Annotated in this window: 54 protein-coding genes (2 of these 54 cut by a window edge); 19 read left to right on the top strand and 35 right to left on the bottom strand. The window is 52.7% G+C overall.

Going from position 1 to position 57,671, the window contains the following annotated elements; all coding sequences use genetic code 11:
• The 3 genes from cspE to rlmA form a co-directional block, all read left to right on the top strand.
• Positions 1–158 carry the 3' portion of a transcription antiterminator/RNA stability regulator CspE gene (gene cspE / locus KQJ19_RS00620; RefSeq protein ID WP_001062678.1) on the top strand. The gene continues 52 nt to the left of window position 1, outside the view, so 158 of the gene's 210 nt are visible here — the last part of the coding sequence; the start codon falls outside the window, past its left edge; the stop codon is at positions 156–158.
• A gap of 219 nt (positions 159–377) precedes the next feature.
• Positions 378–2,123: a peptidoglycan glycosyltransferase FtsI gene (ftsI, locus tag KQJ19_RS00625; protein ID WP_103283742.1), complete on the top strand. Its 1,746-nt coding sequence runs from the start codon at positions 378–380 to the stop codon at positions 2,121–2,123.
• Positions 2,124–2,186: 63 nt separating this feature from the next.
• On the top strand, positions 2,187–2,996 hold the full coding sequence (rlmA, locus tag KQJ19_RS00630) for a 23S rRNA (guanine(745)-N(1))-methyltransferase (RefSeq protein ID WP_151222589.1): 810 nt from the start codon (positions 2,187–2,189) through the stop codon (positions 2,994–2,996).
• Here rlmA and mntP read toward each other — a convergent pair.
• The 5 genes from mntP to manX all read right to left on the bottom strand — a co-directional run bounded on the left by mntP (position 2,993) and on the right by manX (position 7,197).
• Entirely contained in the window at positions 2,993–3,559 is a 567-nt protein-coding gene (gene mntP, locus KQJ19_RS00635) for a manganese efflux pump MntP (RefSeq protein WP_016153398.1), read from the bottom strand. The genes rlmA and mntP overlap by 4 nt on opposite strands.
• Before the next feature lie 433 nt (positions 3,560–3,992).
• Complete coding sequence (locus tag KQJ19_RS00640; protein WP_016153397.1) at positions 3,993–4,451, bottom strand: DUF986 family protein; 459 nt, start codon at positions 4,449–4,451, stop codon at positions 3,993–3,995.
• A 60-nt stretch (positions 4,452–4,511) separates the two neighbouring features.
• The gene (locus tag KQJ19_RS00645) at positions 4,512–5,363 is read right to left on the bottom strand and encodes a PTS mannose transporter subunit IID (RefSeq protein ID WP_016153396.1); all 852 of its coding nucleotides are present in this window, start codon (positions 5,361–5,363) and stop codon (positions 4,512–4,514) included.
• 12 nt (positions 5,364–5,375) lie between these two features.
• Positions 5,376–6,176 (bottom strand): PTS mannose transporter subunit IIC, encoded by an 801-nt coding sequence (gene manY / locus KQJ19_RS00650; RefSeq protein ID WP_016153395.1) that lies wholly within the window; start codon positions 6,174–6,176, stop codon positions 5,376–5,378.
• A gap of 58 nt (positions 6,177–6,234) precedes the next feature.
• Positions 6,235–7,197: a PTS mannose transporter subunit IIAB gene (gene manX, locus KQJ19_RS00655; RefSeq protein WP_047416602.1), complete on the bottom strand. Its 963-nt coding sequence runs from the start codon at positions 7,195–7,197 to the stop codon at positions 6,235–6,237.
• Positions 7,198–7,656: 459 nt separating this feature from the next.
• Between manX and yoaE the strand changes: the two genes are divergently transcribed.
• Positions 7,657–9,216, top strand: a complete 1,560-nt coding sequence (gene yoaE, locus KQJ19_RS00660; protein WP_016153393.1) for a CNNM family cation transport protein YoaE — start codon at positions 7,657–7,659, stop codon at positions 9,214–9,216.
• Positions 9,217–9,222: 6 nt separating this feature from the next.
• Here the strand turns inward: yoaE and KQJ19_RS00665 are convergent, their stop codons facing one another.
• The 4 genes from KQJ19_RS00665 to pabB form a co-directional block, all read right to left on the bottom strand.
• A complete protein-coding gene (locus tag KQJ19_RS00665) occupies positions 9,223–10,824 on the bottom strand; it encodes an EAL domain-containing protein (protein ID WP_200052080.1) in 1,602 nt (533 codons plus the stop codon).
• Between the two features lie 130 nt (positions 10,825–10,954).
• On the bottom strand, positions 10,955–12,319 hold the full coding sequence (sdaA, locus tag KQJ19_RS00670; protein WP_016153391.1) for an L-serine ammonia-lyase: 1,365 nt from the start codon (positions 12,317–12,319) through the stop codon (positions 10,955–10,957).
• A 183-nt stretch (positions 12,320–12,502) separates the two neighbouring features.
• On the bottom strand, positions 12,503–13,081 hold the full coding sequence (locus tag KQJ19_RS00675) for a CoA pyrophosphatase (protein WP_103766411.1): 579 nt from the start codon (positions 13,079–13,081) through the stop codon (positions 12,503–12,505).
• Positions 13,082–13,084: 3 nt separating this feature from the next.
• Positions 13,085–14,449: an aminodeoxychorismate synthase component 1 gene (gene pabB, locus KQJ19_RS00680; RefSeq protein WP_216403257.1), complete on the bottom strand. Its 1,365-nt coding sequence runs from the start codon at positions 14,447–14,449 to the stop codon at positions 13,085–13,087.
• Positions 14,450–14,529: 80 nt separating this feature from the next.
• Between pabB and KQJ19_RS00685 the strand changes: the two genes are divergently transcribed.
• Positions 14,530–14,709: a YoaH family protein gene (locus KQJ19_RS00685; protein ID WP_016153388.1), complete on the top strand. Its 180-nt coding sequence runs from the start codon at positions 14,530–14,532 to the stop codon at positions 14,707–14,709.
• 6 nt (positions 14,710–14,715) lie between these two features.
• Here the strand turns inward: KQJ19_RS00685 and KQJ19_RS00690 are convergent, their stop codons facing one another.
• Complete coding sequence (locus KQJ19_RS00690) at positions 14,716–15,060, bottom strand: RidA family protein (protein ID WP_016153387.1); 345 nt, start codon at positions 15,058–15,060, stop codon at positions 14,716–14,718.
• A gap of 141 nt (positions 15,061–15,201) precedes the next feature.
• Here KQJ19_RS00690 and KQJ19_RS00695 point away from each other — a divergent pair, with 141 nt between their 5' ends.
• From KQJ19_RS00695 to rnd, 5 genes are all read left to right on the top strand, one after another.
• Positions 15,202–17,112 carry an ATP-dependent DNA helicase gene (locus KQJ19_RS00695; RefSeq protein ID WP_216403223.1) on the top strand — a complete coding sequence of 637 codons (1,911 nt, stop codon included), beginning with the start codon at positions 15,202–15,204 and terminating at the stop codon, positions 17,110–17,112.
• Positions 17,113–17,170: 58 nt separating this feature from the next.
• Positions 17,171–17,866, top strand: coding sequence for a tRNA (adenosine(37)-N6)-threonylcarbamoyltransferase complex dimerization subunit type 1 TsaB (gene tsaB, locus KQJ19_RS00700; protein ID WP_200080030.1), 696 nt, complete (start codon positions 17,171–17,173; stop codon positions 17,864–17,866).
• Between the two features lie 94 nt (positions 17,867–17,960).
• A complete protein-coding gene (locus KQJ19_RS00705; RefSeq protein WP_016153384.1) occupies positions 17,961–18,545 on the top strand; it encodes a Slp family lipoprotein in 585 nt (194 codons plus the stop codon).
• 204 nt (positions 18,546–18,749) lie between these two features.
• Positions 18,750–20,435: a long-chain-fatty-acid--CoA ligase FadD gene (gene fadD, locus KQJ19_RS00710; RefSeq protein ID WP_141875278.1), complete on the top strand. Its 1,686-nt coding sequence runs from the start codon at positions 18,750–18,752 to the stop codon at positions 20,433–20,435.
• Between the two features lie 84 nt (positions 20,436–20,519).
• Positions 20,520–21,635 carry a ribonuclease D gene (gene rnd / locus KQJ19_RS00715; RefSeq protein ID WP_016156789.1) on the top strand — a complete coding sequence of 372 codons (1,116 nt, stop codon included), beginning with the start codon at positions 20,520–20,522 and terminating at the stop codon, positions 21,633–21,635.
• A 49-nt stretch (positions 21,636–21,684) separates the two neighbouring features.
• Here rnd and KQJ19_RS00720 read toward each other — a convergent pair whose 3' ends face one another.
• The 4 genes from KQJ19_RS00720 to KQJ19_RS00735 all read right to left on the bottom strand — a co-directional run bounded on the left by KQJ19_RS00720 (position 21,685) and on the right by KQJ19_RS00735 (position 26,830).
• Positions 21,685–22,650, bottom strand: a complete 966-nt coding sequence (locus KQJ19_RS00720) for a PDR/VanB family oxidoreductase (RefSeq protein WP_075848666.1) — start codon at positions 22,648–22,650, stop codon at positions 21,685–21,687.
• Positions 22,651–22,720: 70 nt separating this feature from the next.
• Complete coding sequence (gene yeaW, locus KQJ19_RS00725) at positions 22,721–23,845, bottom strand: carnitine monooxygenase, oxygenase subunit YeaW (protein ID WP_003833746.1); 1,125 nt, start codon at positions 23,843–23,845, stop codon at positions 22,721–22,723.
• 45 nt (positions 23,846–23,890) lie between these two features.
• On the bottom strand, positions 23,891–25,492 hold the full coding sequence (locus KQJ19_RS00730) for a BCCT family transporter (RefSeq protein ID WP_216403225.1): 1,602 nt from the start codon (positions 25,490–25,492) through the stop codon (positions 23,891–23,893).
• Positions 25,493–25,747: 255 nt separating this feature from the next.
• Complete coding sequence (locus KQJ19_RS00735; protein ID WP_016153378.1) at positions 25,748–26,830, bottom strand: tartrate dehydrogenase; 1,083 nt, start codon at positions 26,828–26,830, stop codon at positions 25,748–25,750.
• Between the two features lie 103 nt (positions 26,831–26,933).
• On the opposite strand from KQJ19_RS00735, the gene KQJ19_RS00740 reads away from it, so the two are divergent.
• Positions 26,934–27,851, top strand: a complete 918-nt coding sequence (locus tag KQJ19_RS00740; protein WP_016153377.1) for a LysR family transcriptional regulator — start codon at positions 26,934–26,936, stop codon at positions 27,849–27,851.
• 86 nt (positions 27,852–27,937) lie between these two features.
• Here the strand turns inward: KQJ19_RS00740 and minE are convergent, their stop codons facing one another.
• Genes minE through minC form a run of 3 tightly spaced genes read right to left on the bottom strand, consistent with a single transcriptional unit; the run spans position 27,938 to position 29,751 of the window.
• The gene (gene minE, locus KQJ19_RS00745; protein ID WP_001185666.1) at positions 27,938–28,204 is read right to left on the bottom strand and encodes a cell division topological specificity factor MinE; all 267 of its coding nucleotides are present in this window, start codon (positions 28,202–28,204) and stop codon (positions 27,938–27,940) included.
• A gap of 3 nt (positions 28,205–28,207) precedes the next feature.
• Positions 28,208–29,020, bottom strand: a complete 813-nt coding sequence (gene minD / locus KQJ19_RS00750; protein WP_003020956.1) for a septum site-determining protein MinD — start codon at positions 29,018–29,020, stop codon at positions 28,208–28,210.
• 23 nt (positions 29,021–29,043) lie between these two features.
• Positions 29,044–29,751, bottom strand: coding sequence for a septum site-determining protein MinC (gene minC, locus KQJ19_RS00755; RefSeq protein WP_049282151.1), 708 nt, complete (start codon positions 29,749–29,751; stop codon positions 29,044–29,046).
• Between the two features lie 126 nt (positions 29,752–29,877).
• Between minC and KQJ19_RS00760 the strand changes: the two genes are divergently transcribed.
• From KQJ19_RS00760 to KQJ19_RS00770, 3 genes are all read left to right on the top strand, one after another.
• Entirely contained in the window at positions 29,878–30,171 is a 294-nt protein-coding gene (locus KQJ19_RS00760) for a YcgL domain-containing protein (protein ID WP_016153375.1), read from the top strand.
• A 69-nt stretch (positions 30,172–30,240) separates the two neighbouring features.
• Positions 30,241–30,900 (top strand): fumarylacetoacetate hydrolase family protein, encoded by a 660-nt coding sequence (locus tag KQJ19_RS00765; protein WP_016156786.1) that lies wholly within the window; start codon positions 30,241–30,243, stop codon positions 30,898–30,900.
• A 92-nt stretch (positions 30,901–30,992) separates the two neighbouring features.
• Positions 30,993–31,439, top strand: coding sequence for a YcgN family cysteine cluster protein (locus KQJ19_RS00770; protein ID WP_016153373.1), 447 nt, complete (start codon positions 30,993–30,995; stop codon positions 31,437–31,439).
• Between the two features lie 29 nt (positions 31,440–31,468).
• Here the strand turns inward: KQJ19_RS00770 and KQJ19_RS00775 are convergent, their stop codons facing one another.
• The 3 genes from KQJ19_RS00775 to nhaB all read right to left on the bottom strand — a co-directional run bounded on the left by KQJ19_RS00775 (position 31,469) and on the right by nhaB (position 34,137).
• A complete protein-coding gene (locus KQJ19_RS00775) occupies positions 31,469–31,810 on the bottom strand; it encodes a DUF1971 domain-containing protein (RefSeq protein ID WP_016153372.1) in 342 nt (113 codons plus the stop codon).
• Between the two features lie 110 nt (positions 31,811–31,920).
• Positions 31,921–32,451 (bottom strand): disulfide bond formation protein DsbB, encoded by a 531-nt coding sequence (gene dsbB / locus KQJ19_RS00780; RefSeq protein ID WP_049282152.1) that lies wholly within the window; start codon positions 32,449–32,451, stop codon positions 31,921–31,923.
• A 141-nt stretch (positions 32,452–32,592) separates the two neighbouring features.
• Positions 32,593–34,137 (bottom strand): Na(+)/H(+) antiporter NhaB, encoded by a 1,545-nt coding sequence (gene nhaB / locus KQJ19_RS00785; RefSeq protein ID WP_049282153.1) that lies wholly within the window; start codon positions 34,135–34,137, stop codon positions 32,593–32,595.
• Positions 34,138–34,373: 236 nt separating this feature from the next.
• On the opposite strand from nhaB, the gene fadR reads away from it, so the two are divergent.
• Entirely contained in the window at positions 34,374–35,093 is a 720-nt protein-coding gene (fadR, locus tag KQJ19_RS00790; protein WP_016153370.1) for a fatty acid metabolism transcriptional regulator FadR, read from the top strand.
• 75 nt (positions 35,094–35,168) lie between these two features.
• Here the strand turns inward: fadR and KQJ19_RS00795 are convergent, their stop codons facing one another.
• Positions 35,169–36,701, bottom strand: a complete 1,533-nt coding sequence (locus KQJ19_RS00795) for a SpoVR family protein (protein ID WP_003833557.1) — start codon at positions 36,699–36,701, stop codon at positions 35,169–35,171.
• A 322-nt stretch (positions 36,702–37,023) separates the two neighbouring features.
• Here KQJ19_RS00795 and KQJ19_RS00800 point away from each other — a divergent pair, with 322 nt between their 5' ends.
• Together KQJ19_RS00800 and dadX are read left to right on the top strand one after the other, a co-directional pair.
• The gene (locus KQJ19_RS00800; protein WP_016153369.1) at positions 37,024–38,322 is read left to right on the top strand and encodes a D-amino acid dehydrogenase; all 1,299 of its coding nucleotides are present in this window, start codon (positions 37,024–37,026) and stop codon (positions 38,320–38,322) included.
• 12 nt (positions 38,323–38,334) lie between these two features.
• The gene (gene dadX / locus KQJ19_RS00805; RefSeq protein WP_103928301.1) at positions 38,335–39,405 is read left to right on the top strand and encodes a catabolic alanine racemase DadX; all 1,071 of its coding nucleotides are present in this window, start codon (positions 38,335–38,337) and stop codon (positions 39,403–39,405) included.
• Between the two features lie 107 nt (positions 39,406–39,512).
• Here dadX and KQJ19_RS00810 read toward each other — a convergent pair whose 3' ends face one another.
• Positions 39,513–41,252 carry a potassium/proton antiporter gene (locus tag KQJ19_RS00810; protein WP_016153367.1) on the bottom strand — a complete coding sequence of 580 codons (1,740 nt, stop codon included), beginning with the start codon at positions 41,250–41,252 and terminating at the stop codon, positions 39,513–39,515.
• 97 nt (positions 41,253–41,349) lie between these two features.
• Positions 41,350–42,264: a muramoyltetrapeptide carboxypeptidase gene (ldcA, locus tag KQJ19_RS00815; RefSeq protein ID WP_216403226.1), complete on the bottom strand. Its 915-nt coding sequence runs from the start codon at positions 42,262–42,264 to the stop codon at positions 41,350–41,352.
• A gap of 98 nt (positions 42,265–42,362) precedes the next feature.
• Here ldcA and emtA point away from each other — a divergent pair, with 98 nt between their 5' ends.
• Positions 42,363–42,974 (top strand): membrane-bound lytic murein transglycosylase EmtA, encoded by a 612-nt coding sequence (gene emtA, locus KQJ19_RS00820; RefSeq protein WP_016153365.1) that lies wholly within the window; start codon positions 42,363–42,365, stop codon positions 42,972–42,974.
• An 11-nt stretch (positions 42,975–42,985) separates the two neighbouring features.
• On the opposite strand, the gene ycgR is transcribed toward emtA, so the two are convergent.
• Positions 42,986–43,720, bottom strand: a complete 735-nt coding sequence (gene ycgR / locus KQJ19_RS00825) for a flagellar brake protein YcgR (protein ID WP_216403228.1) — start codon at positions 43,718–43,720, stop codon at positions 42,986–42,988.
• 200 nt (positions 43,721–43,920) lie between these two features.
• Between ycgR and KQJ19_RS00830 the strand changes: the two genes are divergently transcribed.
• Positions 43,921–44,175 (top strand): GlsB/YeaQ/YmgE family stress response membrane protein, encoded by a 255-nt coding sequence (locus tag KQJ19_RS00830; RefSeq protein WP_016153363.1) that lies wholly within the window; start codon positions 43,921–43,923, stop codon positions 44,173–44,175.
• A 332-nt stretch (positions 44,176–44,507) separates the two neighbouring features.
• On the opposite strand, the gene KQJ19_RS00835 is transcribed toward KQJ19_RS00830, so the two are convergent.
• The 11 genes from KQJ19_RS00835 to KQJ19_RS00885 form a co-directional block, all read right to left on the bottom strand.
• The gene (locus KQJ19_RS00835) at positions 44,508–46,220 is read right to left on the bottom strand and encodes an alpha,alpha-trehalase (RefSeq protein ID WP_216403230.1); all 1,713 of its coding nucleotides are present in this window, start codon (positions 46,218–46,220) and stop codon (positions 44,508–44,510) included.
• A 171-nt stretch (positions 46,221–46,391) separates the two neighbouring features.
• Positions 46,392–47,822 (bottom strand): dihydroxyacetone kinase phosphoryl donor subunit DhaM, encoded by a 1,431-nt coding sequence (dhaM, locus tag KQJ19_RS00840; protein ID WP_016153355.1) that lies wholly within the window; start codon positions 47,820–47,822, stop codon positions 46,392–46,394.
• Between the two features lie 10 nt (positions 47,823–47,832).
• On the bottom strand, positions 47,833–48,465 hold the full coding sequence (dhaL, locus tag KQJ19_RS00845) for a dihydroxyacetone kinase subunit DhaL (protein WP_016153354.1): 633 nt from the start codon (positions 48,463–48,465) through the stop codon (positions 47,833–47,835).
• A gap of 11 nt (positions 48,466–48,476) precedes the next feature.
• A complete protein-coding gene (dhaK, locus tag KQJ19_RS00850) occupies positions 48,477–49,547 on the bottom strand; it encodes a dihydroxyacetone kinase subunit DhaK (RefSeq protein ID WP_216403232.1) in 1,071 nt (356 codons plus the stop codon).
• A gap of 325 nt (positions 49,548–49,872) precedes the next feature.
• Positions 49,873–51,147 carry a Glu/Leu/Phe/Val dehydrogenase gene (locus KQJ19_RS00855; RefSeq protein WP_016153352.1) on the bottom strand — a complete coding sequence of 425 codons (1,275 nt, stop codon included), beginning with the start codon at positions 51,145–51,147 and terminating at the stop codon, positions 49,873–49,875.
• 321 nt (positions 51,148–51,468) lie between these two features.
• Entirely contained in the window at positions 51,469–52,437 is a 969-nt protein-coding gene (locus tag KQJ19_RS00860; RefSeq protein WP_216403234.1) for a spore coat protein U domain-containing protein, read from the bottom strand.
• Between the two features lie 13 nt (positions 52,438–52,450).
• Positions 52,451–54,736, bottom strand: a complete 2,286-nt coding sequence (locus tag KQJ19_RS00865) for a fimbria/pilus outer membrane usher protein (protein ID WP_216403236.1) — start codon at positions 54,734–54,736, stop codon at positions 52,451–52,453.
• A 55-nt stretch (positions 54,737–54,791) separates the two neighbouring features.
• Positions 54,792–55,514 carry a molecular chaperone gene (locus KQJ19_RS00870; RefSeq protein WP_216403237.1) on the bottom strand — a complete coding sequence of 241 codons (723 nt, stop codon included), beginning with the start codon at positions 55,512–55,514 and terminating at the stop codon, positions 54,792–54,794.
• Positions 55,515–55,528: 14 nt separating this feature from the next.
• Positions 55,529–56,059 (bottom strand): spore coat protein U domain-containing protein, encoded by a 531-nt coding sequence (locus tag KQJ19_RS00875; RefSeq protein WP_016153348.1) that lies wholly within the window; start codon positions 56,057–56,059, stop codon positions 55,529–55,531.
• A 320-nt stretch (positions 56,060–56,379) separates the two neighbouring features.
• A complete protein-coding gene (locus tag KQJ19_RS00880) occupies positions 56,380–57,111 on the bottom strand; it encodes a MerR family transcriptional regulator (RefSeq protein ID WP_032931597.1) in 732 nt (243 codons plus the stop codon).
• Between the two features lie 221 nt (positions 57,112–57,332).
• Positions 57,333–57,671, bottom strand: the 3' end of a protein-coding gene (locus KQJ19_RS00885) for a diguanylate phosphodiesterase (RefSeq protein WP_200080020.1). Its footprint extends 873 nt past the window's final position; 339 of the gene's 1,212 nt are visible here — the last part of the coding sequence; its start codon lies off the right edge, out of view; the stop codon is at positions 57,333–57,335.

Consider the following 57,671-nt stretch of genomic DNA (forward strand, 5'->3'; position numbering starts at 1 on the left):
GTTTCATTACTCCGGCTGATGGCAGCAAAGACGTGTTCGTACACTTCTCCGCTATCCAGGGTAACGGCTTCAAAACTCTGGCTGAAGGCCAGAACGTTGAGTTCGAAATTCAGGACGGCCAGAAAGGTCCGGCTGCTGTTAACGTAACAGCTATCTGATCGACACCACTGATTTGAAGCGCTTTTGCGCATCCATCTCAGATATAAAGCCTCGCTTATGCGGGGCTTTTTAATTCAAATTACGTCAAAATATTACTGAATGCCCATCCATTAGCGCTTTGTTGCAAAGGCGTGATGTTCGTAGCATAGTTTTCCCCGCTTTCTTGCGGCATTTCCCGTTAAATCAGACACCTGAAAAACTATCTTGTTGGAGATCGGGTGAAAAAGAAAAACGACGGCGATGCGCGCAATTTTACTCCCGTACGTTTTGCCCTGCTTTGTGTGGCAATATTATTGAGCCTTGGATTGCTGCTGGGACGGGTTGCGTGGTTGCAAATTGTCACGCCGACGAATCTGGTAAAACAGGAAGACATGCGTTCCTTACGCGAGGTGTCCATCGCTTCGCCACGCGGAATGATAACCGACAGAGAAGGGCGACCGCTGGCGGTAAGCGTTCCGGTTAACGCCGTCTGGGCCGATCCGAAGACGATTATCAGCAAGGGTGGCGTTGGCTATAACGAACGTTGGCAGGCGTTAGCGAAGACGCTGCATATTTCTCTCAACACGCTGGCTGAACGCGTTAACAGCAATCCCGCCGGGCGATTTATATATCTGGCGCGCCAGATCTCTCCTCAGCAGGCAGAATGGGTCGACAAACTGGATCTGCCGGGAATCAACCTGCGTGAAGAGTCCCGCCGCTTTTATCCCGCCGGACATGTTGCAGCCAATCTGATTGGTTTCACCAACATTGACGGTCAGGGGATTGAAGGGCTGGAGAAAAGCTTCAATAGCCAGTTGATGGGCAAACCTGGCTCCCGCCTGGTACGGAAAGACAAATTTGGCCATGTCATCGAAAATATCACGGAAGTGATGCCGGTGCCTGCGCATGAATTACAGCTCAGCATTGATGAGCGTTTGCAGACGGTTACTGAAGACGCGCTGGACAATGCCGTGACATGGAATAAAGCGGAATCAGGGGCCGCAGTGCTGGTCAACATTGCCACCGGCGAAATACTCTCCATGGCAAGCTTTCCCGATTTCAATCCCAATAACCGTGATGGCGCGGTACTGGATGATTTTCGTAATCGTGCAATTAGCGATACCTTTGAACCCGGTTCAACCGTAAAACCCCTGGTGATTATGACCGCTCTGCAGCAGGGGATAGTACAGCCTGACAGCGTGATTGATACTCATCCTTTTATTGTTGATGGCCATCGCATCCGCGACGTCGGATTTTACCCGGAGCTATCGCTGACCGGGATTTTGCAGAAATCGAGCGATACCGGCGTGTCACACCTTTCGCTGGCGATGCCGGTACAGAAATTACTGAATACCTATAAAAGCTTTGGCTTTGGCGATCCAACCGGACTGGGTTTAACCGGGGAAAGTCGCGGATTAATGCCTCAACGCCGCTACTGGAGCGATCTGGACCGGGCAACCTTCGCATTTGGCTATGGATTAATGGTGACGCCGCTCCAACTGGCGCATGTCTATGCCACCATCGGCAGTTTTGGTATCTATCGACCCCTTTCTATTACACGTATCGATCCGCCGGTAATCGGTACGCGAGTGATGCCGGAGGCGCTGGTTCACCAGGTTGAACATATGATGGAAAGCGTCGCGCTACCCGGCGGCGGGGGAACCAAGGCCGCGGTCAGAGATTATCGCGTCGCGGTTAAGACTGGAACGGCAAAGAAAATTGGCGATGACGGCAAATATGTCGATAAATATGTGGCCTATACGGCGGGCGTTGCGCCAGCAAGCGACCCAAAGTTCGCGCTGGTTGTGGTTATAAATAACCCGCAAAACGGTGCTTATTATGGGGGGGCAGTCTCCGCGCCGGTATTCAGCCAGATAATGGGCGATGTCCTGCGTCTGGAAAACGTAAAGCCTGACGGTATGCCTCCCGGCTCCGATCATCTGCTGGTAATGCACGGCAGCAACGTATCCTCGCCGTCGCTGTAAGTTATTTTCCCTGGGCGCAATTCGCGTTACACTTGCGCCCTTAAGTCACCTGCCGGAGTTGTCATGTCGTTTTCCTGTCCTCTTTGCCACCAGCCTCTTACTCAAGCGAATAACAGTTTTGTCTGCCCTGGGCGGCACCAGTTTGACGTGGCGAAAGAAGGGTATGTCAACTTACTGCCGGTTCAGCACAAACGCTCGCGCGATCCGGGTGATAGCGCGGAGATGATGCAGGCGCGCCGGGCATTTCTCGATGCCGGACACTATCAGCCGCTGCGCGATGCAATTGTGGATGCGCTCACCCAGAGGTTGAGTTCAGAAGATGCGGCGATCCTGGATATTGGCTGTGGGGAAGGGTATTACACCCATGCGTTTGCCGATGCGCTGACGGGCTGTACAACCTTTGGTCTTGACGTCTCTAAAGTGGCGATTAAGTCCGCAGCCCGACGTTATCCGCAGGTGACCTTTTGCGTTGCCTCCAGCCATCGTCTGCCGTTTGCCGACGAGTCAATGGATGCCATCATCCGGATCTATGCGCCCTGTAAAGCGCCGGAGCTGGCTCGCGTGGTCAAACCGGGTGGCTGGGTTATTACCGCCACGCCGGGTCCGCGTCATTTAATGGAGCTGAAAGGGCTGATTTATGATGAGGTGCGTTTGCATGCGCCACACACTGAGCAACTGGACGGTTTTGTTCTGCAAGAGAGTCTTGCGCTGGGGTATCAGATGCAGCTCAAAGGTAGCGAGGCCGTTGCGTTACTGCAAATGACGCCGTTCGCCTGGCGGGCAAAGCCGGAAGTGTGGGAAACGTTAGCCGGAAAAACGACGTTTGACTGCCAGACAGACTTTAGTATTCATATCTGGCAGCGCCTGAATTAACCGTGGAAGTGTGCCCAGAGGATCTGGGCGCCAATACCTATCAGTACCACCCCGCCCAAAATTTCAGCTCGCTTGCCCAGCATCGGGCCAATGAAACGACCGATCATCATGCCGAGCGTAGACATAATCAACGTGGCGCAGCCGATGGCCAGCGCTGTGGCAATAATGTTGACCTGCAGGAAAGCCAGACCCACCCCGACGGCCATTGCGTCGAGACTGGTTGCAATGGCGGTGGTGACCAGCAGCCAGAAGCCATGGCGGCGCTGTGGCTCTTCATCTTCATCCCCGTCGTCGCGAAAGCCTTCTATTATCATTCGTCCGCCTAAAAAGATCAGCAGAATGAAGGCGATCCAATGGTTCCACTCCAGTACAAATTTGCTGGCGAGCATACCCATGCCCCAGCCAATGAGCGGCGTAAGCGTTTCAACGGCGCCGAAAATAAGGCCGGTGCGCAGTGCTTCAGAAAATTTGGGTTTATGCAGGGTGGCGCCTTTGCCAATTGATGCAGCGAAAGCATCCATCGACATGCCGAAAGCAAGAAGAACAGTAGCGGTGAGATTCATAACAGCGTCCTGACCGGGGTATCCATAACACACATCACTGCCCCCAGTAACCATGCATACAGGCTGGAATCACTGTAAATACAGCGCCATTCAGGTATGCATTGCAGTTGATGTGCCTATGGTCTCGCCTGACTGAACCTGTAAGATCAGTCCGTACGCGCCACGTTTTTCAACGAGTATGTTGACACGTACATTTCCGGAGTCTGGAAATCGGCTACTCCCCAACGACGGGCGCAACCTTAACATATTTTGAGAATATAAAACAAGAAACGCAGAAATAATATCTGTCCTCTAATTGAAAACGATTTTCATTTAGATTTATTTATAAATAAAACGTTAAAATAAATAACATTATGAGCAGTGGGATATAGCCTTGGCTATGTTTATTTTTGAATGGATATATAAAAAACATAGTTCAGGCTATATTTGTAACTTACTGATTTGAAATTAAAAGTTTATATATGTTTTCGAGATCGTCTATATTCCGTACGCGAATCAGTAATCTTCGATGTTCTAATTGCATCACCAGGACACCGTCTTCAGATAAATTCATCTCTTTAATCCGGTTATATTCAATCCAGACATTGGCGAAAAAAAAGCCTTTCTGTTTGAAGATGATTTTTGGCGTACGGATCCAGAACAGATACAGTCCCATCAATACCAGTGCACATAATAACCATGTGGTAAATTGCGCGCCGTGGCTGGTGATGTTGTTGTAGATAAGAATAGCAATCAAGCCAAGGAAGATAACGCTGTCGACTCTGCTACGAGGAAGCAGGGCGACAGACAGCAGAGTAGGGCCATTACGGCGGGGCATGATGAACTGATCGTAAATGGCATACGCCAGCAGCGAAAAGATAAAAAGAACCAGCACCAGGTCCGTGATAGTCATGAATCCTCAACCCTCTAAATAGAAAAACCGGGGGCAAGCCCCCGGCGGTGTACAACAGTCTTACAGGCCGAGCAGTCCGACAGCGTAGCCCGCGATACCGATGACGAAGAAGCCAACGATGATCCACAGCGGGTTCACTTTTTTACGCAGCAGCCACATACAGGCGAAAGTCAACAGCAGAGGAACCAGACCCGGCATCAACTGGTCAAGGATAGTCTGCACAGTGGTGACGCGAGTCTGACCATCCTGACCGGTGATGGTGGAAACCACCAGCGGGATGTTTACGTGCGTCCACTTGTTAACCAATGCCCCCATGACAAACAGGCCGAGGATTGACGCCCCCTCAGTCAGTTTCTGCAGGAAGCCGCCGCCCATATCTTTAACGATATCGATACCTTTACGGTAGCCGTATGCCACACCGTAGTAACGGGTTGCCAGACGAACCAGGTTAAACAGGATGAAGAACAGCAGTGGTCCAAGCAGACTGCCGCTCATCGCGATACCTGCGCCAAGTGCGGCGAATACCGGACGTACGGTACCCCAGAAGATCGGGTCGCCCACGCCTGCAAGCGGTCCCATCAGACCAACTTTGATACCGTTGATGGCACCATCGTCAATCTCTGCGCCGTTTGCACGCTGCTCTTCCATCGCCAGCGTAACGCCCAATACGGGGGCTGCTACGTACGGATGGGTATTAAAGAATTCCAGGTGACGCTTAATAGCCTGCTTACGAGCGTCGTTGTTTTCCGGGTACAAGCGGCGGATAGCCGGCACCATGGAGAAACAGAAACCCAGCGCCTGCATACGTTCGAAGTTCCAGGAACCCTGAAACAGGTTAGAACGAAGGAACACGCCACGAATGTCACTCGGAGTGAGTTTTTTCTCGGTGGTAGTTTTAGTCATATCAACCATTTCGCTCACCTGCTAGTCCAGTTCGTTATCGAGATCATTATTGCCAGCCGCAGCAGCAGGTGCACCGGCTACGCGGTTATATTTCGGGCTCAGCTGAATGTAGAGGATAGCCATTACTGCGCCAATCACACCCAGAGCAACCAGGTTGAAGTTAGTAAATGCCGCGGTGACGAAGCCGAGGTAGAAGAATGGCATCAGGTAGCCTGCGCGCATCATGTTGATGACCATCGCATAACCTACCACTACGATCATACCCCCTGCGATGTTCAGACCACCGGTCACAACTTCCGGAATGGCATTAAGCATGCTCTGAACTTCACTGGTACCAACAGAAATCGCCACGATTACCGCCGGGATAGCGATACGCATAGCCTGCAGGAACAGGGAGGATACGTGCAGCCAGGAGATCGCCGTCAGGTTACCGTTTTCTGCCGCCTTATCCGCTGCGTGCTGGAATGCTACGGTGATAGTACGAACGATGATGGTCAGTACCTGGCCTGCTGCTGCCAGTGGGATAGCCAGCGCGATACCTGCACCAATGCTTTGGTGACCCGCGATAACCAGAACGGTAGAGATAATTGAGGCCAGTGCGGCATCAGGTGCAACCGCAGCACCGATGTTCATCCAGCCCAGGGCGATCATTTCCAGGGTACCACCGATGATGATACCGGTTTTCATATCACCGAGAACGGCACCAATCAGCGTACAGGCCACCAACGGACGGTGGAACTGAAATTCATCGAGTACCGACTCCATACCCGCGATACATGCGACGATGAACACCAGCACAATCTGAAGAGTGGTAATCTCCATTGTACTTCTCCTATTGCTATACAGACTTAAGTGTGAAAACTAAGTAAATGCCAGGGCGTTATTTCACCTTGGCAATCAAATCCATCATTTTCAGTTTCTGATCGGTAGAAACCTTACGAGCCTCGAGCTCAATACCGCGTTCGTTGAGTTTCTTGAAGGCTTCGATGTCTTTTTCATCGACAGAAATTGCGTTGTTTACCTGCGTTTTACCCTGACGGAAAGCCATACCGCCAATGTTTACAGAGGTAATTTTCACACCACCTTCAACGATACGTTCTACGTCGGTCGGGTTGGTAAACAACAGCATCACACGCTCACCTGCATATTTCGGGTTGTTGTAGACGCGGATCATTTTCGCGACATCAACCACATGCGCCGTCACACCCGGAGGTGCAACCTGGGTCAGCAGCGTTTTACGCACGGTATCGGCGGCAACTTCATCACTGACGACGATAATGCGTGTTACGTTGGTTTCTTTGGTCCAGCGAGTTGCCACCTGACCATGGATTAAGCGGTCATCAATACGCGCCAGGCCGATCTGCATATAATCGTTCGGACCCATCGGTTTGGCGGGAACTGCTGCTTTTGGCGCCGCGACTGGGGCTGGAGCGGCTTTCTCCACCGGTTTTGCTTTCAGCGCTTTCACGCCTTCGCTACCGGTTTCAACGGCCAGTGCTACTAATTCATCGAAGCTGGGGTTGTCATCACGCGCCATGAAGGTTTCAACCAGCATGGGAATGTTCACACCGGCGATGACTTCGTAATGCTCTTTATCGACGACAATGCGGCTCGCAGCGTTAAACGGGCTGCCTCCCCATGTGTCAACGAGAAACAGCACGCCTTTACTGGTATCGAGTTTTGCCAACTGAGCGTTGTACTTTTCAATCAGCGTTTCGGCATTTTCGCCTGGAACGAAATCGATCCAGCCGACGTTTTCCTGCTCGCCTAACAGCATTTCTGCTGTCTTAAGTAACTGCTCTGCAGCCCAACCATGTGTGCCTATTACAATAGCAATGGTCACTTGCTACCTCCTTTATTATCGTTAACACATCAACGTGAAGATGTATTTGAATCGTCGTCCGCAATCGAATCGATTCAGATAAGGGTTACAAAGAAAAACCTATGATTTTCGTGAATTATTTTAGATATCGAAAAAAATATTTTATGTGATGAAGATCCGTAATTTAACTTCCGATAAAAAGAAATTTCGAAGGGTAAAATATCTCCGAAACAACTTATTGCAAAGGAAGGTAAATCTTTGCTAAAAAACGGTTGTCTCTGTTATGTTTAGCATCGGTTTAATTACTCAGGAGTATAGGGCAGTAGCTCACCATATGGATCGTCACCGACGTCATTTCACTATCAGGCCGTATCAAGCCTGTCAGATTGGCACTTTTTGCCACAAATTTTCTCTGCATATCGCTTCAACGCCTGAGATCCTCAGCGCGCAGTTTGGTCATTCCTTAAGCAGGAGCTTGTCATGGAATTATTAATGGACCCGCAGATTTGGGTGGGTTTGCTCACGCTTGTCGTTCTCGAAATTGTTCTGGGTATTGATAACCTGGTCTTCATTGCGATCCTGGCTGATAAGCTGCCGCCAAAACAGCGAGATAAAGCGCGTTTAATCGGTTTGTCACTGGCACTGGTTATGCGCCTGGGCTTGTTGTCCGTGATTTCGTGGATGGTGACGCTAACTAAGCCGCTATTTACGGTAATGGACTACTCGTTCTCGGGGCGCGATCTGATCATGCTGCTGGGGGGGATTTTCCTCTTGTTCAAGGCCACGACAGAGCTGCATGAGCGGCTGGAAAACCGTGAACATGATACCGGCCAGGCAAAAGGGTATGCGAGTTTTTGGGTTGTTGTGACGCAGATTGTCATCCTCGATGCGGTGTTCTCGCTGGATGCCGTTATTACGGCGGTCGGTATGGTCAACCATCTGCCGGTGATGATGGCGGCGGTCGTGATTGCTATGGCCGTGATGCTGCTGGCTTCTAAGCCGCTAACACGATTTGTGAACCAACATCCGACGGTGGTGGTGCTGTGTCTGAGCTTCCTGTTAATGATCGGTCTGAGCCTGGTTGCCGAAGGGTTTGGCTTCCATATTCCGAAAGGCTATCTGTATGCGGCGATTGGCTTCTCAATCATCATTGAGTTGTTTAACCAGATTGCCCGTCGGAACTTTATTCGCCACCAGTCGACGCTGCCGCTGCGTGCGCGCACTGCCGATGCAATCCTGCGTCTGATGGGGGGTAAAAGTCAGGCCAGCGCGCAGATGGAATCCGACAACCCGGTGCCGGTTCCCGTCCCGGAAGGCGCATTTGTGGAAGAAGAACGTTATATGATCAACGGCGTCCTTTCTCTGGCGTCGCGTTCATTACGCGGCATTATGACGCCTCGTGGCGAAATTAGCTGGGTTGATGCAGACCTGAGCGTGGAGGAAATTCGCGAGCAATTGCTCTCGTCACCACACAGCCTGTTCCCGGTGTGTCGTGGCGAACTGGATGAAATCATCGGTATTGTGCGTGCTAAAGAGCTGCTGGTCGCGCTGGAAGACGGTGTGGATGTGGCGGCCATTGCCTCTGCGTCTCCGGCTATTATTGTCCCGGAAACGCTGGATCCTATCAATCTGTTAGGTGTTCTGCGACGCGCCCGCGGCAGCTTTGTTATCGTCACTAACGAGTTTGGTGTAGTCCAGGGTCTGGTCACGCCGTTGGACGTATTAGAAGCTATTGCCGGTGAATTCCCGGATGCCGATGAAACGCCTGAAATTATTGCTGATGCAGGCGGTTGGTTGGTGAAAGGTGGTACCGATCTGCATGCGTTGCAACAGGCGCTGGACGTGGATACGTTAGTGAATGAAGATGAAGACATCGCCACGGTGGCAGGTTTAGTCATTGCCGCTAACGGCCATATTCCACGCGTAGGTGATGTTATCGATGTTGCACCGTTGAGCATTACGATTGTCGAAGCCAATGACTATCGTGTGGATTTAGTTCGCATTGTTAAAGAACAACCCGCTCACGACGAAGACGAGTAAGCGGGGTTAGCGAAACGGCATAACGTGCATACTGTGTCGCCCGTTATGCCGGGCGGGCGGCGGCGTGCTGCCCGCCAGCCATTTGGGAAAATCGCGCAGCGGCATCGGTTTTGCGTACAAAAAGCCTTGCAATAAATGTACGCCGTGTCGGCGTAAATGCTGTGCCTGCGCCTGTGTTTCAACGCCTTCCGCCACCAGTTCGATATTCAGTTTTTTCCCCAGAGCGATAATGATGTCTGTGACGGTTGAGTTCACGGCGTCTGTCCCGATTGCCGAGGTAAATGATTTATCAATCTTCAGCACATCCGGGCGAAGCTTTTCCAGCCAGGAGAGCGAGCTGTTGCCGGTGCCGAAATCGTCAATTGCCAGCTTTACGCCAAGCCGATTTAACTCGCGCACGACCCGATAATCCACATCCAGTAACGCATCGCGCTCGGTGAGTTCGATAACCAACTGCTGAATAGGGTGCTGGCTGAACCAGTACTGGTTGAGATCTTTTAGCAGCGTACCGTTACGAAAATGGCTGGCGGCAACATTAATCCCAATATGAAACTGGCTGCTCATCGGGAATACGTGCCGTTGCTGAATGGTTTCTGCGATGACATGACGGGTAAGCGGCACAATCAGGTTGTGCTCCTCTGCGATGGGAATAAACACTTCGGGAGAGATCCAACCCTGGCGCGGGTTATTCCAGCGTAAAAGGATTTCCACTCCCATACATTGCTGGGTTTGCGCATTAAGTAGCGGCTGGCAAAACAGCTCGAATTCCCGTGCAGCAAGGGCCAGATTTATCTCCCAGGAGAAGCTCATTCTGCTGGCGGTCGCCAGCCATGCCAGGTAGCCCACTAAAAAACTTAGGATCACCGCCAGCGGCAGTTGTGTTGGCAAATGTTTTATAGCCAGTTCGCTGGCACCCGGACCGGTGACGCTGATAGTAAAGGGGAAATGTTGCGATGAGAGCTGGTAGCGTTTTTCATTATTCAGTTCAGGTAGCGTATCGACAACACCTTGTCCATATAGCAAATGGCGATTACCGACGGTTAAGCTGGCATGGGTAATTTGCGGTGGCTGGGGTTCAAGCAACATGGACGATAATAAATCAATGTTAACGATTTCCAGCACGCCATCTGAGCCATCGGCAGATGCTGGATACCATTGCGTCAGAATCGGACTGCCCTTAATCAACGAGTGGTCGGTAGACAGCAGCAATTGCGGCTCCCGACTGGGTAATTCAGGCTCCAGTTGGCGAATAGGCAGATTGCGATAGCCAAAAATGCTGGAACAATAAAGGACCCCGCTCTGAATCAGGCTGATAGAACGTACCGTTTGCAGTCTGGCTGCATGCTTACTCAGGGGTAAACGCGCGACTGAGCAGGGAAGCCCAATCAGCGGTAGCAGTACATCGCGTCCGGTCTGTAGGGGCAAAAGCACGTCATCCAACTCTTCAACGGCGTGGTTGGCAAAGGTAACGGTATTGCGATGATTTAAATTACGCTCCGAAATAAATCGGACAGTTAATGTGAGAATGAGCGTCAGTAGTGCACATAGTGTGCAGACGATTAAGCGATTCCGGCGATAGTTCTTGATGATCCTTTGCGCTGTTTGCATGCGGGCCGCCCGATAAGCCGTTGGTCACAGTAGCCAACAGCAACAGAGCAAGTGTAGTGGGGAAAATTACGCCAGACGAGGGAGAGGGGGCAAATTCGCCCATCCGTCGCAGATGGGCGAAAAATAAGTATTAGTCACATTGAACTTTGATTGCCAGGCCACCGCGTGACGTTTCACGGTACTTGGCGTTCATGTCTTTACCTGTTTCGTACATGGTCTCAATGACTTTATCCAGCGAGACGCGCGGAGCGCTGGTACGGCGCATTGCCATACGCGCAGCGTTGATCGCCTTCACTGACGCAATGGCATTACGTTCGATGCACGGAACCTGTACCTGTCCCGCCACCGGATCGCAGGTTAAGCCGAGGTTATGTTCCATGCCGATTTCAGCAGCAACACACACCTGCTCAGGGCTCGCGCCTAACAGTTCAGCCAGACCCGCGGCAGCCATGGAACAGGCTACGCCCACTTCACCCTGACAACCCACTTCTGCACCAGAGATAGACGCGTTCATTTTGTACAACGCGCCAATCGCGCCGGCCGCCAGGAAATAACGAGTATAGATATCCGGGCTTACGGACTCGATGAAATGATCGTAATAGGCCAGTACCGCAGGCACGATACCGCAGGCACCGTTGGTTGGCGCAGTAACTACGCGACCACCCGCGGCGTTTTCTTCGTTAACGGCCAGCGCGAACATGTTCACCCAGTCGATCACGTTCATCGGATCGTTGGACAGCTTATCGCTGGAAACCAGCATACGACGCAGGGCTGAAGCACGACGAGGAACGCGCAGCGGACCCGGCAGCACGCCTTCGGTGTTCATACCACGATCGATACAAGCCTGCATGGTTTGCCAGACGTTACCAAAGTACTCTTCAATCTCTTTTTTACTGTGCAGAGCAAGTTCGTTCTGCATCGCCATGCCAGAGAGAGACAGGCCGGTGCTGTTGCAGTATTCCAGCATTTCGGTGGCGGATTTGAACGGATAAGGCACACTGACCTCGCCCGCGGCATCCTGACCAAAATGTTCTTCATCAACGATGAATCCACCGCCGATAGAGTAGTAGGTTTTGCTGTAAATGACGGTTTCGCCACTGTACGCGTGGATCTGCATTCCGTTTTCATGCAGCGGCAGGTTGCCGTTGTGAAAACGCATTCCGTCATTCTGCGGGAAATCCACTTCGTGCTGGCCCTGCGCAAGCAGCAGGCGTCCACGCGTTTCTACGTCGCGGATAAATCCGGGGATGCTGTCAATATCCACGGTAGCAGGCTCATTGCCCGCCAGACCCATAATAATGGCGATATCGGTATGGTGACCTTTACCCGTGAGCGACAGTGAACCATACACGTCGACGGCGACACGAGTAACGCTGTCCAGTAATCCTTTTTCGACCAGGTCATCGACGAACTGTTTACCCGCCTTCATAGGCCCTACGGTATGGGAAGATGAGGGACCAATCCCCACCTTAAACATGTCGAATAGACTAATCACGATAATACTCCTACAGGGCGACTGGGGTTTCCAGTAACGATGTTATAACTGCGCATAGTGTAAGAGGGAACGCGGCGATCGGCTTAACTATTCACATGAATTAAACTAATAGATAACCGCGGTTTTACTAATGTTGTGACCTGAGTTTCAAGTTGTCTATGGTGTGCGTAAAGATAAGTATAGTCAGGGCTTGACGCCAATTTGCAGCGCCAGCTCACGAATTATTCCGGCGGTCATTCCCCAGACGAAATATTGCTCATACCAGGAAAGCCATACACGATGTGAATCGCCGCGACGGTAGATATCCAGCGGATGATAACGACCTAAATGCAGGGCTTGTGCCAGCGGCATTTCAAACACGGCGGAAACTTCATCAACACTTGCGCGATACGGCAAATTTGGCGGGATAATGCCTACCACCGGCGTGACCTGGAAACCGGTCACACTGTCGACCGGCGGCAGAACGCCAATCACCTCAACGCAGGATGGTGGGATCGCCACTTCTTCCTGCGCTTCGCGAAGGGCGGCGGCTATTAACGAGGCATCGCTGCTATCCACCGCGCCGCCGGGAAAGGCGACCTGTCCGGCATGCTTGCGCAGATGAACGGATCGCTGAGTTAACAGCAACCCCGGCTGTGCACGACGCACGACGGGGATCAGTACGGCGGCCTGACGCTGGTTTAACGCAGTATGATTAACCTGCGGGCGCAGGAGTTGAAAGCGCGATAAAAAAACATCAAGCGTCAGGCTGCTGTATTCCACGTGTCAGTTCTCCAGTTGGTGCAAAATACGATTCACTTTATCAAACGTTTCCTGATACTCCGCATCTTCCTGGCTGTCCGCCACAATGCCACCGCCAGCGGAACAATAAATGCGTCCGTTGGTGGCTGTCAGCGTGCGAATGGTGATGCTGGTATCCATATTGCCGCAAAAGCTCAGATAGCCAATGGAACCGCACCAGGCGTTGCGTCTTTGCGGTTCCAGTTCGTCAATAATTTCCATTGCCCGCACTTTTGGCGCACCGGTAATAGAGCCGCCGGGGAAGGCGGCACGCAGCAGGTCAGTGGCGTGCAATGACTCTGGCAGACGCGCGGTAATGGTGCTGACCAAATGATGAACGGCAGGGAACGGTTCGACAACAAACAGTTCCGGAACCTGTACCGAACCGGGTTCGGCAACGCGGCCAATATCATTACGCATTAAATCGACGATCATCAGGTTTTCCGCCTGATCCTTTGGGGAGTTCGCCAGTAATTGAGCCTGCTGACGATCGGCATCGGCATCTTCAAGTCTGGGCAGCGTGCCTTTAATCGGACGCGTCTGGATGTGCTGGTTTTCCAGCAGAATAAAACGTTCAGGTGAAAGGCTGAGAATCGCCCCTTCCTCAAGACGTATAAACGCACTGAACGGGGCGCGGTTCGCATGGTTGAGACGTACAAACGCCAACCACTCATCTCCTTGATAATGCGCCTGAAAACGCTGGGCAAGATTGACCTGATAGCAATCGCCGCTGTGCAGATAACGCTGCACCCGACGGAACTTTTCACCATACTGCGCGCGGGTCATGTTGGACTGCCACGAGGATGTTAACGAAAACGGTTCGCGCACGGGTATCTGTTGATTTTCCAGCCAACGGCGTCGTGCCTGTACATCGGAGTGGCTAAGTAGCGACACCCTTTGCAACTGATGATCGACAATCAGCGCCCAATCGTAAATGCCAACCGCCATGTCCGGTAGCGTGATATCCTGTTCGGCTTCCGTTGGCAGAGATTCAAAACGACGGCCTAAGTCATAACCGAACAGACCCAATGCGCCTCCCTGGAAGGGAAAATCGGGATTATAATCGGGCTGAATAGTCAGCGATGTCAGCGCCGAACGTAAAACCGTCATAGGATCATCAACCGTTTGCATAGTGCCGTGATGGTCATGCACAACGGTCTCTTCTGCATGTGTGACCAGCGTGGTAATGGGGTCGGCGACCAGAATATCAAAGCGATTATGCGGATGGTCGGCGTGGCCTGAATGCAAAAGCATTGCCCAGGGCTGGTGGCTTAATGTGGCAAAATAGTGCTCAGCGGCGTCCAGACGCCAGGGGAGTGTGATTACAGCGGGAGATAACGTCTTCATCAGTCCTGACTCGTTGCTACTTCACTGGCTATGTGCCGGGTAGCATGAAATAATTAGCGCTAATAATTTAGCAGGAGTTCACCATGATTGCAGGTTTACCTTCACTCACGCACGATCAGCAGCAACAGGCGGTTGAACGCATTCATGAACTGATATCCCAGGGGATGAGCAGTGGCGAGGCGATTACGAAAGTGGCTGCTGAATTACGCGCCAGCCATACCGGCGAGCGGATCGTGGCGCGTTTTGAAGATGAAGACGAATAACGCCGCTTATACCGCAGCGATAATCTTAATTTCAACTTTGTATTTCGGATTCATTAACCCGGCCTGAACGGTACAACGTACCGGCGCGTGACCAGCAACAACCCATGCGTCCCAGGCTTTGTTCATGGCGGCAAAATCATTTTTGTCCGCCAGGAACAGGGTGGCATCAAGAATACGTGACTTGCTGCTGCCCTGTTTTTCCAGCACCGCATCAATTTGCGCCAGCGTATTTGCCGTTTGCTCAAAGGCGTCGGCATCCAGATTTTCCGGTACGCCGGTGTAATACAACGTGTTGTTGTGGATAACCACGTCGGACCAACGCGCTTCGGCATCAATGCGCACAATCGTCATAAATCATTCCTCATTTACGTTTTTTCATAATGGCTTCGGGTTGCGCCAAGACTGCCATAATGTTGTGTCCACGTCACCTCTTCAACTGGCGAAAGAGCCGCTGGCCTGACATAATCCCTGTTCAAATGAACAGGGGGCAGTGTGACGGACGATTTTGCAGCAGACGGTCAGTTGGCTAAAGCGATACCCGGTTTTAAACCGCGTGAACCACAGCGGCAGATGGCCTTCGCCGTCAGTCATGCTATCGAAAAATCACAGCCGCTTGTTGTCGAAGCCGGAACAGGAACGGGTAAAACCTACGCTTATCTTGCCCCAGCGCTGCGTGCCGGAAAGAAAGTGATCGTCTCCACGGGCTCGAAGGCGTTGCAGGATCAGCTATACAGCCGCGATTTACCCACAGTAGCGAAGGCTCTGGAATTCACGGGTAAACTGGCGCTACTGAAAGGGCGTTCAAACTATCTGTGTCTTGAGCGTCTCGAACAACAGGCGCTGGCGGGCGGTGACCTGCCGGTACAGACTTTAAGTGACGTCATTCTGCTGCGCTCCTGGTCAAATCAAACCCTTGATGGAGACATCAGCACCTGCGTCAGCGTGGCGGAAGACTCTCAGGCCTGGCCGCTGGTGACGAGCACAAACGATAATTGCCTTGGGAGCGACTGCCCGCTGTACAAAGAGTGCTTTGTCGTTAAAGCGCGCAAGAAGGCGATGGATGCAGATGTCGTCGTGGTAAACCACCATCTGTTTCTCGCTGATATGGTGGTAAAAGAGAGTGGGTTTGGCGAGCTGATCCCGGAAGCTGAAGTGATGATCTTCGATGAAGCGCATCAGTTACCGGATATCGCCAGCCAGTATTTTGGTCAATCGCTCTCCAGTCGCCAACTGCTGGATCTGGCGAAAGACATCACCATTGCCTATCGCACCGAGCTGAAAGACACTCAGCAGCTTCAAAAATGCGCCGACCGGCTGGCGCAAAGCGCGCAGGACTTCCGCCTGCAATTGGGCGAGCCGGGCTATCGAGGAAACTTGCGGGAACTGCTGGCCGACCCGCGCGTACAGCGCGCGTTTTTGTTGCTCGATGACACGCTGGAGCTGTGTTACGACGTGGCGAAACTGTCTCTCGGACGTTCCGCCTTGCTGGATGCCGCGTTTGAACGTGCCACGCTTTACCGTACTCGTCTGAAGCGCCTGAAAGAGATCAACCAGCCAGGTTTCAGCTACTGGTATGAATGCACCTCGCGCCATTTCACCCTTGCGCTGACGCCGCTCACGGTGGCGGATAAATTCAAAGAAGTGATGGACCAGAAGCCGGGCTGCTGGATTTTTACCTCCGCGACGCTGTCGGTAAACGATGACCTTCATCATTTCACCGCGCGGCTGGGTATTGAAGATGCCGAGTCGATGCTGCTGCCAAGTCCATTTGATTTCACCCGCCAGGCGCTGCTGTGCGTGCCGCGTAATCTCCCGCAAACCAACCAACCGGGAGCGGCGCGTCAGCTGGCATCCATGCTGCGTCCCATTATCGAAGCGAACAACGGGCGCTGCTTTATGCTGTGTACCTCGCACGCGATGATGCGCGATCTGGCTGAACAATTCCGCGCCACCATGACCCTTCCCGTGCTGCTGCAGGGCGAAACCAGTAAAGGGCAACTGTTACAGCAGTTTGTCAGCGCAGGTAATGCGTTACTGGTTGCCACCAGCAGCTTCTGGGAAGGGGTGGACGTGCGTGGCGATACGTTGTCGCTGGTGATTATTGATAAACTGCCGTTCACCTCGCCGGACGATCCGCTGTTAAAAGCGCGGATGGAGGACTGCCGTTTGCGCGGCGGCGATCCGTTTGAAGACGTTCAGTTGCCGGATGCGGTAATCACCCTGAAACAGGGCGTGGGGCGTCTGATTCGTGACGCCGACGACCGCGGGGTGCTGGTGATTTGCGACAACCGTCTGGTGATGCGACCTTATGGTGCCACTTTCCTGGCAAGCCTTCCGCCTGCGCCGCGGACGCGTGATATTGCTCGCGCTGTTCGTTTTCTTGCCATACCAACGACTGAGTAATTTGTTACGGAGTGTGGTAAGATGCGCGCCAAATTTATTGACCTGATCACAAACACCCATGCGAATTCTGGCTATCGATACCGCCACAGAGGCGTGCTCTGTTGCCCTGTGGAATGACGGTACTACCAAGGCTCATTTCGAGCTTTGCCCACGAGAACACACCCAACGAATTTTACCAATGGTCGAGGAAATCCTGGCCGTTGGCGGTCTCACGTTAACCGATATCGACGCTCTGGCGTTTGGTCGCGGTCCTGGCAGTTTCACCGGTGTACGTATTGGGATTGGCATTGCTCAGGGGCTGGCGTTAGGCGCGAATTTACCGATGATCGGCGTTTCCACCCTGGCAACAATGGCGCAGGGAGCCTGGCGTAAGTCGGGCGCGACCCGCGTACTGGCCGCGATCGACGCGCGAATGGGCGAAGTCTATTGGGCCGAATACCTGCGTGATGAGAACGGCAACTGGCACGGTGAAGAAACCGAAGCGGTGCTAACCCCCGAGCAGGTGCATGCGCGTTTACTGCAACTGTCTGGCGAGTGGGTAACGGTCGGAACAGGCTGGCCTGCCTGGCCTGAGCTCGGTAAAGACAGCGGTCTGACGCTGAGCGATGGCGACGTTTTGCTCCCGGCGGCTGAAGATATGCTGCCTGTTGCCACGCAAATGCTGGCTGCCGGTAAGACCGTGGCGGTTGAACATGCGGAACCGGTTTATTTACGTAACACCGTGGCATGGAAGAAACTTCCCGGTAAAGAATGAATCTTAGTAGTACATCCCTGGTCAATTCGCACAGCCGTCAGTGCGCAGCATGGTGAATTGGTCGGGGCAGAAGCTAAGAAAAGGGAGTCGCAATATGGCGGTGCAAAAGCAGTTATTGAAAGGTGTGTTGGCGGGCGCATTCGCGTTAATGCTTAGCGGTTGTGTCACCATCCCGGACGCGATTAAAGGTTCGAGCCCTACGCCGCAGCAGGATCTGGTGCGGGTGATGAATGCCCCGCAGCTGTATGTCGGACAGGAAGCGCGTTTCGGCGGTAAAGTGGTGGATATTCAGAACCAGCAGGGGAAATCCCGTCTGGAAATTGCCACTGTTCCTCTTGATAGCGGGGCGCGACCGGTGCTGGGCGAAGCCTCCCGCGGGCGAATTTATGCTGATGTAAATGGTTTCCTCGACCCGGTGGACTTCCGCGGTCAACTGGTTACCGTCGTCGGTCCGATTAGCGGTACTGTGGATGGAAAAATCGGTAATACACCGTATAAATTCATGCTGATGCAGGTAACTGGCTATAAACGCTGGCATATTACTCAGCAAATTGTTATGCCGCCTCAGCCGATCGACCCCTGGTTCTACGGTGCGCGTGGCTGGCCTTACGGTGGCTACGGCGGATGGGGATGGTACAATCCCGGCCCGGCACAGGTTCAGACCATAGTAACTGAGTAACTCTTTGTTTTATGAGTAAAAGAAACAGCGGCTCGTCCGCTGTTTCTGCATTAACGTGGATATAAGAAAAATAAATAGTGACGTGCTTCGCAACCTTGTCGTTGTGTAATAAACAAACTGGTACGCTGAGTTAATATTATGTTAACAGTTTGTTTATTGCCTGGGGTTGTGATGACGACGAATACGCATTTTAGAGGTGATGTATTGAAAAAGGTTTGGCTTAACCGTTATCCCGCTGGTGTTCCTGCGGAGATCAATCCTGACCGTTATCAATCCCTGGTGGAACTCTTTGAACACTCAGTAAGACGGTATGCCGATCAGCCCGCGTTTGTAAACATGGGGGAGGTGATGACCTTCCGCAAGCTTGAAGAGCGTAGCCGGGCATTTGCGGCCTATTTGCAACAGGGACTCGGGCTGAAGAAGGGCGATCGCGTCGCATTGATGATGCCGAACCTGCTGCAATATCCGGTCGCACTGTTTGGGATTTTACGTGCCGGCATGATCGTCGTGAACGTGAACCCGCTGTACACGCCTCGCGAGCTGGAACATCAGCTCAACGACAGCGGCGCGTCGGCGATTGTCATCGTGTCTAACTTTGCCCACACGCTGGAAAAAGTCGTCGACAAAACGTCGGTGCAACACGTGATCCTGACGCGTATGGGCGATCAGCTGTCGACCGCCAAAGGGACCTTGGTTAACTTTGTCGTCAAGTATATCAAGCGTCTGGTACCGAAATATCACCTGCCGGATGCCATCTCTTTTCGTAGCGCGCTGCAAAACGGTTATCGCATGCAGTATGTGAAACCCGAAGTAGTGTCGGAAGATCTGGCGTTCCTGCAATATACCGGGGGGACTACCGGTGTGGCGAAGGGCGCGATGCTTACGCACCGTAACATGCTGGCTAACCTTGAGCAGGTTAACGCCACTTATGGCCCGTTGCTGCATCCGGGTAAAGAACTGGTGGTGACGGCCCTACCGCTGTATCACATTTTTGCACTGACGATGAACTGCCTGCTGTTTATTGAGCTGGGCGGTCAAAACCTGCTGATTACCAACCCGCGTGATATTCCGGGACTGGTAAAAGAGCTGGCGAAGTATCCGTTCACCGCCATGACCGGCGTCAACACGCTGTTTAACGCGCTGCTGAATAACAAAGAGTTCCAACAACTGGACTTCTCGTCACTGCACCTTTCGGCTGGCGGCGGGATGCCGGTTCAACAGGCGGTAGCTGAACGTTGGGTAAAGCTGACCGGTCAGTATCTGCTGGAAGGCTATGGCCTGACGGAGTGTGCCCCTCTGGTGAGCGTCAACCCTCATGATATCGACTACCACAGCGGCAGTATCGGGTTACCGGTTCCTTCCACCGAGGTCAAACTGGTGGATGACGACGATAACGAAGTGCCGCCGGGAGAACCGGGCGAACTGTGCGTGAAAGGTCCGCAAGTGATGCTGGGCTACTGGCAGCGACCAGACGCCACCGACGAAATCGTTAAAGACGGCTGGCTGCACACCGGCGATATTGCGGTGATGGATGATGAAGGCTTCCTGCGTATTGTCGATCGTAAGAAAGATATGATCCTGGTGTCCGGCTTCAACGTCTATCCAAATGAAATTGAAGACGTGGTTATGCAACATCCTGGCGTACAGGAAGTGGCTGCGGTCGGCGTTCCGTCGGGCAGCAGCGGTGAAGCGGTGAAAATTTTCGTGGTGAAGAAAGATGCCTCGTTAACTGATGAGGTGCTTATCACTTTCTGCCGTCGTCACCTGACGGGCTATAAAGTACCGAAGCTGGTGGAGTTTCGCGACGAGTTGCCGAAATCTAACGTCGGTAAAATTTTGCGACGAGAATTACGTGACGAAGCGCGCGCCAAAGTGGACAATAAAGGCTGAGCGTTAAGTCAGCCAGCAGAAAACGCCGGGTAAACCGGCGTTTTTTTTGGCGCAAACCTAAGAGAGCACGATTTGAATTATCAAATGATCACCACGGACGACGCGTTAGCCACGCTGTGCGAAGCCGTCCGTGAATTTCCGGCGATAGCCCTGGATACCGAATTTGTTCGCACACGTACCTATTATCCGCAGTTGGGGCTGATCCAACTCTTTGATGGCAAACACGTTGCTCTGATTGATCCACTAGGGATCACCGACTGGTCGCCCCTGCGCGATATTCTGCGTGATACCGCCATCACCAAATTCCTGCATGCGGGAAGTGAAGACCTGGAAGTGTTTCTCAACGCTTTTGGCGAACTTCCGCAGCCGTTAATTGACACACAAATCCTGGCCGCGTTTTGCGGTCGTCCGCTGTCGTGGGGCTTCGCCTCGATGGTGGAAGAGTTTACGGGGGTGGCGCTCGACAAAAGTGAATCGCGTACCGACTGGCTGGCCAGACCGCTGACCGAGCGTCAGTGCGAATACGCGGCGGCTGACGTCTGGTATCTGTTACCGATCACCACAAAACTGATGGCTGAAACCGAAGCCAGCGGCTGGCTGCCAGCCGCGCTGGACGAATGCCGCTTAATGCAGCAGCGTCGCCAGGAGATTCTGGCGCCGGAAGACGCCTGGCGTGACATCACCAACGCATGGCAACTGCGCACCCGTCAGCTAGCCTGCCTGCAACTGCTTGCCGACTGGCGACTGCGTAAAGCACGCGAGCGCGATCTGGCGGTAAACTTCGTGGTGCGTGAAGAGCACCTGTGGGCGGTGGCGCGTTATATGCCGGGCAGCCTGGGTGAACTGGATAGCCTGGGTCTTTCCGGGAGCGAAATTCGTTTCCACGGTAAAACGCTGATCGCCCTGGTGGAAAAGGCCCAGGCTTTACCGGAAGAGTCGCTACCGCAGCCGCTGCTGAATTTGATGGATATGCCAGGGTATCGCAAGGCGTTCAAAGCCATCAAAGCGCTGGTTGCCGAGGTGAGTGCGGAACATAATCTCAGCGTCGAACTTCTTGCTTCGCGTCGCCAGATCAACCAGTTGCTCAACTGGCACTGGAAATTAAAGCCGCAGCAATCCCTGCCAGAGCTGGTTTCCGGCTGGCGTGGCGAATTGATGTCCGATCGCCTCAACGCGCTGCTGCAGGAATACCCGCAGTAAGTCACCAGGCTCGCCGGGTCGCGCGTTTGCTGACCCGGCCTGCGCAACGCTACAGATCGAGCACCAGGCGCTTACCTTTGGCGCGCGAGCAGCAGATGAGCATGCTTTGCTGGCTGGCTTTTTCGTCGTCGCTGAAATACTGATCGCGGTGATCCGCTTCCCCTTCCAGAATCGTCGTTTCGCAGGTGCCGCAAACACCTTCCCGGCACAGGCACTCAACCCGGGCGGCTTTGTTATTTTCGATAACCTGCAAAATGGTCATCTCTTCCGGGACCACAAACTCGCGCCCGGAACGCGCCAGCACCAGAGTGAAGGCGTCGCCGCCTTTCTCTTCCACGGCAAATTGTTCGAAATGTAGCGTATTGCTGTCCAGCCCAAGGCGGGAAGCCGCTTCTCTGACAGCATCGTTGAGCACCGCAGGGCCACAGGTGTAGATATGCGTGCCGGGTTCAACATCTGCCAGCAGACGGGCTAAATCGAGGCGGGTGCCTGCGTTCGACAGGTGCAGATGAATGCGATCGGCGCTGGGGTGTTGCATGAGTTCGTCATGAAACGCGCAGGTCTCCTGGCTGGGAGAGCAATAGTGCAGTTGCCATTGCGTCTGAGATTGTTCCAGCTCCGGGAGTTGCGATAAAAACGGTGTGATGCCGATACCTCCGGCAATCAACAGATGTTTTTGTGCCTGAGGAGCGAGGGCGAAGAGATTGTTTGGTGTGGAGATCGTGAGCGTGTCGCCGGGCTTCACGTTTTGATGCAGATATCGTGAGCCGCCTTTGGACGCCTCCTCCAGGCGTACGGCGATTTTATAGGCGCGCGTATCGCGTGGTGAACTCATCAGCGAGTACGCATTGCTGTACAGGTTCTCGCCATCGCGCATCTGCACGATAATATGGCTGCCACCCTGAAACGCAGGCAACGGCTGGCCTGAGGTCGCCGTTAAGGTGAAGCATTTTACCTGCGCGGTAATCGTCTCAATCCGGCTGACCCGGACTTCTTGCATTTGATAATCAGACATTGCGGCCTCCCTAAAAAATCTGTCCGACGCGCCTCAGCGACGCGCCGGAACCTGTCGTAACAGCCCCGGGTTATTCCTGAAAAACCTGGGCGACCAGATTATGGAAATGGGCAATGCCATGCTCGGAGATGCCGCTGCCGCTGGTGTCCGCCATAATGCGTCCCTGGCCGCGATACCCGCGCGATTTCAGCCCTTTTTGTACGCTTTCAACCAGACGTAAATCTTCAGGACGAAAGACGTTGCGATACCATTCGATCAGTTGTTTCTGCTCTTCGGTCAGCTCTTCGTTGGTGAAATAGATGTCATAGTTTTGCAGCGTGGTTTCCGCATCTACCGGGAATTCGTAGATAACGGTCATCATGCCTTTGATTGGCGTCACGTTGAGCATGGTGCACGGCCACAGCCAGAAACCGTGGAAAGCGGCATCAACTCCTTCTTCGAACTTAAATGACTGCTCTGAAGGTTTGGCGAAACCGTATTGCAGCGTCCAGTTGCCGTGCATGGTATGCCAGTAACGGTCAACCTGGACCGAGTCGGAAAAACCTGGATGGGCCGGACCGCAGTGGTAGCACTCCAGATAGTTATCGACGATATTCTTCCAGTTGGCTGGGGTACGAGTCGTAAAGCGCGCAGCAAGTTTCAGGTCATGCACGTCTGGGCAGGCTTCGATAACTTTGTCTGCAAGACCAGGGAGTTGTTCTTCCACGCTGCCCGCGTTCGGATCCATGTTTATAAACACGAATCCGGCATATTCTTCCAGGCGTACCGGTGTAAGGTGCGCTTTTTCGCTGTCGAAGTTGGCGACGTTTTCGCAGTTACGCGCATGCGCCAGATTGCCGTCAAGTTTGAACGCCCATGCGTGGTAAGGGCAGGTAATCACATTTTTCGCTTTCCCCTCGCCGCTCAACAGCTGATGACCGCGATGCGGGCAGACGTTGTAGAATGCCCGCAGCACGTTATCGCGCCCACGTACCAGCACGATATTCTCGCCAATCACTTCTCGGGTAACATAATCATTGGGTTTCGCCAGTTCGCTACTGTGGGCGACGCAAATCCAGCTTTTAGCGAACACCTTTTCTTGTTCGTGTTCGAAAGCCTGATGGTCGGTATAAAACCGGGCCGGGATAGTCCAGGCATCCTGCGGGTTGGCACAGAAATTTTGCGGCAGAATAAACTCAGGGCTCAGATTGCTCATTGGAATACCTTTAATTTGTGAGTAAGAGGATTTTTGTGCTGGCGCTTAATTGTCGCCTTTGAGTAGTGTCCCGGCCGGTGGCGCGACCGGGACGTCAACTGGCGCTTCGGGAATATGACTTTCAATTTGATGCGCAGGAACGTGGGCATAGTCCTGCCGTACCCAGCGCAGAAAACCGCCAACCTTCACCAACAGGATGGCGAGGAATGGAAGAGCGGTCAGAACCACCGTGGTCTTCATGGTTTCCAGAGACGCGCCGGTGAACAAAATCGATAATGGGATCAGGGTGATAACCACGCACCAGAACAGACGAAGACTGCGCTGCGGATCTTCCCCTTCCTGCAGGTTGCGCGTGCTGGTGGCCGCCATGGTGTAGGCCACAGCATCCATGTGTGAGGCGAGGAATATAATCATGATCGCCAGATACGCCACCAGAAACAGTTTCCCGGCAGGCAACGACATCAACACTTGCTGTACGGCCGTCTCACCGCCCAGCGTCGCCATAACCTGCGGTACGTCGATCACGCCGTTCACAAACTGGTGAATGGAGTAGCTTTCCATCACGCCAAAGAAGAACCAGCAACCAACAGTGCTACCGAGGATTAATGCCCAGATAACCTCTTTGATTTTGCGACCACGGGATACGCGAGTGACAAACATTGCCACGCCCGGCGTGTAGGAGATCCACCACAGCCAGTAGAACACCGTCCAGTTACGGGTGAACTCACCGTTGCCAAGCGGGTCGGTGAAGAGGCTCATTTGCAAAAAATTTTGTGTCGTCAGGCCGATGGCGTTGATGATGTTGTTGGTGATGAACTCGGTCGGGCCGACGATCAGCACCAGCAGCGGCAGTAAAAACGCCCCCCAGCCGACCATTTTGCTCAGGCGTTGCAAACCGTTATTGATGCCAATCCAGGAGCTCAGGCAGAAAATGCCGCCAGAGAACAGGATTACAAACGCCTGCACCGTGAAGTTATCCGGTAACCCCGTCAGGGCAGACAAACCGCGGGTAAAGGTGGCAGCGGTGACGACCAGAGAGATAGTTAACGCGCCAACTGTCGCGATCAGGAACATCAGGTCAACCAGGCGACCCCAGACGCCCTGTGGATGCACGCCGGTAATGGCGGCGATAATCCCGGACAGGCTCAGTCCTTTGTTTTTACGCACATGGAAGTGGTATGCCATGGTTAATGAGGCCAATGTATAGGTCGCCCATGCGCTGATCCCCCAATGGAAAAAGGAATAGGGCAGGCTGTATTCCAGCGCTTTTTGCGAGTGCGGCGCGATATTCAGACCCGGGGTCTGGTAATAATAGGCCCACTCAGCAACGCCCCAGTAGAGCGTGGAGGAGCCTAATCCAGCGCATATAAACATAAACAGCCAGGAGAGCGTGCTGTATTCCGCTTTACCTTCTCCCAGACGGATGTTGCCGTATTTGCTGGTAGCCAGCCAGACGACCAGACCCATAGCCATCAGAACGAGGATCTGCACGGTGGAACCCAGCATCCGGGTAACGCCGTTAAAAAGGGTATTTGCGACTTGTGCAGACTGCTGAGGGAAGAGACTAAGTGTGGCGGCGATGAAAAGAATAGCCACCAGGCTGATGGCTATCAGCGGCATGTCTTTTTTCTTGACGTTGCTCAACATGGGATCTCCTGGGCACAGTTGCCCGCGTATGGCATTAGCCTGTCGTTGTTATCATGCTGTAGGGGTAGAATGAGTTACTTTGTATTTAACAATTTTATTATTTGTTCTTTACATGAATTAAACAATTGCCCGATGCGTGAAGCAATAAAACACGGAACGGAAATAATAAAAGGTGAATTGGCGCAGGTTATTGGCTCCACAAAACGCATAAAAAAGCCGCGTCAGTGACGCGGCTCATATTTCGTGGTTTGACCTCTAACGTAGTGCCTGACAGATGGCCTCACCCACCTGTTGCGTGGTGGCGCTGCCTTTCATATCCGGCGTTTTCGGGCCACTGGCAATAACGTGCTCAATTGCCGCCAGAATACCATCGTGGGCAGCCTTATAGTTGGCATCACCCTTACCAAGGAAGTCCAGCATCATGGCGCCAGCCCAGATAGTGGCAATCGGGTTGGCGATGTTTTTTCCGTAAATATCGGGGGCCGAACCATGTACTGGCTCGAACAGGGACGGGAAGGTGCGTTCCGGGTTTAAGTTGGCAGAAGGTGCGATGCCAATCGTCCCGGTACAGGCCGGACCCAGATCGGAGAGGATGTCGCCGAACAGGTTGGAAGCAACCACAACGTCAAAGCGCTCCGGCTGCATCACAAAGCGAGCGCACAGTATATCGATATGCTGTTTATCCCAACGGATCTCAGGATAGTTAGCCGCCATTGCTTCAACACGCTCGTCCCAGTAAGGCATGCTGATGGCCAGACCATTGGATTTGGTCGCCGAGGTCAGGGTTTTGCGCGGGCGGTTTTGCGCCAGCTCGAAGGCGTAACGCAATATACGATCTACGCCGCGACGGGTGAAGACCGACTCCTGGATAACCACCTCGTGTTCCGTCCCTTCACTCACGCGTCCGCCGAGAGAAGAGTATTCTCCCTCGGTGTTCTCGCGTACGACGTAGAAATCAATGTCGCCTGGCTGCTTGCCCGCCAGTGGGCAAGGGACTCCCGGAAACAGGCGTACCGGACGCAGGTTGACGTACTGGTCGAATTCACGGCGAAACTTAAGCAGCGAGCCCCATAAAGAGATGTGGTCCGGTACGGTGTCCGGCCAGCCAACGGCGCCAAAATAGATAGCATCAAAGGATTGCAACTGCTCATGCCAGTCATCCGGCATCATTTTGCCGTGATGGGTGTAGTACTCGCAGCTGGCCCATTCCATTTGCTCAAAGCTGAGCGACAACCCCCAACGCTCGGCGGCTGCCTGTAACACATGAATGCCTTCAGGCAGCACTTCTTTACCAATGCCATCTCCGGGGATAGCGGCAATACGACAGGTTTTCTTCATAGCAGCTCTCACTTGTACGCCATCAAAATTGACTTTCCCCTTATCCTATAATTGACTGATTAATAGTTAATCCCCCTAACTGGTGAAACATAAAACACAGATCATGAATAATCTGCCGCTGCTAAATGATTTACGCGTCTTTATGCTGGTTGCCCGTCGGGCAGGATTTGCCGCCGTTGCCGAGGAACTGGGTGTATCACCGGCTTTTATCAGTAAGCGAGTAGCCCTGCTGGAGCAGACGCTGAACGTGGTGCTGCTGCACCGGACAACGCGGCGTGTAACCATCACGGAAGAGGGGGAGCGGATCTACGAATGGGCGCAGCGGATCCTGCAGGATGTCGATCAGATGATGGACGAGTTGTCGGATGCCAGGCAGATCCCGCAGGGGATGCTACGCATTATTAGTAGCTTTGGCTTTGGCCGTCGGGTGGTGGCTCCGGCGCTGTCTGCGCTGGCAAAAGCGTACCCGCAGCTAGAACTGAGGTTCGATGTTGAAGACCGCCTGGTGGATATGGTGAATGAGGGCGTCGATCTTGATATTCGTATCGGGGATGATATCGCGCCAAACCTGATCGCCCGCAAGCTGGCGACTAACTACCGTATTCTGTGCGCCTCGCCGGAATTTGTGGCGCAGCATGGGACGCCGAAGCAACTGAACGATCTCTCCACTTTTCCTTGTCTGGTTATCAAAGAGCGCGACCATCCGTTTGGTATCTGGCAAATGCGTAATAAAGAGGGCGCTCACTCAATTAAAGTTACGGGGCCTCTGTCGTCTAATCATGGCGAAGTGGTACATCAGTGGTGTCTTGATGGGCAGGGAATTGCCCTGCGTTCGTGGTGGGACGTTTGCGATAACATTGCCGGTGGACATCTGGTACACGTATTACCCGAGTATTATCAACCAGCAAATATATGGGCGGTTTATGTTTCTCGGCTGGCGACGTCGGCAAAAATCCGTATTACGGTTGAGTATTTGCGCCGCTATTTTGCCGAAAACTATCCAAAGTTTACTTTGGAATAAATCCGCAACAGCCTGGCAAGAAACTGAAAATAAAAAAGGCAGAATAATCTGCCTTTTTTGCAACTATAACTCACTGAGCAAAGCCGTTATTTAGACTCTTCAGCTTCAGGTAATGTCACGTTAAGTTCGAGGATAGAAATATCGCCGTCTTTTTGTTCAAGCTGTACGGTGACCATTTCGGGATCAATTTGTACATACTTGCAGATAACCTCGAGAATATCTTTCCTCAGTTGCGGTAAATAATGTGGCTCGGCGTCACTACGACGACGTTCCGCAACAATAATCTGCAGTCGCTCTTTAGCGATGTTCGCTGTGCTCTTTTTCCGCGAGAGAAAAAAATCCAGTAATGCCATAACTTATCCTCCGAACAGGCGTTTGAGGAAACCTTTCTTCTCTTCTTCAATGAAGCGGAAAGGACGTTCTTCTCCCAACAGACGGTCTACGGTATCAGCATAGGCTTTACCGGCATCAGCATTGATGTCGAGAATAACCGGCTCACCCTGGTTAGACGCGCGCAGGACTGACTGATCTTCAGGAATCACGCCAACCAGCTTGATTCGCAGAATTTCCAGTACGTCTTCCATGCTCAGCATGTCACCTTTATTTACGCGGCCAGGGTTGTAGCGCGTCAGCAACAAATGCTCTTTAATCGGATCTTCACCGTTTTCCGCACGACGAGATTTCGACGCCAGAATACCCAGAATACGGTCAGAGTCACGTACAGAGGAGACTTCCGGGTTAGTGGTGATAATCGCTTCATCGGCAAAATACAGGGCCATCAGCGCGCCGGTTTCAATACCCGCCGGGGAGTCGCAGACGATGAAATCGAATTCCATCGTTTTCAGGTCGTCCAGAACTTTCGCGACGCCTTCACGCGTCAGCGCGTCTTTATCGCGAGTCTGTGAGGCCGGAAGAATAAAGAGATTTTCGGTACGCTTATCTTTGATTAACGCCTGATTTAACGACGCATCGCCCTGAATAACGTTGACGAAGTCGTAAACGACGCGGCGTTCACAACCCATAATCAGATCGAGGTTACGCAGGCCGATATCAAAATCAATAACGACAGTTTTCTTTCCCTTCTGGGCCAAACCTGTAGCGATGGCCGCGCTGGAGGTGGTTTTGCCAACGCCCCCTTTACCCGAAGTAACAACAATAATGCGTGCCATAGAAATTCCTTGTTAAAAAGGGATCAATTCAACGGTTGAACTGTCAAAGCGTTCTCTGCTAATTGCAGACGGGCCGCTTTGCCATAAAATTCTGCTGGGATTTTATCACTCAGCCAATAAACACCTGCGATAGACACCAGTTCTGCCGTCAGATGGGTACAAAAAATTTGCGCTTCACGATCGCCGCTTGCACCTGCCAGCGCACGGCCTCTCATCATTCCATAAACATGAATATTGCCATCAGCGATAAGCTCTGCGCCCGCACTGACGTGGCTTGTAACAATCAGATCACATTGTGGAGCATAAATGCGCTGACCGGAACGAACCGGCACATTTATTAATCGTGTTTTTGTGATGGGAGTAACGTTTTGCGGCAAAGCGACGGGAGCCGGGACCTCAACAGGCGCAGGACGAATAGCTTTTTCTTTACCTTCAGTCAGTAAAGGAAGACCCATTTCGTCGATTTCTGCCTTTAGTCTGGCGTCTTTGCATCCGCTAACGCCAATAATGCGCAATCCGGTAGACGCGACAACTTTCTGCAGCGCTGACCAGTTTACCGGGCTTTCAAGACCACTCACGTTAACCACCACGGGAGCATGTTTTAAAAAAGCCGGTGCCTGCGCGATTTTGTCTTCCAACGCCTGACGAATAACCTCGGGTTCTGCTTCATGTAAATGAACCACTGATAAGGTGAAGCTACTGCCTTTAAGCTCGATTGGCGTGTTTGACATCCTGGCCTTACTCAATTTGCTATTTATCATCCCCAGCGCGGGGTGATATTCCGAAGACTATAAGGCATGTTATAGTCAGTATTATATTGAGGCAAGCCACCATTCCGTGAATTCAGAGTAAAAGATATGTTTTGTGTGATCTACCGAAGCAGCAAACGTGACCAGACCTATTTATATGTCGAAAAAAAAGACGATTTCTCGCGCGTTCCTGAAGAACTGATGAGAGGATTTGGTCAGCCGACGCTGGCAATGATGTTACCGCTTGATGGGCGTAAAAAATTAGTTAATGCCGATCTTGAAAAAGTAAAACAGGCCCTGACCGAGCAGGGCTATTATTTACAAATACCCCCGCCGCCAGAAGATTTACTTAAACAGCATCTGGCAGCGGCAAAACAAAATACACCAGACGCTAAACGTTAAACTGCATCCGGCAGCAGCACGTTCCATCGATGCAGTACCTGAAATCTATGACTACGTTAGGGGAAAGTAATGTATCAACATCACAACTGGCATGGTGCTCTGCTGGATTATCCGGTGAGTAAGGTGGTTTGCGTAGGGAGTAACTATGCTAACCATATTAAAGAGATGGGTGGAACTACCCCGGAAGAACCGGTTCTGTTTATTAAACCGGAAACCGCGCTGTGCGATTTGCGCCAGCCGCTGGTGATCCCATCTGATATGGGGTCTGTCCACCATGAAGTTGAGCTGGCTGTGCTGATTGGCGCGACCCTGCGGCAAGCGACAGAAGATCATGTGCGTAAAGCCATCGCCGGTTATGGTGTCGCGCTGGATCTGACCCTGCGAGATATTCAGGGCAAAATGAAGAAGGCGGGGCAGCCATGGGAAAAAGCGAAGGGTTTTGATAACTCTTGCCCGCTGTCTGGATTTATTCCGGTGGCGGAATTTAATGGCGATCCGCAGGATACGATGCTTGGATTAACGGTCAACGGTGAAACACGCCAGCACGGCTCCACGGCGGACATGATCCATCACATCGTTCCCTTGATTGCTTATATGAGCCGTTTCTTTACCCTCAAAGCGGGCGATGTGGTGTTAACGGGAACGCCAGCAGGCGTGGGACCTTTAAGCAGCGGCGACGAACTGGCCATCAGTTTTCACGGTCAAACGCTAACAACCCGCGTGCTGTAATCTCTGCTTGCCGCCTTTTCGGGCGGCAAAACTTGCATCAGCGTGCCAGACTGGTTATAAGGTGCAGCTTTATTGCAATAGCGGAAACCCTGATGAGCGACATACCTTTCTGGCAAAGTAAAACCCTTGATGAAATGACCGATGCCGAGTGGGAGTCATTATGTGATGGGTGCGGTCAATGCTGCCTGCATAAGCTGATGGATGAAGACACAGACGAAATCTACTTTACCAACGTCGCCTGTCGTCAGCTCAACATTAAAACCTGCCAGTGTCGTAATTACGAACGTCGATTCGAGTACGAGCCTGACTGCATCAAACTGACGCGTGATAATCTGCCGACTTTTGAATGGTTGCCGATGACCTGCGCCTATCGTCTGCTCGCAGAAGGAAAAGGGCTACCGGAGTGGCACCCGTTGCTGACAGGATCAAAAGCGGCGATGCACGGTGAACGTATCTCAGTTCGTCATATTGCGGTGAAAGAGTCGGAAGTGCGTGACTGGCAGGATCATATCCTGAACAAACCTTCATGGGCGGACTGAGCCGCCCATCGATTAGCAGGCGTTAAGGGTTAAGACTTTTTCGCCTGATACATCTCATCGGAGTGGTTGTCATCTTCCACCCAGAAGTTAATGTTGAATTGCGCATCGTCGCTTAATTCAACGCGATGCCAGTACTGCGGTGGGCTGGTCGCGAACTGACCGGCATTAATCACCACTTTCACTTCAGGTTCTTTTGCGTCTTCATTGGCAAAGCCATAATACGTTACCGTACCTTCCATCACGCAGAGCTGTCCAAACACGCCTGCTGCGGTGTTATGGTGAGAAAGAAGTGCTGCCGGGACGTTGTCTTTGGTAAAGAAGGGAGTAGAGCGTTTTACTTTCCAGTTTGCCGGGATGCGTAAATGGGACATCAGACATCTCCTTGGTGTGGCATCTATAAGATGTATTTAATATACATCTTATAGATGCCAGCAGGCAATGAATTTAAGGCAAAAAAAACGCTCCCGAAGGAGCGTCTCTGTTAGCGACCGAAGAGGTCACGTTTTTTCGGTTTAAACGGCTGTGCTAGGACTACCAGCACGGCGACCACCAGGTAAGCGGCGAAGATCCCCAACAGCCACTGTGGCATTTCCAGGGTTAAAAAAGACCACTGGCGTTCAGCACAGTCACCGGATGCTAAAAACACCTGCGGCAGCCATTTGTCCAGCGGTAGCCAGCTCGGGAAGCGTGCGGCAAAATCACAGGTCATAAACGGTGATGGGTGCAACTGAATCATGGTGTGCTCATACGCTAACTGCAGTCCGCGCCAGGCACTGTAAATCCAGATAATCATCGCCACATAGCGCAGCGGCGTTTTTGGTGCGATAGCCCCCACCAGCCCCGCGCCCATCACGCCAAATAATGCGCTACGTTCGTAAATACACAACACGCAAGGTTTTAGCAGCATGACGTGCTGGAACCACAGCGCGACAAGCTCCAGCGCAAAGGCGGTTAACGCCAACAATAACCATGCACCACGACCTCGGGAGCACTGGTTTAAAAATCGCAACATAATAATTTCCCTGCAACATGCGTAGAGAGCGCAGTTTAAACCAATTCAATTTATGCGCCACTAGCAGGAATTGAAAATTTGAGTAATCGGATAATTATCATGCAAAAAGTCAAACCGGGCAGTGATTTGCCCGGTAAATTGTTATGAAAGTGTAGCTAACCAGCCCGCTTGGGTCATCCACTCAGTCACCGGAACAAGCGTGAACTCGACGCAAAGCAGACCAACCAGCGTCAGGACGAGAGTATAAGGCAGAGCCATCCACACCATGCGACCATAAGAGAGTCGAATCAATGGTGCCAGCGCGGAGGTCAGCAGGAACAGGAATGCCGCCTGGCCGTTTGGCGTAGCAACGGAAGGCAGGTTAGTCCCGGTATTGATCGCCACCGCTAACAGCTCAAATTGGTTAAGGCTGATGGTCCCATGTTCCAACGCGGCTTTGGCTTCGTTAATGTAAATGGTGCCGACAAACACGTTATCCGAGATAGAAGACAGCAGGCCGTTAAAGAGATAGAACAGCGTCAGTTGAGCATGTTCAGAGGACTGCAAAACAAACTGAATAATCGGTGAAAAGAGCTGTTGATCGATAATCACCGCAACGATAGAGAAGAACACGGTCAGCAGGGCGGTGAAAGGCAGCGACTCGGTAAACGCTTTACCAATCGCGTGTTCGTCAGTAACGCCGGTCAACGACGTGGCCAGGATAATGACGGACAGACCGATTAATCCGACTTCCGCCAGATGCAGGGCCAGGGCAACCACCAGCCAGATACCGATAATCGCCTGGACAATCAGTTTGATTTTTTCCTGACGAGTACGCTGCTGTCGGCTTTGGTCGTCAAACTGTTGCAGGACATCGCGGACGGTCTCCGGCAGCGTTTCGCCATAGCCAAACCAGCGCAATCTCTCAACCAGCATGCAGGTTAACAGGCCGCAAATCAGCACCGGGACGGTGACTGGCGACATGCGTAGGAAAAAGTCACCAAAATGCCAGCCAGCCGCTTTGGCGATAATCAGGTTTTGCGGTTCGCCGACCATAGTCATTACGCCGCCTAACGCCGTACCGACACCCGCATGCATCATCAGGCTGCGCAGAAAACCACGGAACTGCTCCAGTACGACCTTATTGTGCTGATCGATATGGCTGTCATCGAGCATATTGTTGTCTTCCGTGCGGGAAGAGGCGAAACGATGGTAGATACCATAAAAACCAACCGCTACGCTGATTACCACGGCAACAACGGTCAGCGCATCCAGGAATGCAGAAAGGAAGGCGGCGGCAACGCAAAATGCCAGCGACAGCAGCATCTTGGAGCGAATCGTAAGCAGTAGGCGGGTGAAAATAAACAGCAGCAACTGCTTCATAAAGTAGATGCCAGCCACCATAAACATCAGCAGCAATAGCACCTCAAGGTTAGCGGCAACCTCTTCACGCACATGTGTGGCGCTGGTCATGCCGATGATGACCGCCTCGATGGCTAGCAGCCCGCCTGGTAGCAGCGGGTAACATTTTAACGCCATCGCCAGCGTAAAAATGAACTCGGCTACCAACAGCCAGCCCGCAATAAAGGGATTGATGAAAAATATAACCGGGTTAACGACTAAGAATACGAGTAGTGCAAGTTTGTACCAGTCAGGTGATTGACCTAAAAAATTGCGCCACATAGCGCGGCCCCATGATAGCTCCATGGTGATTTCCCTACCTTTAAAAATGAAATCATGTTTTTATGTTTGACCGCAAAGCTTAGCGGGAGGAGGGAGTACAGGCAAGCTATTCACGCGACGGACAAGGCTGGCTGTGCTTCAGCGTAATCTGGAAAATGAAGCCTTGATCCACTTTTTCTTCATTGCGTCAGCTATCAGCCATGTAGCCCGTCTGGTATGATAACTGTAACTATGTTTTGCTGTGTAATGGAATTATCACTATGGTCATTAAGGCGCAAAGCCCGGCTGGGTTCGCGGAAGAGTACATCATTGAAAGTATCTGGAATAACCGCTTCCCACCTGGCACTATTTTGCCTGCTGAACGTGAACTCTCTGAACTGATTGGAGTGACACGTACCACGTTACGCGAGGTATTACAGCGTCTGGCGCGGGACGGCTGGTTGACCATTCAACACGGCAAGCCGACGAAGGTGAATAACTTCTGGGAAACCTCCGGGCTAAATATCCTTGAAACGCTGGCGCGTCTCGATCACGAGAGCGTGCCGCAGCTTATTGATAATCTGCTGTCCGTGCGTACCAACATCTCGACGATCTTTGTTCGTACCGCGTTTCGCCAGCATCCTGATAAAGCGCAGGAGGTTCTGGCAACGGCAAATCAGGTGGCCGACCATGCTGATGCGTTCGCCGATCTGGACTATAACATTTTCCGCGGTCTGGCATTTGCCTCTGGCAATCCGATTTACGGTTTGATCCTCAATGGAATGAAGGGATTATATACCCGCATTGGCCGCCATTATTTCGCCAATCCGGAAGCCCGCGCGCTGGCGCTAAGCTTTTACCGTAAGCTATCAGAACTTTGTGATCAGGGTGCTCATGAGCAGGTATATGAAACGGTGCGTCGCTATGGTCACGACAGCGGCGAAATTTGGCATCGTATGCAGAAAAACCTGCCGGGCGATTTAGCTATTCAGGGGCGCTAATCGCAGCTTATCCGGCCTACGAAATGCATTGTAGGCCGGATAAGATGTTTTCGCGTCGCCATGCGGCAATAAGATTTACAGACCGTTCATCCTCGGCGGGCAACGCTCCAGCAGTTCCACACTGCCGTCTTCATTCTGCTGCTCCAGCATCACGTCAAAACCCCAGAGCCGGTGCACATGTTTGAGCACCTCTTTGCGTCCTTTATCCAGCGGAGCGCGGTTATGCGGAATATAGCGCAAGGTGAGCGAGCGGTCGCCGCGCAGATCGACATTCCAGATTTGAATATTCGGCTCAAGGTTGCTCAGGTTATATTGCGACGACAGCCTGTTGCGGATCTCACGATATCCTTCCTCGTTGTGAATCGCGGAAATCTCCAGATAATTATGACGATCGTCATCCAGCACGGTGAACAGGCGAAAATCACGCATAACCTTCGGTGACAGAAACTGGCTGATGAAGCTCTCATCTTTGAAATCGCGCATCGCGAAATGCAGGGTTTCCAGCCAGTCAGAACCCGCTATATCCGGGAACCAGTATTTGTCCTCTTCGGTAGGCGACTGACAAATTCGTTTAATATCCTGGAACATGGCAAAACCCAGGGCATAGGGGTTTATGCCGCTATACCACGGGCTGTTGTACGGCGGCTGGAATACCACGTTGGTATGGCTATGTAAAAACTCCAGCATAAACCGTTCGGTGACTTTACCTTCGTCATAAAGGTGATTAAGGATGGTGTAATGCCAGAAAGTGGCCCACCCTTCGTTCATCACCTGCGTCTGTTTCTGCGGATAAAAATACTGGCTGACCTTGCGCACAATGCGCAGCACTTCGCGTTGCCAGGATTCCAGCAGCGGGGCGTTCTTCTCCATGAAATACAGCAGATTCTCCTGCGGTTCAGAAGGATAACGTCGGGCTTCCGCAACGGTTTTCTCTTCCTCTTTCTTCGGCAGCGTACGCCACAACATATTTACCTGGCTTTGCAGATACTCTTCACGGCTTTTCTGTCGGGCTTTCTCTTCCTGTAGGGAGATTTTTTGCGGGCGTTTGTAACGATCCACGCCGTAGTTCATCAGCGCGTGACAGGAGTCGAGGAGCTTTTCGACTTCATCCACGCCGTAACGCTCTTCACACTGGGTAATATAGTTTCGCGCGAAGATCAGGTAATCAACGATGGAGCTGGCATCCGTCCAGCTACGGAACAAATAGTTGTTTTTAAAGAAGGAGTTATGTCCGTAGCAGGCATGCGCCATCACCAACGCCTGCATGGTGATGGTGTTCTCCTCCATCAGATACGCGATACACGGATTGGAGTTGATAACAATCTCATAGGCCAGCCCCTGCTGACCATGCTTATACAAACGCTCGGTTTCAATAAATTTTTTACCAAACGACCAGTGCGGATAGTTGATTGGCATCCCGACGCTGGAGTAAGCGTCCATCATTTGTTCGGAGGTGATCACCTCGATTTGGTGCGGGTAGGTATCCAGTCTGTAGAGTTTCGCCACGCGGTCTATTTCCGCCAGATAGACATCCAGCAGATCAAACGTCCAGTCGGGTCCATCGCTTAACCGTGTGCTGTCCTTGTTCATGGAATCAATCGTAGCCATTCGCGCACCCTCATTGTTGGCGGCACTCTCTGTCTGGAGTACCTCATTTCAAGCATAGATCATGGTGTTAAAAAACGTGCTGCGGCTGAAATTTTTTCTTTGCGATTTCTTGTTAGCGAGGCGTCGAAAAACGGTATGGCCGCAAAATTTTATGCTGGATAAAAATAACGCACAGCAGGAGATACCAAAGCAGGGAGTTCCCCGCCATCACCGCCATATGTGAGATAAGTCACCATAAAAAAGCCATATGTTGAATAATATTTTCAACTGAGTTATCAAGATGTAATCAGATGATTGTTCTTTTACTGTTAACGGAGTGGCTATGCGAGTTGTCATACTGGGAAGTGGTGTCGTTGGCGTGACCAGCGCCTGGTACTTAAGTCAGGCTGGACACGATGTCACCGTCATTGATCGTGAGCCCGGTCCGGCACTGGAAACCAGTGCGGCGAACGCGGGGCAAATCTCTCCAGGTTATGCAGCACCCTGGGCGGCGCCAGGCGTCCCGCTTAAAGCAATTAAATGGATGTTTCAGCGCCACGCGCCGCTGGCCGTTCGCCTCGACGGGACGCAGTTCCAGTTGAAATGGATGTGGCAGATGCTACGCAACTGCGACACCAGCCATTACATGGAAAACAAGGGCCGGATGGTGCGACTGGCGGAATACAGCCGTGATTGCCTGAAAGCGCTACGCGCCTCTACCGGTATCGAGTACGAAGGACGCCAGGGCGGAACGTTGCAACTGTTCCGTACCGCTCAACAGTATGAGAACGCGACCCGCGACATTGCCGTCCTCGAAGACGCCGGCGTGCCGTATCAGCTCCTGGAAGCAAGCCGTCTGGCGGAAGTTGAACCGGCGCTGGCGGAAGTGGCACACAAGCTCACCGGCGGTCTGCGTTTACCGAATGACGAAACGGGTGACTGCCAGCTGTTTACACAGCGTCTGGCGCTGATGGCGGAGCAGGCGGGTGTGAAATTTCGCTTTAATACTCCGGTCGATAAGCTGTTGAGCGATGGTGAGCAGATTTATGGCGTTCAGTGTGGCGAGGAGATAATCAAAGCCGATGCCTATGTGATGGCATTCGGCTCGTACTCTACGGCGATGCTGAAGGGGATCGTTGATATTCCGGTCTATCCGCTCAAAGGCTATTCATTGACCATTCCGGTGGCGCAAGATGACGGCGCGCCGGTTTCAACGATCCTTGATGAAACCTACAAAATCGCCATTACCCGCTTTGATAATCGTATTCGCGTTGGCGGCATGGCGGAGATTGTCGGCTTCAATACGGAATTGCTGCAACCCCGTCGTGAGACGCTGGAGATGGTCGTCCGCGATCTCTTCCCACGCGGTGGGCATGTGGAGCAGGCAACCTTCTGGACCGGGCTGCGTCCGATGACGCCGGACGGTACGCCAGTGATCGGGCGAACGCGCTTTAAGAATCTACTGCTTAATACCGGCCACGGCACGCTGGGCTGGACCATGGCCTGCGGTTCGGGTCAGTTGCTGAGCGACATTCTGTCTGGCCGCACACCAGCCATTCCTTACGACGATCTGAGCGTGGCGCGTTACAGCCCGGGGTTTACCCCATCTCGTCCACGGCATTTACATGGCGCACATAACTGATAAGGACGTGAGATGACTCGCCCGATACTGGCCAGCATTGACCTGCAGGCGTTGAAACAAAACCTGACCATTACCCGCCAGGCCGCGCCGGACGCCCGCGTCTGGTCGGTGGTGAAAGCCAATGCATACGGACACGGCATTGAACGTGTCTGGAATGCGCTGGGCACAACCGACGGTTTTGCCATGCTCAATCTTGAAGAAGCGATAACCCTGCGTGAGCGCGGGTGGAAAGGCCCGATACTCATGCTGGAGGGATTTTTCCACGCCGAAGACCTGGTGGTGTATGACAAATATCGTCTGACCACCTGTGTACACAGTAACTGGCAATTAAAAGCGCTGCAGAATGCGCGCCTCAACGCGCCGCTGGATGTTTACCTGAAGGTGAACAGCGGCATGAACCGACTGGGTTTCTTACCGGAAAGAGTATCAACGGTCTGGCAACAGCTGCGGGCAATGCCCAACGTCGGTGAAATGACGCTGATGTCCCACTTTGCAGATGCGGAGCACCCGGAAGGTATCCAGGAGGCCATGGCGCGTATTGCACAGGCGACAGAAGGGCTGGAGTGCAGACGGTCACTGTCCAATTCGGCCGCCACGCTGTGGCACCCTGAAGCACATTATGATTGGGTGCGGCCGGGCATTATTTTGTATGGCGCGTCACCTTCGGGACAGTGGCGGGACATCGCCAATACCGGCCTGAAACCGGTCATGACCCTGAGCAGCGAGATAATCGGCATACAGACGCTGAAAGCTGGAGATCGGGTGGGCTACGGGGGACGCTATACCGCCAGCGGCGAGCAGCGCATTGGCATTGTGGCGACCGGGTATGCAGACGGTTACCCGCGCCATGCGCCAAGCGGAACGCCGGTGCTGGTGGACGGCGTACGCACTACAACGGTAGGGACGGTCTCAATGGATATGCTGGCGGTAGATCTGACACCGTGTCCGCAGGCGGGGATCGGGACGCCGGTAGAGCTGTGGGGCAAAGAGATTAAAATTGACGATGTGGCCAGCGCAGCGGGTACGGTGGGCTACGAGTTGATGTGTTCTCTGGCGCTGCGCGTGCCGGTTGTGACGGTGTAACGTATCTGAAACCGGATGTCGACGCTGATGTGTTTCATCCGACTACACCGTTTATGCGACGCAGAGCGCAAACCGGGCAAGGCGCTACCGCCGCCCGGCAAAAAGCATCAACGCGCCTCATCCTCATCTTCAGCAACGCGAACACCGACCTTCAGCACCGCATTATCTTCTTTCTCAGCAACCGTCCAGATCATGCCAGCAAATTCGACCTGGTCACCGACGACCGGCGCGGCGCCAAGCAGATGCTGGACAATTTCACCCAGCGTTTGCTGTTTATCACGATACTCTGTGCCATCTTCCAGGCCATAAATCAGTGCCACATCGGCATATTTCGCGCTGGCCTCAAGAATAAAATCACCGAAGAAGCGCTGGTCTAACGACACCGGCGGCGACTGGCTGAACAGCTTGCCGAGAGCCGGGAGATCGCGCTCGCGGCCAATGACGCACAGAACATCGCCTTCACGCAGCCGCGTACTGCCGGATGGGTGAAACAGCACGTTGTCACGAAACAGGGCGGCAATTCGCGTCTCTTCCGGCATATGCAGGTCGCGCAGTGCGGCTCCTACACACCACTTATCCGCGCTGAGCTGATAAACAAACTGCTCCCAGGGGTTTTCCGGATGAATATCCAGACCAATGCGCGAAACGGGCCAGCCGACGGGAGGAACCACCACTTTGGCTTTTTTGGCGGCCCAGGAAAGTGACGTTCCCTGAAACAGCAGCGAGATCAGAACCACGAAGAACGCGACGTTAAAGAACAGGCGCGCATTCTCCAGACCCGCCATCATTGGGAACACGGCGAGGATGATGGGGACTGCACCGCGCAGGCCCACCCAACTGATGAAAATGCGCTCGCGCAGATTGAAGCCACGAAACGGCAACAGTCCGGCGAAGACCGAAAGCGGACGGGCAATGAATATCATCCATGCAGACAAAATCAGCGCAGGGATCGCGATAGGCAGCAGGTCGGACGGCGTAACCAGCAGTCCCAGCACCAGGAACATGGCGATTTGCGCCAGCCAGGCCAGACCGTCGAAGTTTTGCAGAATGCCAAATCGGTTGCGGATGGGGCGATTACCCAGCAGGAAACCACACAGATAGACCGCCAGAATACCGCTGCCTTCCAGTGCAGTGGTCAGGGCAAAAATCAGGATCCCACCGCTTAAGGCCAGTAGCGGATAAAGCCCTGCAGGCAGTGAAATGCGGTTAATCATTTGCTGAAGCAGGTAGCCCCCACCGAGGCCTAGTATGATTCCTAAGCCGAACTGCTGGATAATATGCACCGCAAACATCCAGCTTAAACCGGTCTCGTGATTTTGAATCATGGCGATAAGCGTGATGGTTAAAAACACCGCCATCGGGTCATTACTCCCGGATTCAATTTCCAGCGTAGAGCCAACACGTTCGTTAAGCCCCTTGCCGCCGAGCAGGGAAAAAACCGCCGCGGCATCGGTTGAACCGACAATCGCGCCAATCAGGAGTCCTTCGATAAGATCCAGATGAAACAGCCACGCGGCCATCATGCCGGTGAGTCCGGAGGTAATCAGCACCCCGACGGTCGCCAGCGACAGCGCCGGGCCTAACGCGACACGAAATGAGCTGGCCTGGGTGCGCATCCCGCCGTCGAGCAGGATAACCGCCAGCGCCAGGTTACTCACCATATAGGCGAAAGGGTAGTTATCGAAAGGAATACCGCCCACGCCGTCGACTCCCGCTAACATACCGATAGCGAGAAATATCACCAGAATAGGGATACCAAGACGTGATGAGAATGAACTGAGTAAGATACTGCAGGTGACGAGTACGGAACCCAAAATAAAAAGGCTAATTATTGCTGCGGCATCCAACGTTCGGTTACTCCTGTATTACGCTGTTTCGTATTTATAAACCCTAACATAATAACGACAGAAACAGCGTTTTACTTAGCCCTGTTAACCGCTTTTTTTACGATTTAAGTACCGGATGCCCACTTAAGGTGAGCTGAGCGCCGTTTTTATCATTTTTCAATACCGCTCTGGCCCCCAACGGCAAGGTGACGGTGCGTTGTTCATGACCAAAATCGAGGCCGTCGATCAACGGAACCGATAACCTGGCGCGTAGAAAATCACAAACTGAGTCAAGACTGTAACCCGCGTCGTAATCATTAGGTGCGCTGCCGCTAAAACTGCCGAGGATAATGGCGTTTTGTCGGGCCAGTATTCCTGCGTGATACAGTTGCAGCAGCATGCGTTCAATGCGAAAAGGATGCTCGTTAATGTCTTCCAGCACCAAAATGCCGTTTTCGATAGCGGGCATCCACGGCGTGCCCATCAGAGAAATGAGCATCGCCAGATTTCCGCCCCATAGCGTACCTTCGGTCGCACATGCCGGACCGTTACCTTGCCACTCGAGGGTAAATTGGGCATTGCGAACAGCCTGCCAGAAATGGTGCTCAGTAAATGCGTTCATCTCCTCGGCGCCAAAGTTAGCCGCCAGCATCGGGCCGCTGAAGCTAATCACATTCCCCTGCGCCAGCAGACCACACTGGATCACGGTAAAATCGCTGTGTCCGCACAGCAGCAGTGGGTTGTGTTGCTGACGGTTCGCCAGCGCCTGCCAGTCAATATCTGCCAGTAAACGGCTCGCGCCATAGCCGCCGCGTACTGCCATCACAATGGTATCGGGCGTGTTCAGATTTACGAGCGCGTTCACATCAGCAAGCCGTTCTGCTTCTGTACCCGCAAAACGCTGGCAGCGGCGCGCAATGACCGCTGAATTGTCGACCTGATGACCGGCCTCAGTAAGACGCGCCAGCCCGCGTAAGGCAGCCTGCTGGTTGATACAGTAGCCCGACGGGGCAATTAAGTGAAACCGGGACATGGCATTTCCTTGCTACAACTAAAACCAAATGTATATCATGCCGCGTAGGTATGTCGTTGTCACCTCAGCGACAGGTTCCGGCTATAAGGATAGATGACGTGAAATTGAGATGGTTTGCTTTTTTGGTTGTATTACTTGCGGGCTGTAGTTCAAAACAGGATTACAAAAATCCGCCGTGGAATGCTGAAGTTCCGGTTAAACGCGCAATGCAATGGATGCCGATCAGCGAAAAAGCCGGTGCGGCCTGGGGTGTCAGTCCACAATTGATTACCGCTATCATCGCTATTGAATCAGGTGGAAACCCGAATGCGGTCAGTAAGTCTAATGCGATTGGCCTGATGCAGTTAAAAGCCTCGACGTCAGGGCGTGATGTTTATCGTCGCATGGGGTGGAGTGGCGAGCCGTCGACCAGCGAGCTGAAAAATCCTGAGCGCAATATCTCGATGGGGGCCGCATACCTGAGCATTCTTGAGACCGGGCCGCTGGCCGGGATCGAAGATCCGCAGGTGATGCAATATGCGCTGGTGGTATCGTACGCCAACGGTGCGGGCGCGCTGCTGCGAACGTTCTCCTCCGACAGGAAAAAAGCCATTAATAAGATAAACGATCTCAGCCCGGATGAATTTATTGAACATGTTGCTGATAATCATCCGGCGCCGCAGGCTCCGCGCTATATCTGGAAGCTTCAACAAGCGCTGGATGTGATGTAATTAAGGTGATGCTAATCGCGCACCTTATTCGACTTTTCCCGGGCCTCGCGCTCGAGGGAAAAAATAATCCGCTGTAGGTTACGCTCCACCGCCGGGCCGACGTTGAGAAAACGAAAGCTCAGGCGGGGAGTGGTAATTGTTTCGTTTTTCCCGTCGATAACTTTGCGTTCGCTAATGGAAATTAGCTGGGCGTCCACCTGATACACTCCCCATTGCTCCATGTTCAGTTCAACCTGTGAAAAGCGCATGCCTTCTACCAGTCCCTCTGGTTTTGCCGTTTCTAACAGCCCGCCCATACCGCCAAGAGACAAATCGAATAAGCGAAAACACAGCGTGCTGTTATCCGGCATTTTTACCGTGCAGCGATAGGGGGGATGCAGCGGAGCACCGATACGGAAATATTCCCGACGCTGGACGAACCACAGAGATGGCGGCAATGATGAGATAAATGCGGGTAGCCGCTGGTATTCGCCTTTTTTCAGCTGTGGCAGGGTGAACTCCACTTTAGCTCCCTGCGTTTCGGCGATAATCGTTATCTGACTGGCCCGCTGCACGGCCTGGTTTTCATATTCCTGACTACCAAAATCCACGATCAGTTCGTCCGGGCTGACCGCCAGTATTTTGCTGATGAACTGGCCACCAGACCAGGAGATACGCAGCGGAACCTGCTGCGAATTTAAGTCCCGGAGTACGCCTAACACCGCTAACGGATTTTGCTTCAGGAACTGCTCATTGTAGTTACTCACACCTAATGACTCCTGGATGCCTGGTTTATCGTTGGATTATCGGCATCAATCAACGGAACTTAATACAAATGGATGAAATTTTTTACCAAACCCAATGAATTAAGTCTGAGGGAAAAAGCACGTAGCGATGGCTTGCCTATACTTAACGTGCTGGCGCAAGAATGTCTTGCGCGTGCGTTCACTGGAAAGAGGGCCTGGAAATGGGAATTATTACCTGGATTATTTTTGGTCTGATTGCGGGGGTTATCGCCAAACTGATTATGCCGGGGCGCGATGGCGGTGGATTTATCCTGACCTGCATTCTCGGTATTATCGGTGCTGTGGTCGGTGGATGGCTGGCTACGATGTTCGGTATCGGCGGCGATATCAGCGGGTTTAATCTCCACAGCTTCCTGGTGGCCGTGGTCGGCGCGATTGTTGTGCTGGGTGTCTTTCGGCTTGTGCGACGAGATTAATCGAACGGCCCCTGACGGGGTAATGCTTGTCAGTTAATGATGAGTGGCCGTAGCGACAACGTAGAGTGGCACATTCGGAGGTAACGAATCTGTTGCCTCCGGCATATTGCTACGTTCACCTTATGTTTGTCACTTCTCTGAGGCAATACGACCTGTGAACGTGTTAAGGGTACTATCACCGTACCCTTGCGAATCAATTTCTCACGGATGAAAACCCGGAATACCCCATAAGGGCTAGATGGCGTAGAGACAACAGGAATGGCGAAATATAAGCCAGAAAAAATCCGCGACGCAGCGCGGATTCGGGGAGTAAAACGCTTCAGGTAACGGCATTAAGATGTCGGCTGAGCCAGTTTTTTAGGCTCGACTGGCGTGGTACTTGCCGGGGCCGGGCGCGATGCGGGCACGCTGTCACAGGGCTTTTCTTTGGCGCAGATCAGGTCGAGCATTTTTAGCGTTACGCCGTTGGTCCAGCCAAAACCATCCTGCAACGGATATTCGCCGCCGCCTCCGCCAGTGCCTGTGCTACTCACGTCATACTTTTCAACCAGCTTTTTCTCACGATCGTAGGTGTGCTGCACGTTGGTGAGGAATCGCCAGGTCACGTCCATGGCGACGTTATCCTGACCGTAATTCTGTAATCCCGATGCGGCGACCCACTGGAGCGGGGCCCAGCCGTTGGGAGCATCCCACTGCTGGCCGCTTTTCACCGACGTGGTGGCCAGGCCGCCGGGTTGCAGCAAATGCGCCTGGGTTGCCGCGGCCACTTTACTGGCGCGATCTTTTGCTGCTGCATTGACATACAACGGGAACAGGGCAGCGGCCGTGAGTTGGTTACGTACTTTGTGGCTCTTCAGATCGTAATCGGCATACCAGCCTTCTTTGTCGTTCCACAGGTGCTTTTCGATCCCTTTTTGTCGGGCATTAGCGAAGCCTTCATATTGTGCAGCTTTGGCATTATCCCCAGCGGCCTTGCTGGCGAGGGCGATCATCTTTTCCATTTTGTACATCAACGCATTGAGATCGACCGGAACGATGCTGGTGGTGCGCAGGGTGCCTAGTTGATTGGGGTTATCCATCCAGCGGGAACTAAAGTCCCAACCCGACGCGGCGGCAGAACGCAGGTCGCGGTAGATTTCTGTGGCCGGTCGGTTCGGATTGCTTTTCGCTGTGGCGATATCCTCCACCCAGGACTCTGGCCGCGGCGTATCGCGGTCATCCCAGTAGCGGTTCAAAACGGTGCCGTCATCCAGTTTAACCACGCGCTTATTCTGCTGACCGGGCTGGAGCGTTTCGACGCCTTCCATCCAGTAGGTGTATTCTTTGAGCATCTGCGGGAGGTATTTTTTCAGCGCGTCATCCCCGTCATGCTGCGCCAGCAGTTCCACCATAAAGGCAAAGAATGGCGGTTGAGAACGGCTCAGATAGTAGGTGCGGTTGCCGTTAGGAATGTGTCCCCAGGAATCAATCTCGTAAGCGAAGTTTGCCACCATGTCGGAGACCTTATCCCAGTGATTGCTCTCGGCAAGCCCCAGCATGGTGAAATAGCTGTCCCAATAATATATTTCGCGAAAACGCCCGCCAGGCACGACATACGGTTCCGGGAGCGGCAGCAGAGAGTCCCATTTTTCAGCGTCGGTTGTCGAACGGGTGAGTACCGGCCACAGTCCGTCAATATGCTCGCGCAGCGATTGCCCGGCTGGGGGGACGTATTTCTCGCCAGCTTTCGGCAAGGTGAAATTCACTTCCACAAAATGACGTAAGTCGAATCCGGACTGATTTTTCTGCATCCGGTAATCGGCAAGGATCATTAATGGATCGCTGTTAGGAACGGCGTCAGCAAAGGTTTTCTGGTCAGGAAACAGTTTGGCCGTTTGTACATCATTAAACAGAGGGCCAAGCAAAATATCAGGCGGCTGAGGCGTAGCGGTTGGTGCGTCCTCGGCGTTGACGGCAAAAGAGGAAAGGGCAAAAAAGGTGCTTGCGAGCGTCAGTTTTATTGCAACAGAGAGCAGGCCTGGATGGCGAGTTGCAGGCGTTATCATCGGTTAATCTCCTTAGGGTGTGCCGAAGCAGCGGCATTTACCATGAGAAAACCTTAGTTCAGGATCGACCGTTGCGCGTGATCGACGCCCCATTTTGCGAATAAACAGACATTTCCCGACGCGAATCGAAAAGATGCACACCCTTTGTCGGGAAAGGGCGTGCAACCGACATCAGCCCGCGCGGGTTATCCGCTGGGCCACGCTGTCAAGGGTCAGGGTATCACCCATCGTGATACTCTCGATGGCCTCGCCTTGCTGACATAACCAACATAACCCCATTGCACGGGCGATAATCGCCGGGTGGGACGCTTCGCTCCCGTCTCGCAGGCAGATGCCTTTGATGGTCTTCGGATCGAGTTGCAGCACCGTAGATGGATAGATGACCTCCGCGACCAAAATAGTGGGGCGGATGAACGCGGGAATTTGTGCAGTCTCTCCCGTTAAATACTGCAGTGAACGAGACAACAAATCTTCAATATCGATGTATCGCGCCTGCAGGTAAGGATCGTCGAGCTGTAAATACTGCTGGCTGAGATCGCTCAGCACCTGATGCCAGGCCCAGGCCGCGCTGCACTGCGTTTCACGCATTAGATCACAGGCCATATCGAACAGATCCGGATCGTCCAACAGCGTGTGGTGACCGGAGAAAATAGCGGCGATATCTGCGGAATATCTCTCTTCTGCAAGCGCGGTTAGCCCGCTTAAGTCGTTCAGCGTGCTTTGGATAGCGACCCGTAACCGTTGCTGCTCAATCTGGAGTGAGGCTACAGGCTGCTGGCTTACCTGTGGTGAGAACGGTGTGTAACAGAATGCTGTCCCCGTGACCTGTGAGGGAACCTTCGTCACCACGGTATCAGCATGCGCGGGCTCGAGCGATTCACCAAAATTCTCAGCCGCCAGCTGTTTGAATGCGGCCAGTGCATCCTCTGCCTGTTCGCCCTTGGCAATCAGGCGCAGCGTGTCGTTACAGCGTACCTGCAGCAGGGCAATCTGATTCAGGCTATCAGGGACGACGCACTTGCCATTTTTCTCCAGCCACATATCGGCGTTAAAGCCAGACAGCGCGGAAACCAGCCGTGAAGCCGGACGCACATGAATGCCGTTTGGGTTTTTCACCACAATGGCCACTGAATGAGCATCTGCATCAGGCGCGAATTCGGCGGATGTCGGCTTTGCTGCAGATGGCGAAGGTAAACCCAGTTGCTCACATTTGGCATCGAGGGCGTTCATGGCATCACAGATGACCCGCTCAATGTCAGCACCTGCGGCAGCGCTAACCGTTGCGGCGAGCGTGCCTTCGACCAGCGGCGCGGCGCACAGACGTACTTTGGCGGCAATGGCCGGATCGAGCAGTTCCAGCGCGGTTTCCGCACTCAGTAGCGCACTACCGATATCCATCATCACCAGCACGTGATCCGTATCGGCCACGGACTCAATGGCTTCCATCACCTTGATAGGATCGGTACCAATCGGATTCTCAGGATCGTCAATGCCTGCGGCTATAGCGATTTTGCATCCATCACCCATTAACATCTGCCGGGCTAGCGCGCCGACGCCTTCGCCCAACTGGGCGCTGTGAGAAACAATAACCAGGTTTACCATCGCTTTATCCTTACTCTCTGGACGCCTGAGCCAGCATTTGCATCATAAACATTACGGACGTTGCGCCGGGATCCTGATGCCCAATGCTGCGCTCACCGAGATAGCTGGCGCGGCCTTTGCGGGCCTGCATGGTGATGGTGCTTTGCGCTGCTGCTTCCGCTTGTTGGCTTGCCGCTTCCAGCGCCGCCTGTACGCTCAGCTTTTGCTCGCAGGATTGGCGTAAAGATTCCACTACCGGCAGCCAGACATCGCACATGGTTTTGTCGCCAGGTTCAGCTTTACCGCGGCTAATCACACCTTCCGCGCCATCACGAATCATTTGATACAACTCCTCAAGCGTCAGGCTTTGATGAGCCTGGGTCACCTGGGCGGCACGGATAAAAAAGGTACCAAACAGTGGACCGCTGGCCCCCCCGACGCTTGAGAGCAGCACCATGCCGGTGTTTTTCAAAATAAAACCAATGTCTTTATCGGCGATGGACGGCAGCTTTTCGACGACTTTGCTAAAGCCGCGGTGCATGTTCAGACCGTGGTCGGCATCACCAATTTCCCGATCAAGACCGGTGAGAAAATCACTTTCGGTGGTGAAGATCTCACCGCAACGATAGAGCCAGTTAACAATTTGTGTTCTGTTGAGGGACATCATGTATCTCCTTATTTACCCCAGTTGAGAGCAGGGGTGTGAACCGGTGCATCCCATAAGCTCAGCGTGTCGTCATCCACCTGTAACAGGGTGATTGAGAAGCCGGTCATATCCAGAGAGGTACAGTAAGAACCGATCAGGTTGCGCTCAATGACAATGCCGGCGTCCTGGCAACGGCTTTCGAGGCGGTTATACACGCCGAAGAGTTCTGACAGCGGCGTCGCACCGAGATTATTGACCAGCGCAATGACACGATCGCCGCTTTGCAACGCGCGTTTGCTTTCTTTGCCTTCCTGCCACGCGCCCTGAACGTTGTCCCAGTGGCGGAGCGTACGGCTGTAGTTGCCGTTTTCCAGCAGGGTATCGAACATTTCATCAACGGTCTGATCGAGGGAAGTGAAGGTGCGGCGGTCAATGCCCGGTTCCCCGTGGATACCCACGCCAAACTCCATTTCGTTATCCTGCAACGTGAACGACGGTTGTCCGGCGGCCGGAACGGTACAGGCGCCAATGGCTATCCCAATGGAGTGGCCCTGGTTATTCAGTTTACGACCCAGCGCCGCACAGACTTCCAGTGAGTCACCGCGTTCGGCGGCAGCGCCGACCAGTTTTTCGATCAATACGGTATTCGCCACACCACGACGACCGGCGGTATACAGACTGTCTTTCACCGCCACGTCGTCATCCACTACCATGGTGGTGACTTTGACGCCGCTTTCATGCAACAGCTCGGTGGCGGTTTCGAAATTAAGAATATCGCCGGTGTAATTTTTGATGATCAGCAGTACGCCTTCGCCGCCATCAATTTGCATGGCGCATTCGAACATTTTATCCGGCGTGGGTGAGGTAAAAATTTCACCCGGGCAGGCACCAGAGAGCATGCCCTGACCAATGTAACCGCAGTGCATAGGCTCGTGTCCGCTGCCGCCGCCGGAAAGCAGCGCCACTTTGCCCATTACCGGCGCATCTACGCGGGTGACATATACCGGATCCTGATGCAGGGCCAGGGAAGGATACGCTTTCGCCAGTCCGGCGAGTTGTTCAGTCAGTACGTCTTCAACACGGTTAATCAATTTTTTCATTATTTATGCTCCGCAGACAGTCCTGGATGGCTGCCAGATTCGGGCAGGCATCTGATGTAGGGTATCGGGTTATACAACGCCACGGCGACTGCTCGCTGCCGATAAGGTAATTTTGCACACGGGTTGGCAAAAGAAAATTGCTGTAATGGGCGTTTCAATACGAAACGTAGCAACATAATAATGTTCCGTATTGGAACGTCATGGTGCATAAAACAGCGAAAATGAGAGGTTGGGCCGTATTTGGCCGGGAAGCTGATTCACGGGTGTTTATGGAAAACAAACCACCTGCAGAGCAGGTGGTTTGTAGGCATGGTCGATTTCGGCGTTAGCCCGGATAAATTCCGCGATCTTTACGTGCCAGCAGAATGCGTTCGCAGGCAACAATGTAGGCTGCCGTACGCAGTGAGCAGGATTTCTCTGCCGCTTTTTCCCACACGTGTACCATCGCATCGGTCATGATTTTGTCCATGCGATTGTTAATCTCTTCTTCGCTCCAGAAGAAGCTAGCCATGTCCTGAACCCATTCGAAGTAGCTGACGGTAACGCCGCCGGCGTTACAAACAACGTCTGGGACAACCACGATACCGCGGCTTGCCAGAACGTCGTCGGCGTCCGGATAGGTTGGGCCGTTAGCGCCTTCGAGTACCAGTTTACAGGTCAGCGTTTCCGCGCGGTGACGGGTGATCTGGCCTTCGAGCGCGGCCGGGATCAGAATATCCATCTCCAGGCTCCAGAAGGCTTCGCTGGCAATGGTTTCAGCGCCCGGGAAACCGGCAATCTGTTTGTGCTCCAGCTGCCAGGCAGACAACGCGGCCATGTCGATACCCGTTGAGTTAAACAGCGTTGCGGTGTGATCCTGAATCGCGACCACGCGTGCTCCTGCTGCCGCGAACAGGCGGGCGGCTTCGCTGCCGACGTTACCAAAACCTTGCACCGCTACGCGAGCGCCTTCAACGTCGATGTTGGCACGACGCGCCACTTCCAGACCGCTGACGAAAACACCACGACCGGTGGCTTTATCACGGCCTAACGAGCCGCCGAGGTGAATAGGTTTACCGGTGACCACGCTGGTCACGGTGGTGCCGTGGTTCATGGAGTAGGTATCCATCATCCAGGCCATTACTTTTCCGTTAGTCCCCACATCCGGCGCAGGAATGTCTTTCTGCGGCCCGATGATAATGCCGATTTCGCTGGTATAACGGCGGGTTAAACGCTCCAGTTCACCTTCGGAAAGCGAGAACGGATCGACGCGCACGCCACCTTTCGCACCGCCGTACGGCAGGTTCAACGCTGCGCATTTGATGGTCATCCATGCGGACAGGGCCATCACTTCATTAAGATCAACATCAGGATGATAACGCACACCGCCTTTGCCCGGCCCGCGGGAGAGGTTATGTTGCACGCGATACCCTTCAAAATGACGGATAGTACCGTCATCCATCTGCACCGGGATATCGACAATCAGCGCGCGTTTTGGGTGGCGCAGGGTATCCACCCAATGGGAAAGTTCGCCCAGGTAAGGGGCCACACGCTCGATTTGTTGCAGGTAGGTATTCCAGGCAGATGTGCTGCTATCTGAAGCGTAAGATAACTTATCCATGATAAACCTTAGTTATAAAAGTAATATGTTCTTAATTTGGCCGTGGTATACAGTGAATCACACCATATGAACCTAAATTTAACATTTATTTCATGGAATGGCCTGTCCGGCTAACACGGTTTATCGGCATGAAGCGTGTGGGTTTTAGCTGAGAAGTGAATAGTTATTCTTTGATTGTGCAGATATTTCGGTTATTTTGCTGACTGGATAATTTAATATGCATGATTTATAAAAATCGCAATTTGTCAGATTTATGACGCACCTCTAAAAGTAAATAATATGATAATAAAATGTATTTGCTTTATTGCGATTAAGCTGAGGTCAGTAGGTCACGGCGATGGTAACGGTATCAGCATAGTTGTCAGGCGTGTAGTTCGCGCTGGGAACGGTGGCGTAAACCGGGTAGGTGGTGGTGGTTCCCGTACCGTTGCCCGCGACAGTATTGAGCGATGAATTGCCCCAAACCGTACCGGACGGCCCCGGCGTCGAGCTAAGCTGGTAGGGGACCTTGTCCGTATTTGACCCCGTGCCGGACATCACGCCGCTGCCTGCCGTATTGCCGTTAGAGGGCTGAAGTCCGATGGTGTAAGGCGTGTTATTGGAACATGCTACGCCCACGGTATTTGAAGCCGTTAGGTTACGCCCGGTCGCCCCGGCTGGCGCAAAGCTAATATTGGTTGCAGAGGTGATATTGCACTGTTTGCTGACCGTCGCCGATACGGTGAAGGGAAGCCTGGCGGCAACGGTATCGCCACAGGTGGTCGGCGGGAAAAGCAATCCAGGATTGAGGGTGACAAGGGCTGTCGCCGCCGTATAGCTATCCTGATAGCTTCCGGGGACGGCTGAAGTTTGTGGCGTGACAATCTGCGCTGATACCGTGAGTGAGCCCGTCACTGGCGTCAGGTTCAGCAGGTTAAGCTGTACCATTGGAAAAGTTGTTCCCGACTGATACTGACTCCCCCAGACTTTGGTGTGTCCGGCATCCTGGTAAAGCTGGTATGCCAGCGTTCTGGCAGGTGTTCCGTTTAATGACATATTTCGAGGTGTCACCTGGCCACTGACGGCTGAGGAGCCAATATTAAAACAGAGGTTGATCCCTGCCAGCACGTCGCCAAGCTCTTTGGTGCAGGTGTAGTTGAACGTCATTGATGACGTTGTGCCTGTCGCAGACAGCGGATTGACTGAGCCCAAATTTATGGGTTGCACATTGCTCACCGAACAGGTTACGGCATGGCTAATCGCCGGACAAAAGAGTACGGCTGCGATGAGTAACAGATGCCTTAACCTCATGAGCGCACTCCTGTTAGTGTGGCCGGCAAACCAGTGGACCTATTTGCACAATCCCCTTTGCGGAAGTGGGATAGTCAAATTGCACGCGACAACTGCCGGCGTCTGTCTCAACGCGTAGCGCGTTGTGCTGTTCCAGCATGTCGAACCAGGTCATCCCATCAAAACCAACGACAGACGATTGTCCTGCTCCGCTGATGGCGTATGCCATGCTGCCTTCGGGAATGGGTTTACCCTGATTGTCGACGAGGATGACCTGCGCAGCGCGTACCGGGGTAATGCCAAAGCTAACCAGTGTACCGGAACGATCGGCAGGCGTTGCATTCGCCTCAACGCGCGCGATCCGCATATTGGCGGGGAGATCCATTGGGTCAATACTGATCAGGTTTTTTTGATAACTGTTCAGTGGCGTGACCAGCAATAGCCCCTGGTCGTCGCTGCGACCAATCAGGTTATTTTGTAATTTAATCGGGACGTCAGGAACGCCGTCAGTGGATACGACGGCAAAGCCATTGTTGATTTCACGTGCTGCAAACAGGCCGCCTCCCATGGTAACAAGCGATCCGGTGGCGCCTGCGTAGCCGTAGTGGTTATCCGGTAAACGGCTGAATCCCGCGTACGCTTTACCATAACGCCCCAGATATCCCACTTCTCCCTGACCGCTTTGCCGGGAAGCCTGCTGACTGGCGGCCAGATTCCAGCCCCAGCCGCCGTCGGCAGGAGGCGTCAGGCTGGCGTTGAGCTGGTAGCCGGTTTCATCATTGGTGCGTTGTAGGGTGCTGCTGGCACTGAGATTGTTATCAGTGGTCATTGTCACCATCAGATAGAGACTGCGATCGCGGTTATCGTCGATGTTTTGGTTGAATCCGGCATTCAGTGAAATGTTGTCGGTAATCGATTTGAACCAGCTGGCGTTGGCGTAGCGCACCGCATTTTCGTGCGGATAACGAAACTGCAGGTAACTCAGGCTGACATTACCGGCAGCTTCCAGCGAATAGCCAATGACCGTATTGCTGTTAAGCGTCGGTGGCGGCTCGCCATAATGGGTGGCGACATCGCGATAATCGCCGGAAGTGGCTGTCGTACTGGTACTGAAATTAAACCGTTCGCCGGACCAACGATAACCAAAACTGTACAGAAAACCGTTCTTTCCTGCGTCGGTACTTGCGGCAATTGAGGTCGAAAACGTGCCGCTGCGGGTGCCTGGGATCCAGTCGTTACTGAAGCCTGCGTTAATCAGTCCATCGCTGGTTTCAGCGTGAGTCCCGGCGGTGAACGTATTGCTAAACCCACGACGCCATGTACCGCTCAGTACCAGTGCGCTGGCATAATCAAAAGAGGAGTAACCATAGTTTTCGCGTACCGTACCCAGTTCTGCAGACCAGGCAGTTAATCCTTCCCGCAGGAGTTGCTGATCGTTGTAGAACGAAAAATTTTGTATGCTCGTTCTGCCCAGCGCATCCGTCATCATTACCTGACCCGTTCCCGCGCCGCTGATGTTCGGCATTGTGTTGATCTGAAAGCTACCCGCGGGGACTTCTCCGTTGTAGTACCTGACGCCGTCGACGTACAGCTCAACGTTTGACGGCAACGTCGCGGAGCCAAGATATGCAGGGAGCGGGGTGGTTGGCATATAGGGCCGCAAACCAAAATCGGTTCCTATCTGAATGCCGCCGATACGCGTCGGCCGGGACCAGATAAGTGAACTGGTCAGGGTATCGCCAACGGTTACCGCCAGCATCGTTTCGGGAAATGACGTACGCCAGCTGGTATCGAGTCGCTCAACGCTGTTATCCGCATTTTCCTCGGTGGAATACTGCGTCAACTGGGTGGTGCTGAGCACGCCTGCAGCATTGAAAGCGCGGAGTTCGCTGAAGGTATTTATTGCGCTTTCATCCCCCTGTTGGGTATAGATATCGTAATTGAGCAGCGCTCCGCGTGATGTTGTCGCCGTCGGCGCGGTCTCCACGGGGGAGTTAAGCTGCGTGGTCGCAAGATCGAGTGAACTGAGTGGCGCAGTAAGCGAAAGCGTTTGCAACTGAACGTTATAGTCAATGGTTAGCTCGGGGATATCGTTCAGGCAGACGGCGTGAGTGGCGTCAGGCGCAAAGTGAAAGCCCATTTTTCGCAGGGTATCTGCCCCTGCATAGAGCTTTCCATTATCGTAACCCAAATGCACCAGCCCAACGGGATTCCCATTTAAGGTGACGTCGAGATACAAATTGACCCCCACGAGCTGCGCTGCGCCATTAATAACACCATCTTCGTTCTGGTTATTATTCAGCGTTTGTGCGCAAACCATTCCCGATATTAATACTCCATTGAGAAAGCAATATTTCACCAGAAGCCAGGATCTGTTACAGATCTTGTACTGTTTTTTGGCCATTGATTGTGACTTCAACTTTCCCGCCATCATGAGTATTACTGGCCGACGGAGAGACTATCCAGCGCATCGTTGAGCCGGGTAAAACGTAGCCTAACAGTCCGGGCGTAATAACTTTTTTAGCACCGTCAGGGCTTATAAATGTTGCAGCAGATAATTGTGCATGCCCATTTCCCTGGTTACTCACTTCAATAAATTTTTTGCCATCAAGCTGTTGTAATTTCCATTGCAATTTAGCCTGCGTTTGCGCCGCTGATGTTGGTTGAATGAAAACGGGGACGGAATAATGCAGCACAAACTGAAGCTTATTTTTTTCTACTTTTGCAGGCGGTAACTCATCTATCGATAACCGATAAGCGTCTTCAGCATGTGCCGAAGGTGGGCCGGTCCGAATAACGCGAATCAACTGACGTTCTCCGGGGGCTAATGCCAGCATCGGCGGGCTAATGACCAGCCCCTGAGAGGGGGTAAGTTTGTCGCCGTAAGCGCTCTGGCTCCAGCGAAAAACCCGAACCTGGGCATTGAGCACATTTTCACCCGCATTACTAAGCCAGATACCATCGGCATTTTGCGTCGCGAGCAAAGTTAATGTGACCGGGGCGATTTGCAGTCCGCTGGCGGCAGCAGGGTTGAGGCTCGCAACCATCCCTAACAGGCATGCGCAGGCACACTGCTGAACAGGCAGTTTTACTCTCATGTGGCTTCCTGAAGTTAGTAGTTAACGTTAACCGTTACCGTGTCGGCATAGTCGTCAGGAGTGAAGTTGGCGCTCGGTGCGGTGGCATAAACAGTAAACGTTTGCACCAGCCCGGTCCCCGTCGCCGCTACGCCGTTTCCAGGCGCGGTGTCGGTGGCGGTGTTCCCCCACACTGGACCTGTTGCTGATGTTCGATTTAGCTGGTAGGGCACTTTATCGGTATTAGTGGCAGCGTTAGCCACGGAGGACATGGCGCCTGAGCCCGTCGTCGTCCCCCCATTGGCGGCCGACGGCGCCAGGCCGATAAAATAGGGCGTGGTTTTTGAGCAATTAATCGAAATCGTGTTGCTTGCATTGGTATTTGTTGCCGTGGTATTCACCGGTCCAAGCGTGATATTTGAAGCCGAACCGGCAGTCACGGTACAGGCCTTTTGAATCGTCATCAGTACCTGAAATGTTCCGTTAACGGTTGCTGCATTTGCCACGGGAATAATGGAAAAGGCGCAGCAACAAAGAATTAAGCGTTTGTCTAAGACTAGAGCCATATCCTTTACCTTTTTCAAATAACCACATTTATTACTTTAGAAAAACAATAATGTGGTACAGGAAGACATGGTTTAACCCTAGAATAAGTATTAGGCGTGCGCCAGTTGATCTAATAAATTTTACTTAGGAAAAAGGTGATGTCGTTTGCAAAAAAATAATACCCACGGGTGAGTATATTGTTTTGTTTTTATGCTACTGCGGGTATTAAGTCAGGCGGGTAGGGAACACAGATTCATTGGATGGCATTCAAAATAACCACCCAAAAAATGAGAATTAGTAAGATTTATCTTACTCAGCTCATTACTGCGATACATGTTGGTTACGGGCTGTGAAAAATGACTTTATAACCTTGTTCGTTCCAGTGTTGTAGAAGTTCATTTTGTCTGCGGGTTGGCGTGATACCAGTCCAGACAAAAAGCGTTTGCCCGGGGAAGAGTTCAGGTCTTGGCGATTCAATGGGTTCAGCAAGCACGGCAATATGCCAGCCCGATTGCGATAAACGCCAGGCTTCGAGCCATAAACGGGTTCGGTCTTCAACATCCCAGGCCATCAGGATGGCATCTTTCCCTGATTTGCGGCGCGTTTCAGACAGCAGGGTGGCTACATATTCAATCAATGCGCCATCAAGCATACTGTTCATGATGCGGGATGTATTATGGTCAAGTATCAACCGCTGACGCACGGGAAGATAAACGCGATCAATCAACGCATCTACGGGGTAGGCGCGACCGAGTGCGATAATTTTGGCTCGCAGCTTCGGGGGATACGCCATACGAAGAATGCCCATCATCTCTTCTTGCAATTGATTCCAGTCGTCGTCAGTTTCACGGGTACTGGTTTCCAGCAATGCTTTAACTTTGCCAACGGGTGTGCCACTGCTAATCCAACGTTTTATTTCTTCAATACGTTGAATATCCTCTTCATCAAAGAGTCGGTGGCCACCTTCGCTGCGTTGAGGTTTGAGTAAACCGTAACGTCGTTGCCATGCCCGAAGGGTGACAGGATTTATCCCGCAACGTTCTGCGACATCCCCAATGCTGTAATAAGCCATAATTCCCCCAGACACTCCTGATTCTCCGTCACCGATATGCGGTTCCTGCTACTTTGTACAACATGCATCAAATTGTACAAAACATACATAGGATTCTAGCAAAATTAAGATTTACTTTACTATCACGTAGGGAGTAAATGCTGAATTTTTATGTTCAGCATAAAAGAGGTGGCGGGATTATTGTGTAATAACAATAGGTTAATTATTATAACGTTGAGAAATCATTTTTTCTCTGGCCACGCGACAGACGGAGTACCATTCAGACAGGCTTTTGCAAAAAGGTTACCCTGGAAGATCTCAATACCCGCGGATTCAAGCCACATCCACTCTTCAGGTTTTTCGACGCCGACCGCAGAAATCATTATCTCCAGTGAAGCGCAGCATTTGATTATGGCCTGAATGATGGCCTGCCGTGGTCCACTTTTATGCACATCAGTGATGAGTTCGCGGCTTATCTTAATTCGGTCCGGTTGAAAGCGAGACAAAAGCTGAAGCCCGGCAAAACCTGCCCCGAAATGATCTATCGCCACACATATACCCGCTGCCTTGAGTGATTTCAC

The sequence above is a fragment of the Citrobacter sp. S46_ASV_140 genome (genome assembly GCF_018919545.1).
Taxonomy (GTDB): domain Bacteria; phylum Pseudomonadota; class Gammaproteobacteria; order Enterobacterales; family Enterobacteriaceae; genus Citrobacter; species Citrobacter braakii.

What these genes read in the sequence shown, in the direction of transcription:
- rlmA (WP_151222589.1), top strand. Translation starts at nt 2,187, where the DNA reads ATGTCGTTTTCCTGTCCTCTTTGCCACCAGCCTCTTACTCAAGCGAAT.
- mntP (WP_016153398.1), bottom strand. Translation starts at nt 3,559, where the DNA reads ATGAATCTCACCGCTACTGTTCTTCTTGCTTTCGGCATGTCGATGGAT.
- KQJ19_RS00640 (WP_016153397.1), bottom strand. Translation starts at nt 4,451, where the DNA reads ATGACTATCACGGACCTGGTGCTGGTTCTTTTTATCTTTTCGCTGCTG.
- KQJ19_RS00645 (WP_016153396.1), bottom strand. Translation starts at nt 5,363, where the DNA reads ATGGTTGATATGACTAAAACTACCACCGAGAAAAAACTCACTCCGAGT.
- manY (WP_016153395.1), bottom strand. Translation starts at nt 6,176, where the DNA reads ATGGAGATTACCACTCTTCAGATTGTGCTGGTGTTCATCGTCGCATGT.
- yoaE (WP_016153393.1), top strand. Translation starts at nt 7,657, where the DNA reads ATGGAATTATTAATGGACCCGCAGATTTGGGTGGGTTTGCTCACGCTT.
- KQJ19_RS00665 (WP_200052080.1), bottom strand. Translation starts at nt 10,824, where the DNA reads ATGCAAACAGCGCAAAGGATCATCAAGAACTATCGCCGGAATCGCTTA.
- KQJ19_RS00685 (WP_016153388.1), top strand. Translation starts at nt 14,530, where the DNA reads ATGATTGCAGGTTTACCTTCACTCACGCACGATCAGCAGCAACAGGCG.
- KQJ19_RS00690 (WP_016153387.1), bottom strand. Translation starts at nt 15,060, where the DNA reads ATGACGATTGTGCGCATTGATGCCGAAGCGCGTTGGTCCGACGTGGTT.
- tsaB (WP_200080030.1), top strand. Translation starts at nt 17,171, where the DNA reads ATGCGAATTCTGGCTATCGATACCGCCACAGAGGCGTGCTCTGTTGCC.
- KQJ19_RS00705 (WP_016153384.1), top strand. Translation starts at nt 17,961, where the DNA reads ATGGCGGTGCAAAAGCAGTTATTGAAAGGTGTGTTGGCGGGCGCATTC.
- rnd (WP_016156789.1), top strand. Translation starts at nt 20,520, where the DNA reads ATGATCACCACGGACGACGCGTTAGCCACGCTGTGCGAAGCCGTCCGT.
- KQJ19_RS00720 (WP_075848666.1), bottom strand. Translation starts at nt 22,650, where the DNA reads ATGTCTGATTATCAAATGCAAGAAGTCCGGGTCAGCCGGATTGAGACG.
- yeaW (WP_003833746.1), bottom strand. Translation starts at nt 23,845, where the DNA reads ATGAGCAATCTGAGCCCTGAGTTTATTCTGCCGCAAAATTTCTGTGCC.
- KQJ19_RS00730 (WP_216403225.1), bottom strand. Translation starts at nt 25,492, where the DNA reads ATGTTGAGCAACGTCAAGAAAAAAGACATGCCGCTGATAGCCATCAGC.
- KQJ19_RS00735 (WP_016153378.1), bottom strand. Translation starts at nt 26,830, where the DNA reads ATGAAGAAAACCTGTCGTATTGCCGCTATCCCCGGAGATGGCATTGGT.
- KQJ19_RS00740 (WP_016153377.1), top strand. Translation starts at nt 26,934, where the DNA reads ATGAATAATCTGCCGCTGCTAAATGATTTACGCGTCTTTATGCTGGTT.
- minE (WP_001185666.1), bottom strand. Translation starts at nt 28,204, where the DNA reads ATGGCATTACTGGATTTTTTTCTCTCGCGGAAAAAGAGCACAGCGAAC.
- minD (WP_003020956.1), bottom strand. Translation starts at nt 29,020, where the DNA reads ATGGCACGCATTATTGTTGTTACTTCGGGTAAAGGGGGCGTTGGCAAA.
- minC (WP_049282151.1), bottom strand. Translation starts at nt 29,751, where the DNA reads ATGTCAAACACGCCAATCGAGCTTAAAGGCAGTAGCTTCACCTTATCA.
- KQJ19_RS00760 (WP_016153375.1), top strand. Translation starts at nt 29,878, where the DNA reads ATGTTTTGTGTGATCTACCGAAGCAGCAAACGTGACCAGACCTATTTA.
- KQJ19_RS00765 (WP_016156786.1), top strand. Translation starts at nt 30,241, where the DNA reads ATGTATCAACATCACAACTGGCATGGTGCTCTGCTGGATTATCCGGTG.
- KQJ19_RS00770 (WP_016153373.1), top strand. Translation starts at nt 30,993, where the DNA reads ATGAGCGACATACCTTTCTGGCAAAGTAAAACCCTTGATGAAATGACC.
- KQJ19_RS00775 (WP_016153372.1), bottom strand. Translation starts at nt 31,810, where the DNA reads ATGTCCCATTTACGCATCCCGGCAAACTGGAAAGTAAAACGCTCTACT.
- dsbB (WP_049282152.1), bottom strand. Translation starts at nt 32,451, where the DNA reads ATGTTGCGATTTTTAAACCAGTGCTCCCGAGGTCGTGGTGCATGGTTA.
- nhaB (WP_049282153.1), bottom strand. Translation starts at nt 34,137, where the DNA reads ATGGAGCTATCATGGGGCCGCGCTATGTGGCGCAATTTTTTAGGTCAA.
- fadR (WP_016153370.1), top strand. Translation starts at nt 34,374, where the DNA reads ATGGTCATTAAGGCGCAAAGCCCGGCTGGGTTCGCGGAAGAGTACATC.
- KQJ19_RS00795 (WP_003833557.1), bottom strand. Translation starts at nt 36,701, where the DNA reads ATGGCTACGATTGATTCCATGAACAAGGACAGCACACGGTTAAGCGAT.
- KQJ19_RS00800 (WP_016153369.1), top strand. Translation starts at nt 37,024, where the DNA reads ATGCGAGTTGTCATACTGGGAAGTGGTGTCGTTGGCGTGACCAGCGCC.
- dadX (WP_103928301.1), top strand. Translation starts at nt 38,335, where the DNA reads ATGACTCGCCCGATACTGGCCAGCATTGACCTGCAGGCGTTGAAACAA.
- ldcA (WP_216403226.1), bottom strand. Translation starts at nt 42,264, where the DNA reads ATGTCCCGGTTTCACTTAATTGCCCCGTCGGGCTACTGTATCAACCAG.
- KQJ19_RS00830 (WP_016153363.1), top strand. Translation starts at nt 43,921, where the DNA reads ATGGGAATTATTACCTGGATTATTTTTGGTCTGATTGCGGGGGTTATC.
- KQJ19_RS00835 (WP_216403230.1), bottom strand. Translation starts at nt 46,220, where the DNA reads ATGATAACGCCTGCAACTCGCCATCCAGGCCTGCTCTCTGTTGCAATA.
- dhaM (WP_016153355.1), bottom strand. Translation starts at nt 47,822, where the DNA reads ATGGTAAACCTGGTTATTGTTTCTCACAGCGCCCAGTTGGGCGAAGGC.
- dhaL (WP_016153354.1), bottom strand. Translation starts at nt 48,465, where the DNA reads ATGTCCCTCAACAGAACACAAATTGTTAACTGGCTCTATCGTTGCGGT.
- dhaK (WP_216403232.1), bottom strand. Translation starts at nt 49,547, where the DNA reads ATGAAAAAATTGATTAACCGTGTTGAAGACGTACTGACTGAACAACTC.
- KQJ19_RS00855 (WP_016153352.1), bottom strand. Translation starts at nt 51,147, where the DNA reads ATGGATAAGTTATCTTACGCTTCAGATAGCAGCACATCTGCCTGGAAT.
- KQJ19_RS00860 (WP_216403234.1), bottom strand. Translation starts at nt 52,437, where the DNA reads ATGAGGTTAAGGCATCTGTTACTCATCGCAGCCGTACTCTTTTGTCCG.
- KQJ19_RS00865 (WP_216403236.1), bottom strand. Translation starts at nt 54,736, where the DNA reads ATGGTTTGCGCACAAACGCTGAATAATAACCAGAACGAAGATGGTGTT.
- KQJ19_RS00870 (WP_216403237.1), bottom strand. Translation starts at nt 55,514, where the DNA reads ATGAGAGTAAAACTGCCTGTTCAGCAGTGTGCCTGCGCATGCCTGTTA.
- KQJ19_RS00875 (WP_016153348.1), bottom strand. Translation starts at nt 56,059, where the DNA reads ATGGCTCTAGTCTTAGACAAACGCTTAATTCTTTGTTGCTGCGCCTTT.
- KQJ19_RS00880 (WP_032931597.1), bottom strand. Translation starts at nt 57,111, where the DNA reads ATGGCTTATTACAGCATTGGGGATGTCGCAGAACGTTGCGGGATAAAT.